Below are 49261 nucleotides of genomic sequence, written 5' to 3'. Positions count from 1 at the left end.
GCGATGTTGTCGTTCCGAGTCCGGCGTGATGGGCGCTGGCGGCCGCAGGGGTGGCGCGCGACAACGTCGACGTCGTGCGACAGCGATGGTGTCGTTCCGAGTCGGGCGTCGGGGGCACTGGCGAGCGCGGGAGCGGCCGCGACAGCGTCGACGTCGTACGACAGCGATGGTGTCGTTCCGAGTCGAGCATGTGGGCGCCGACGCGCGTGGGGGTGGCGCGGGGTGGCGGCTCGACAAAGTCGAGGTCGTGCGACAGCGATGGTGTCGTTCCGAGTCGAGCATGTGGGCGCCGACGCGCGTGGGGGTGGCGCGCGACAAAGTCGAGGTCGTGCGACAGCGATGGTGTCGTTCGGAGTCGAGCATGTGGGCGCCGGCGGCCGTGGGGGTGGCGCGCGACAACGTCGAGGTCGTGCGACAGCGATGGTGTCGTTCCGAGTCGGGCGTGATGGGCACTGGCGGCCGCGGGAGCGGCGCGCGACAACGCCGAGGTCGTGCGACAGCGATGGTGTCGTGCCGAGTCCGGCGTGATGGGCGCTGCCGGCCGCGGGGGCGGCGCGCGACAACGTCCACGTCGTGCGACACCGATGATGTCGTTCCGAGTCGGGATCGACGCCCCGCGGGTCACGCCGCTGCGACGACGACGGCCTCCCACGCGACGGTCTCGCCGTAGCTGCGCTTGCTGAAGGGCTCGAGCCCCGCCGGCCAGCTCGGCTCGGGCGAGCGCTTGCTCCGCTCCACGACGACCACGGCGTCCGCGGTCAGCCGCGGCACCAGGGCCTCGAGCACCTCGGCGATCTCGTGCTCGGTGACCTCGTACGGCGGGTCGATGAAGACCAGGTCGAAGGTCCGCACGGTCCCGCGCAGGAACCCGAGCGCGGGCTGCGCGTGCACGTCGATGCGGACACCGGGCACCCGCTGCTTGACGATCCGCGCGTTCTCCCGGCAGGCCGCCGCGGCAGCAGCCGCTCGGTCGACGAGGACGACCTCCACCGCCCCGCGCGACGCGGCTTCGAGCCCCAGGGCCCCGGTGCCCGCGTACAGGTCGGCCACGGCGGTGTCGTCGACGAGCCCGCGGGACTCCAGCGACGAGAACAGGGCCTCCCGCACGCGGTCGCTCGTCGGGCGGGTGCCCGACTTCGGCACCCGGAGCGTCGTGGAGCCGGCGGCGCCGGCGATGATGCGGGTCATGCAGCAACCGTAGCGGCCGCCCGAGGGCCCGCAGCGGTTGTCCACAGGCCGGATCGGAGGCTCGGTGCGCGTCGGCCGTCACGGGTACCGTTGCCGTGTGGTCACCTCACGAGCCGCTGCGCGCACGAGCGCGTCGTCCGACGGCGCCCCCGGTGCAGCGGAAGCGCCACCAGCCGACGCGCCCGCAGCAGACGTACCCGCAGTCGACGCGCCCGCAGTCGCGCCCGCGGGGACCGACCTGCCCGCCGGCACCGCGTGGGCGGCGGCGCCGCTCGACACCCGCCTGGTGAACGTCCTCGGCGGCCGCACCGCCAAGGCCGTCGAGAAGGCGTTCGGGTACCGCACGGTGGGCGACTTCCTCGAGCACGCGCCGCGTCGGTACGCCGAACGTGGAGCCCTCACGGCGCTCGACTCGCTGGCGATCGGGGAGGCCGTCACCATCGTCGCCGAGGTCGTCGACGTCCGGGAACGCACGATGCGCCAGCGCCGCGGCTCCATCCTCGAAGCCAAGATCGGCGACGGCAAGGGCCTGCTCACGCTGACGTTCTTCAACCAGGGATGGCGGACCAAGGACCTCGTCGTCGGCGCGCGCGGCATCTTCGCGGGCAAGGTCGGCGACTACCGCGGCGCCCGACAGCTGGCCCACCCGGACTACGAGCTCTTCGACGCCGACGACCCCCGCGCGAACGCGGACCCCGAGTCCGAAGAGGCGATCCGCTTCTCCCGCCAGCCGATCCCGATCTACCCGGCCACCGCGTCGCTGTCGTCCTGGCAGATCGCGAAGGCCATGGCGGTGGTGCTCGACACGCTGCCGGAGATCGCCGACCCGGTGCCCTCGTCGGTGCGCGCCCGGCTCGACCTGGTGCCGTTCCGCCGTGCCCTCGAACTGCTGCACCGCCCGGAGAAGGTCGCCGACTTCAAGCGCGCCCAGGACGCCCTCCGGTACCGAGAGGCCTTCGTGCTGCAGACCGCCCTGGTCCAGCGCCGCATCGCGGCCCGCGCGACCGCCTCGACCCCGCGCACGGCGTCCCAGGGCGGGATCCTCGAGCGCTTCGACGCCACGCTCCCGTTCACACTGACCGAGGACCAGCGCTCGGTGGGCGACGAGATCGCGCACGACCTGGCGGGGGACTGGCCGATGCACCGGCTCGTGCAGGGCGAGGTCGGCTCCGGCAAGACCCTCGTGGCGATCCGCGCGATGCTCACCGTCGCCGAGTCCGGCGGCCAGTCCGCGCTCATCGCCCCGACCGAGGTGCTCGCCGCTCAGCACCTGCGGTCCATCGTGAAGTTCCTCGGACCCGACCTCGCCGCCGAGCTGCGCCCGGTGATCCTGACCGGGTCGCAGTCGACGGACGAACGACGACGGTCGCTCCTCGCCGCAGCGTCCGGCGGGTCGCGGCTGGTCGTCGGCACGCACGCGCTCCTCGGCGACCGCGTGGACTTCGCCGAGCTCGGCCTCGTCGTCGTCGACGAGCAGCACCGGTTCGGCGTCGAGCAGCGCGAGGCGCTCCGGACGAAGGGCCAGGCCCCGCCGCACGTGCTCGTGCTCACGGCGACGCCGATCCCGCGCACGGTGGCGATGACCGTGTTCGGCGACCTCGACGTCTCCACCATCGCCGGCATGCCCTCCGGCCGTGCCGGCGTCGAGACCTTCACGGTGGGCCTCGCCGAGCACCCGGGGTGGGAGTCGCGCATCTGGACCCGGATGGCCGAGGAGCTCGCGTCCGGGCGCCAGGCGTTCGTGGTGTGCCCGGCGATCGACGACGCCCACGCCGAGGACGACGGCGAGCCCGACCCCGAGACGGACGAGGACGCTCCCAAGCGCACCCCCGCGACGGTGCTGGCCACGGCGGAGCGCATGCGCACGATGCCGGTGCTGCAGGGCCGGCGGATCGAGGTCCTGCACGGCCGGATGTCCGGCGACGAGAAGGACCGCGTGATGACCGCGTTCGCCGCCGGGGACGTCGACGTCCTCGTCGCGACCACGGTGATCGAGGTCGGGGTCGACGTGCCGAACGCCTCGATGATGGCGATCCTCGACGCCGATCGGTTCGGGGTCTCGCAGCTGCACCAGCTCCGCGGGCGCATCGGCCGAGGCCAGTACCCGGGCGTGTGTCTGCTCGTCACCGCTGCCGAGGACGAGACGACCTCCCGTGAGCGCGTCGACGCCGTGGCGGCCACGGACGACGGCTTCGAGCTGGCCCGGGTCGACCTCGAGCTCCGGCGCGAGGGCGACGTGCTCGGCGAACGGCAGTCCGGCGGGCGCTCGTCGCTCAACCTGCTCCGCGTCGTGCGGGACGCCGACGTCATCGTCGACGCACGAGAAGCGGCTGAGCGCCTGCTCGAGCGCGACCCGACACTCGCCGACCAGGCCGAACTCCGCGACGCCCTGGCCCGACGACTGGACGAGTCCGACGCGGCGTTCCTCGGCAAGAACTGACCGACGCCACACGAGCCGAGGCGCCCCGACGGGCACCGCCGGTATCGTCGACGGCATGACGCAGATCGCGGTGGTCCCCGGCTCCTTCGACCCCGTGACCCTCGGGCACCTCGACGTGATCGGGCGTGCGGCGGGGCTCTTCGAGGAGGTCCACGTGCTCGTGGTCCACAACCCGGCGAAGTCGACGGCGATGTTCGACGCCGTCGACCGGGTGCGTCTCATCGAGGAGTCCCTCGCCGAGGTCGGCGCGCCGAGCAACATCCGGGTGGGGGAGTGGACCGCCGGCCTGCTCGTCGACTACTGCCGCCAGGTCGGAGCGACGGTCCTGGTGAAGGGCGTCCGCTCCGGGGAGGACGTCGCCTACGAGACCCCGATGGCGATCATGAACCGGCACCTCGCCGACGTCGAGACGGTGTTCCTGCTGCCGGAGGCCTCGCGGGCGCACGTCTCCAGCTCGCTCATCCGGCAGGTCGCGACACTCGGCGGTGACGTGTCGCCGTACGTCCCCACCGTGGTGGACCGGGCGCTGCACGACCGCCTGCGCTGATCCCAGCGTGCGACAGCAGAACGGCGCACCCAGCACGCCACGCCCCGACACGGCACGCCGCTCCTCGACGTGGGAGCGGTCCCGCGCTAGGATGGTCGATCGTGTCTTCCCCCGTGAACAGCCCCTACGCCCTGCGCGTGCGTGACCTCGCGCACCGACCGGGCGAGATGCGCGAACACACGCTCGACCTCGTCGTCCCCGAGGACCTCGGAGCCGGTGTCGTCGCCGTCCGTCAGGGCGACGAGATGAACATCGAGCTCCGGCTCGAAGGCCTCCACGAGGGCGTGCTCGTCTCCGGGCACGCGTCCGCAGAGGCGACCGGGCAGTGCTCGCGCTGCCTCATCGACATCTCCGAACCCGTCGAGGTCGATTTCGCCGAGCTGTTCGCGTATGATCCCTCGGAGGATTTCGACTTCCATGTTCACGAAGACCACGTGGATTGTGAACCGGTCGTTCGAGACGCAGTGGTGCTGTCACTGCCGTTCCAGCCGGTCTGCCGACCGGACTGCCCAGGCCTCGACCCGGTGACGGGTGAACGTCTGGCAGACCTCGGTGACCGTCCCGCTTCCGGGCCCACGGATCCCCGTTGGGCCGCGCTGGACGGGCTCCGGTTCGACGACAGCAGCACGACGCACAGCACCACCACCGCCCCCGATGCCACCGATGGCGCGGAGCGGACCGAAGCCGACTCGGCTGAGTGACCGCACCCCCACCGACTGACCACCGACCAACCGAAAGAGAACCACCATGGCCGTTCCGAAGCGCAAGCAGTCACGTTCCAACACGCACGCCCGTCGTTCGCAGTGGAAGGCCGCACCGGTCCAGCTCGTGAAGACGATCGAGAACGGTCAGGTCACCTACAGCCTCCCGCACCGCGCGAAGGTCGTCGAGGACTCGGCCGGCACGCCCCTGTACATGGAGTACAAGGGCCGCAAGGTCGCCGACGTCTGATCCGGACTGAACGCATGACAGCGACGTCCGGCTCCGCGGGGTCCAACCCGGTGGGGTCGGACGTCGTTCGTCTGCGTGCACTCCTCGGGGTGGACGTCGACCTCGACCTGCTCGAGCTCGCCCTCACCCACCGCTCGTACGCGTACGAGCACGGCGGCATCCGACACAACGAGCGCCTCGAGTTCCTCGGCGACTCCATCCTCGGACAGGCCGTCACCGTCAAGCTCTTCCGCGACTTCCCCGACCTCGACGAGGGCGACCTGGCCAAGCGTCGGGCCAGCCTGGTGTCGACGGTCGCCCTCGCGGAGATCGCTCGGCTGAACGGCCTCGGCGCCTGGCTCCGACTCGGCAAGGGCGAGGAGCAGACCGGCGGTCGGGACAAGTCCTCGATCCTCGCTGACACGGTCGAGGCCATCATCGGTGCGACCTACCTCTCCGCTGGACCAGACCCCGCGACCGCGCTCGTGCTGCGACTCGTCGACCCGCTGCTCATCGACCCGGACCGCTTCGGCGCCGCGATGGATCCGAAGACCAGCCTGCAGGAGCTCGCGGCGTCCCTGACGCTCGGCAACCCGGCGTACCGGGTCACCGAAGAGGGCCCAGACCACGACAAGACCTTCCACGCGACGGTCGTGCTGCAGGGCGAGGACGTCGCCACCGGCTCCGGGTCGAGCAAGAAGACCGCTGAGATGTCCGCGGCGCTCGAAGCCTGGACGCGCCTGTCCGGTCGCGCCGACGAGACGGCCGACACGACGACGGCGACGAAGACCCCGACGAAGACCGCGACGAACACTGCCCCCGGAGCCTGACCAGGTGCCGGAACTCCCCGAGGTCGAGGTCGTCCGCGCCGGTCTCGAACCCGCGGTCAGTGGTGCCCGGGTCCTCGCCGTCCACGTCCTCGACGAGCGGGCGCTCACCCGGCACGACGGCCCCGGCGAGGACTTCGCCCACCGGCTGACGGGCCGGACCATCGCGGCCGCCGTCCGGCGCGGCAAGTTCCTCTGGATGCCGCTCGAACCAGCGCCGAACCGGGAAGCCGCCAGCACCGCGCGCCCCGAGGCCCTCGTCGCCCACCTCGGCATGAGCGGCCAGATCCTCCTCGGACGCGGGGACCGCCCCGCAGCGAAGCACCGCCGCATCCTGCTCGAGGTCCAGCCCGCCGGCACCGACCGCGACGGCGCGCCGGAACCCCCGGTCGAGCTCGAGTTCGTCGACCAGCGCACGTTCGGCTCGATGGCGATCGACACGATGGTGCCGACGATCGACGGCGCCGCGGCCGGGTTCGCCGGGCACGTCGACGACGAGCACCCGGACGCGTCGTGGCGCCGGAGCATCCCGAGTCAGGTGTCGCAAATCGCCCGCGACCCGCTCGACCCCGCGTTCGACGACGACCGCTTCATCGCGATGGCCCGGAAGCGGGCGAGCGGCATCAAGCGCGTCCTGCTCGACCAGGGCGTCGTCAGCGGCATCGGGAACATCTACGCGGACGAGTCGCTGTGGGGCGCGAAGCTGCACTACGACCGGCCCGCTGAGCGACTGACCCGGGCTGATCTCCGCCTGCTCCTCGCCGAGGTCCGCGCGGTCCTCGGGCGGGCGCTCGAGGACGGCGGCACGAGCTTCGACGCCCAGTACGTCAACGTCAACGGGCAGTCCGGGTACTTCTCCCAGCGCCTCGCGGTGTACGGCCAGCAGGGCAAGCCGTGCCCCCGGTGTGGCACCCCGATCGTGCGCGAGGCCTTCATGAACCGGTCCAGCCACCGTTGCCCCGTGTGCCAACCGCGTCCGCGGGCCACCAGGCGTTAGCCTTCCGGCAACGAGGGAGCCCGGAGACCGCATGTACTTGAAGAGCCTGACCATCAAGGGGTTCAAGTCCTTCGCGCAGCCGACGACCTTCGCGTTCGAGCCCGGCGTCACGTGCATCGTCGGTCCGAACGGGTCGGGCAAGTCCAACGTCGTCGACGCCCTCGCCTGGGTGATGGGGGAGCAGGGGGCGAAGACCCTCCGCGGCGGCACGATGGAGGACGTCATCTTCGCGGGCACCTCGAGCCGGGGTCCGCTCGGTCGCGCGCAGGTGCTGCTCACCATCGACAACTCCGACGGTGTCCTGCCGATCGACTACACCGAGGTCACGATCGCCCGCACGCTGTTCCGCAACGGCGGCAGCGAGTACGCCATCAACGGCGAGAACTGCCGGCTCCTCGACGTCCAGGAGCTCCTCAGCGACACCGGCCTCGGCCGCGAGATGCACGTCATCGTGGGGCAGGGGCAGCTCGACAAGGTCCTGCGCGCCACCCCGGAGGACCGCCGCGGCTTCATCGAGGAGGCCGCCGGGATCCTCAAGCACCGTCGACGCAAGGAGAAGACCCTCCGCAAGCTCGCCGCGATGCAGACGAACCTGACGCGCCTGTCCGACCTGGCGGGGGAGATCCGCCGCCAGCTGAAGCCCCTGGGCCGCCAGGCGGAGGTCGCCCGCAAGGCCCAGTCCGTCGCCGCCGTCGCCCGGGACGCCAAGGCCCGCATCCTCGCGGACGACGTCGTGCGCCTGCGCCGTGAGCTGCACGAGCACCAGGAGGTCGAGGCCGGTCGGAAGTCCGAGCGGATCGTCCTGTCCGAACGCCTCGACCAGACCCGCACGCGGCAGCAGCAGGTCGAGCAGAGCATGGTCGGCGACGACGTGGACCGCGCCCGCACGGTCGTGCACCGACTGGAGAGCGTGCAGGAGCGGCTCCGCGGCCTGTCGAGCCTGGCGAACCAGCGGCTGATGCTCCTCGCGCAGCAGGCCGACACCCCGCAGCAGGGCCCGACGATCACGCCCGAGCAGGTCGAGGGGGTCCGCGCGGAGGCCACCAGGCTCGACGCCCAGGCCGCAGAGATGGCCGGGGGGATGGTGGCGACCGCCGAGACCGTCCGCGCGGCCAGGGCCACCCTCGATGCCCTCGACGAGCGGATCGCCGCGCAGGCGGCCCTCGTCACGCAGCACGACCTGACGGCGCAGCGCCTCACGAGCGCGGTCGACGTCGCCCGGTCGAAGCGTCAGTCCGCCGTGGCCGACCGCGAACGCCGCGAGCGCGCCCTCACCGAGGCCGCCGAACGCGCTCGCACCGCCGAGGCCGCGCTGGTCGAGGTCGGCACCGACCCGTCGGACGACGCCGACCCGGACGCCCTCCAGAGCGTTCTCGAAGCCAGCAGGGCCCGCCTCGAACAGGCGCAGACCGACCGCGACGCCCTCCGCGACCGACTCCACGGCCTCGAACGCGAACGCGACGCCCTCGAGGCCCGCGTCGCCGCCCTCGCGATGTCGATCGACGTCCGCGACGGCTCCCAGGCCCTCATCGACGCCGGACGCGCCGGCATCGTCGGCCGCCTGGCCGACCGCCTGCGCGTCACCCCCGGCTACGAGGGCGCGATCGCCGCCGCCCTCGACGGCCTCGCCGACGCGGTCCTCGCCGAGGACCGCTCGGCCGCGCTCGACGCCGTCACACACGCCAGGGCCGAGGACATCGGCCGCATCGACGTCGTCGTCGCCGACGCGTCCGGCGCACGGTCCGCCGGCCCGGTTCCCGACGGCGTCCGCCCGGCCCTCGACCTCGTCACCGGCCCGCCCGCCCTCGCCGCGATCCTCGCCGACACGCTCGTCGCGGTGTCCGACGACGTCGACCTGGAGGCCGTGCTCACCGCCGCCCCGCAGGCGACGGTCGTGACGCGGTCGGGTGACCTGGTCCGCGCGGTCCGCGTCACCGGTGGGGGTGCCCGCACCACGTCCCGCATCGAGCTCGCGGCCGAACGCGACGACGCCGTGGTCCGGCGCGACGCGGTCGCGACGGACGCCGAGGACGCTGCCACGAGCCTCCAGGCCGCGCGCAGCGCCGTCGACGACGCGCGCCGCCAGCTGGACGACGCCGACCGGGCGAGCCGTGCGCACGCCGCCGCGGTGGCCGAGTACGACCGCACCAGCGCCTCGGTCCGGGCTCGCACCGAGAACGCCGCGGCCGAGGTCGAGCGCCTCCGGGCGGCGCTGGGGGAGACCGACGGCGCGGTGGAGGCCGCGGAGCAGGTCCTCGCGGACGCCGACCGCGCGCAGCAGGAGCACGCGGCGCAGCCGAGGCCGCGGGTCGATGCCTCCGAGCGGCAGGGGCTGCTCGACGCCCTCGAGGCCGCTCGTGCCGCGGAGATCGAACAGCGCATCCAGGTCGAGACCGTGCGCGAGCGGGCCCGTTCCGAGCGGACGCGTGCCGACCAGCTCGACCGACAGCTCGCGTCCGAACGGGCCGCCGCAGCCGAGGCCGCACGACTGGCCGTGATCCGACGCGGGCAGATGGCCACGGCCGAGCGCGTGCTCGCCGACCTGCCCGAGGTGCTCGGCGCCGTGGACCGCTCGCTCGCCGAGGCCCGGGTGCGCCTGGCGACCGAGGAGTCCGAGCGGGCGAAGCGGAACACCGAGCTGCAGACCATCCGCACCGAGGAGCGCGAGCTCCGCGACCGGCTGCAGCGCATCACCGACGGGGTGCACTCGCTCGAGATGGAGATCTACGAGAAGAAGCTGCACGTCTCGGGCGTGGTGGACCGGGCGCTCAGCGAGCTCGGCCTGGTGGAGTCCGTCCTCGTCACCGAGTACGGGCCGCACGTGCCGGTCCCCGTCGACGTGCTCATCGACCCCCGCGTGCTGGCACGACGGCACCGGGACGCCGAGCGCGCGGCGGCGGCTGCGGCGGCTGGTGACGAGACGGACGGCGCCGAGACGGTCGCCGCCGACACCGACGAGCTCCTGCCCGCCGAGTCCACGCTCCCCGGTGGTCCGGCGCTGCCCGAGTTCGACGCCTCGGCCGAGATCGACCCCGCCGACGTCGAGACGGTGCCCTACGTCCGCGCGGAGCAGGAGCGCCGACTCGCAGCGGCCGAACGCGACCTCGGGCAGCTCGGCCGGGTGAACCCCCTGGCGCTCGAGGAGTTCCAGGCGCTCGAGCAGCGGCACGCGTTCCTGGCCGACCAGCTCGAGGACCTGCAGAAGACCCGCACGGACCTGATGACGATCATCGAGGAGCTCGACGCGAAGATGCAGACGATCTTCGAGTCGGCGTTCAACGACACCAGGGACGCCTTCGACGTCGTGTTCCCGATCCTGTTCCCCGGCGGTTCGGGGTCGATCACGCTGACGGACCCCACGGACATGCTCGCGACGGGCATCGAGGTGCAGGTGAAGCCCGCCGGCAAGAAGATCGACCGGCTGACGCTGCTGTCCGGCGGGGAGCGGTCCCTGGCGGCGGTGGCGCTGCTCGTGGCGATCTTCACCGCCCGGCCGTCGCCGTTCTACATCATGGACGAGGTCGAGGCGGCGCTCGACGACGCGAACCTCGGGCGGCTGCTCACCGTGTTCGAGCGGCTCCGCGACACCTCGCAGCTCATCGTGATCACGCACCAGAAGCGCACGATGGAGATCGCCGACGCGCTGTACGGGGTGTCGATGCGCCAGGACGGCGTCTCCGCGGTGGTGGGGCAGCGCGTGCAGCGCCGCGAGGCCGAGCCGGCCGACGCGGTCGCGTAGCCGCGGGCGCCGGTCCGGCCGGCCAGGGGCCGCGCCGAGACTCGCTCCCGCGGACAGTTGCGCGCCGGAACCGGCCGCAGGGTGCCCGCATGGCCGAGTCTCGGCGCCCGGCCGGGCGGCAGCTGGTCGCGTTACTTGGCGTCGGTCGTCTCGACGGTGCGCTGCGACCCGGTCGGGGTGAGCCCACGCTCCTGACGCTTCTTCGAGACCACGAGGGAGGCCGCCGTGGCGACCGCGATCGTCAGCATGATGAACCCGAGCGAGAACCAGATCGGGATCTCCGGCGCCCACTCGATGTGCTCGCCGCCGTTGATGAAGGGCAGCTCGTTGACGTGCATCGCGTGGAAGACGAGCTTCACGCCGATGAAGCCGAGGATGACCGCGAGGCCCTGACCCAGGTAGATGAGCCGCTCGAGCAGCCCGGCGATGAGGAAGTACAGCTGCCGGAGGCCGAGGAGCGAGAACGCGTTCGCGGTGAACACGATGAACGCGTCCTGCGTCAGCCCGAAGATCGCGGGGATCGAGTCGAGCGCGAACAGCACGTCGGTCAGGCCGATCGCGACCATGACGAGCAGCATCGGGGTGAACAGGCGCTTGCCGTCGACGCGGGTGGTCAGGCGGTCGCCGTCGTAGTGGTCCGCGGTCGGGATGATGCGCTTGAGGATGCGGATCAGCCGGGAGTCGCCCTCGTCGGCGCCGTGGTCGTTGCCGCTCCGGGCCTGCGACCAGGCGAGCCAGAACAGCAGCGCACCGAAGAGGTAGAACACCCACGAGAAGTTGTCGATGATCGTGACGCCGAGGGCGATGAACACACCGCGGGCCGCCAGGGCGATGGCGACACCGACCAGCAGGACCTTCTGCTGGAACTCCTTCGGCACCGCGAAGGAGGACATGATGATGAGGAACACGAAGAGGTTGTCGACCGACAGGGCCTTCTCGGTGAGCCAGCCGGCGAAGTACTCGCCGCCGGCCTGCCCGCCGCCGAAGACCAGGATGCCGATGCCGAACACGATCGCGAGCGCGATGTAGACGGCCGACCAGATCGCGGACTCGCGGATGTGGGGCACGTGCGGCGTGCGCACGTGCGAGTAGAAGTCGAAGACCAGCAGCGCCAGGATGCCGGCGATGGTGATGAGCCAGACAGAGGTGGGGACGTCCACGGATGGACCCTTCAGGTATGGGGCGAGGGTACGCCGATGCCTGAAGGTCTCTTCCGTCGCACTGAGCCCGAGCGGGCTGCGTGCGACCGGCGCCCCGGGACCGGATCGTTCCGGCCCGTACTGACGGGGACACCGAGAGGGAATACTCCCCTTCGTGGTGCCCATGGTAGCGGGGCACGGCCACATCCGCCGCGCTCTAAGCTGGGAGCATGGCGAGTACTTGGTCACTGTCCTCCCGTCTCCGGGGCCTCTTCCAGCGGAAGACCATCGACGACACGACGTGGGACGACCTCGAGACCGCCCTCATCGGCGCCGACTTCGGTCCCGACATCTCCGAGGAGATCATCGAGGACCTCCGTGCGCGCGTCGAGCGGTACGCCACGACGGACCCCGCCGACCTGAACCGCATGCTCCGTGAGGTCCTCGAGGAACGGCTGTCCAAGCTCGACACCACGCTGAAGCTCAGCGCCCGGCCGGCCGTCGTGCTCGTCGTCGGGGTGAACGGCGTGGGCAAGACCACGACCATCGGCAAGTTCGCCAAGTTCCTGAAGACGTACGACCGCACCGTGGTCGTCGGCGCGGCAGACACCTTCCGAGCCGCCGCGGTCGAGCAGGTCGCCACCTGGGCCGAGCGTGCCGGCGTCGAGGTCGTCCGGCCGTCGCAGCCCGGGCAGGACCCGGCCTCGGTGGCCTACCAGACCGTCGAGAAGGCCATGCGCGACGGCACCGAGATCGTCGTCATCGACACCGCCGGCCGTCTGCACACCAAGGCCGGCCTGATGGACGAGCTCGGCAAGATCAAGCGCGTCATCGAGAAGCAGACCGAGATATCCGAGGTGCTGCTCGTCCTCGACGCCACCACCGGACAGAACGGACTCGCGCAGGCCCAGGCCTTCATCGAGGGCGCGGGCGTCACCGGGCTCGTCATCACGAAGCTCGACGGCTCGGCCAAGGCGGGCTTCGTGCTGAGCGTGCAGGAGAAGACCGGCATCCCGATCAAGCTCATCGGGCAGGGCGAGGGCATCAACGACCTGACGGGCTTCACCCCGCACGTGTTCGTGCAGAACCTGGTGGGCTGAGCCCGGGTACCGTCTGTGCGGTACACGGATCGTCCAGGTACGTCGGAAGGGGACCACACATGCCCGCACTGCTCATCATCGCCATCATCGTCGGCATCGTCCTGCTCGTGACCGGGATCGTCAGCGCCGCGTTGAAGTTCCTGCTGTTCATCGGCCTCGTGCTCATCGTCCTGGCCGTCATCGGCTGGATCGTCCGCCGCGTCCGCGGCGCCGGTTCGCGCGTCTGACGACGCAGCTCCACGACGGACGGGAGGCTCCCCACCAGCTGGTGGGGAGCCTCCCGTCCATCACGGGGCTGTAGAATCGTCGGACTATGGCGCAATTCGGATCGCTTTCTGATCGGCTCACCGAGACCTTCCGCAACCTGCGGACCAAGGGACGGCTCACCCCGTCGGACGTGGACGGCACGGTCCGCGAGATCCGCCGGGCCCTGCTCGACGCGGACGTCGCCCTCGAGGTCGTCAAGGCCTTCACGGCCGCGGTGCGTGAGCGTGCCCTCTCCGACGAGGTCAACCGGGCGCTGAACCCCGCGCAACAGGTCGTGCAGATCGTCAACGAGGAGCTCGTCGGCATCCTCGGCGGCCAGCAGCGCCGGCTCGAGTTCGCCAAGCGTCCGCCGACGGTCATCATGCTCGCGGGCCTGCAGGGTGCGGGCAAGACGACCCTCGCGGGCAAGCTCGGCAAGTGGCTCAAGAAGGACGGCCACACCCCGATGCTCGTCGCGGCGGACCTCCAGCGTCCGAACGCCGTGCAGCAGCTCCAGGTCGTCGGCGAGCAGGCCGGCGTGCACGTCTTCGCCCCCGAGCCCGGCAACGGCGTCGGGGACCCGGTCAAGGTCGCGAAGAACGCGATCAAGGCCGCGGTCGACCAGCAGTACGACACCGTCATCGTGGACACCGCCGGTCGTCTCGGTGTGGACGCCGAGCTGATGAAGCAGGCTGCCAACATCCGCAAGGCCGTCGACCCGGACGAGGTCCTCTTCGTCATCGACGCGATGATCGGTCAGGACGCCGTCACGACCGCCCGTGCCTTCCAGGAGGGCGTCGACTTCACCGGCGTCGTCCTGTCCAAGCTCGACGGCGACGCCCGCGGTGGTGCTGCCCTGTCGGTGGCCAGCGTGACCGGCCGTCCGATCATGTTCGCGTCCACGGGCGAGGGGCTCGACGACTTCGAGCCGTTCCACCCGGACCGCATGGCGAGCCGCATCCTCGACCTCGGCGACATCCTCTCCCTCATCGAGCAGGCCCAGGGCGCCTTCGACGAGGAACAGGCGATGAAGGTCGCCGAGAAGATCGCGACCGACAACTTCACCCTGAACGACTTCCTCGAGCAGATGCAGCAGCTTCGCAAGGCGGGATCGATCAAGGGCATGCTCGGGATGCTCCCCGGCGCGAAGGGCATGCGCGAGGCCCTCGACAACTTCGACGAGCGCGAGATCGTCCGCACCGAGGCCATCATCCAGTCGATGACGCCGCAGGAGCGCGAGCTGCCGAAGCTCCTCAACGGTTCCCGTCGTCTCCGCATCGCGCGGGGCGCCGGTTCGACCGTGACCGAGGTCAACCAGCTCGTGAACCGCTTCGAGCAGGCGGCGAAGATGATGAAGACCGTCGCCCGCGGTGGGGTGCCGCAGATGCCGGGCATGGGTCCGATCCCGGGGATGCACGGCGGCAAGAAGGCGCAGCAGCAGAGCAGCAAGAAGAAGAAGGTCGGCAACCCGGCCAAGCGCGCGGCCCTCGCCGCCGGCACCGCCGCGCCGCAGCCGCAGGCGCCGAAGGGCTCCGGCCTCGGACTCGGCGGCGGTAAGAACGGCAAGGCGCCGACCGAGGAGGAGCTCGCCTCGCTCCAGAAGTTCCTGGGTCGCTGACGCGACCAGAACGACAAACGGGAGGCCCGTGGCGGATCCGCCACGGGCCTCCCGTCTGTCTGTGGTGCGTTTCGACCCACCGCGCTCGGCGCAGCGAGTCGAATCGCGCGTCGAGGGTCAGAAATCGTGACCCCCTACGCGCGAAACGACCGCCTACGCGCGAATGGACCCGCTACGCGCGATTCGACCTGCGAAGCGCGGGACAGCCTGCGGTCAGAGTGAGTCGCTGAGCTCCGCGACCAGGTGCCGGACGACTGCGCGCAGGTCGCCACCGTGCTCCTGCGCCACCTTGAGCTGCCGCTGGTACGACGCGCCGCGCTCGATCATCGTGTCGAGGTGGTGCAGCTCCTGCTGGCAGCCGAGGCGCTCCGCCACCGGGTCGAGCCGCGTCACCAGGTCGTGGACCTCGTCGGTGACCAGGCGCTCGTCGCCGGCGACGTTCGTGATGATCTCGGCGTCCATCCCGTAGCGGGCGGCACGCCACTTGTTCTCCCGGACGAACCAGGGCTGCATGGTCGGCAGGGTCTCGCCGGCGTCGAGCCGGTCCGAGGACGCGGTGACCAGGCACTGCACGAGCGCGGTGACGGCGCCCACCTCCTGCAGGGTCGAGATGCCGTCGGAGACCCGGTTCTCCAGCGTGCCCCAGCCCGGCGAGGGGCGGATGTCCCAGCGGAGGTCCTTGACGCCCTCGATCACACCGGTGTGGGTGAGGTCACCGACGACCTCCTCGAAGTTCGCCCACGCGCCGAGCTGCGGCGGGAGCCCGCCCGTCGGGAGCTGCTGGAACATCAGGGCACGGTTCGACGCGTACCCGGTGTCGGTGCCGGCCCAGAACGGGCTCGACGCGGTGAAGGCCTGCAGGTGCGGCACGTACGCGAGCATCGCGTTCATGATCGGGACGGCCTTGTCGCGGTCGTCGATCCCGACGTGCACGTGGACGCCCCAGATGAGCATCTGGCGCCCCCACCAGCGCGTGCGGTCGATGAGCTCCGTGTAGTGCTCGCTGTCCGGTGTGATCTCCTGCTGGTCCCACACCGCGAACGGATGCGTGCCGGAGCACATGACCTGGGCGCCGAGCGGATCGGCGGCGTCGATGACCTCGCCGATGGTGGCGGACAGCTCCGACGTGGCCCCGCGGACGGTCTCGTGCACGCCGGTGACGACCTCGACCGTGTTGGTCAGCAGCTCCTCGGTGACCCGGTCGTGGTCGCCGAGGCGCTCGTGCACGGCGGCGATGACGGCGGGGGCGCGGGGAGTCAGGTCGCCGGTGTCGCGATCGACCAGCGGGAGCTCCCACTCGACGCCGATGGTCGACGGGCGGGACTCGGTGAAGCGGATGTCCATGCTGTACATCCTGCCGGGGAGGTTGTCGGACACGCACAAGGAACCGTTGTCCTGATCGTGCTGATCGGTTTCCCAGGTGCTTCACACCAGGACTACCGTAGAAGCGCCGAACAGGGAAGAGGTACGCATGCAGCTGGTCGTCCGCGGTTCGTCCGCACCGCTCGTCGGAGAACTCGACATCCCGGTCTCGAAGTACCACGCGCACCGCGCCCTGGTGCTCGCCTCGCTGGCGAAGGGGACGAGCATCGTCTCCGGGATCAGTGCCACGCGACAGGTCGAGTGGACCGTCGGCACGCTCCGTGCCCTCGGCGTCGACGTCAAGCGCCGCGGCAACGAGTACCACGTCACCGGGCTCGGCGGCCGGTACGAGGCCACCGACGTCGTCGACCACGGCTCCCGCGGCGCCGACGGCCTGCTGAACATGGGGTCCTCCGGCACGACGCTCTACTTCATGACCGGCCTGGCGTCCCTCGCCGACAAGCCGATGACGCTCTCCGGGATGAAGTACTTCCAGCGCCGTCCGATCAAGGCCCTGCTCACCTCGCTGACGCAGATGGGGATCCAGCTCGAGGCCACGCACGACTGCCCGCCCGTCACCGTGCAGCCGGGGCGTCCCCGCGGCGGCGACGTCTCGATCGCCGGCACCCTGTCGCAGTGGGTGTCCGGGCTGCTGCTCGTCGCGCCCTTCGCCGAGCAGGAGACCCGCATCCACATCACCGGGGGGCGGCTCAACGAGCAGCCCTACGTCGAGCTGACGGTCCGGATGATGCGGCAGTTCGGCCTGCGGGTCGAGGTCTCCGACGACTGGCTCGAGTACCGGATCCCGGCGAACCAGCAGGCCACCCCGCACGACTACGTGATCCCGCCGGACATCGGCTCGGCCGCGTTCGGCATCGCCGCAGCCGGCATCCGCGAGTCGAACGTGCTCCTGCGCGGGATGACCGCGTTCACCACGGCGGAGACCGACCACCCGGAGAGCGAGTTCCTCGACCTCGCCACGGCGATGGGCGTCCCGATGCGCATCGACGAGGAGACCGGCTTCGTGCGGATCGAGCACGACGGCTCCCCGCTGCGGCCCCTCGACATCGACTGCCAGCCGATCCCGGACCTGCTGCCCGTCCTGTCGACCATGGCGACCTTCGCCGAGGGCACGACCCGGCTCTGGAACGTGGCGCACATCCGCCTGAAGGAGTCCGACCGCGTCGCCGCGATGCTGCAGCTGAACCGGATGGGCGGCCGCGCCGAGCAGGGCGCCGACGAGCTGCGCGTCACCGGTGTCGGCGCCGGGGCGCTGCAGGGCGCGTCGATGTCCTCGTTCAACGACCACCGCGTGCTGATGTCCCTGGCCGTCGCCGCGACCCGGGCCGAGGGCGTCTCCGCGCTCACGTACCCCAGGGCCTACCGGATCTCCTACCCGACCTTCCTCGAGGCGATGAACTCCGTCGGCCTGGACATGCAGGTCGGCGACGCCGAGGCCGCGATGGCCGCAGCCGACGTCCGCGCCGACCGGGCCGAGGTCGACGACCAGCGCACGGACCTCGGCGAGGACACCGCCGCCGTCACCCGTGCCGAGGACCTGCCGGCGCTCGCCGGGGTCGACGCCGACCCGCTCGTCCTCAGCGAGAAGGTGCGCTCGCTCGCCGAGACCGACCCCGACGGCCTCGCGGTCATCGAGGTCGGCGGTCCGGAGCCGGTGAACACGACCTGGCGCGAACTGCAGGACGAGGCCGACCAGGTGTCCGCCCTGCTCCTCGAGCTCGGGGTGCGGCGCGGCGAGTCCGTCGCCATGCAGCTGCCGAACTGGCGCGAGTTCGTCTCGATCACCCTCGGGGCGATCCAGATCGGTGCCGTCGCGACGCCGATCATGCCGGTGTTCGGTCCGCGCGAGACCACCATGACGCTCGCCCGGTCCCGTGCCCGCGTGGTCTTCCTGCCGAACGTCTTCCGCAAGCGCCGCCCGGCCCTGGAACTCCTCGACGTCATCGACGAGGCCGCCGCCCAGAAGCGCCGGCTCGCCGTCGAGCACGTGATCGTCCTGCGGTCCGAGGCCCGTGGTCCGGGGGAGACCCCGACGAACCAGCCGCCGCTGCCGGCCGACGCCTCCGCGCGGGTCGCCGCGAGCGAGTGGAACTGGCGCTACTGGGACACCGCGCTCGGCTCCGTGCAGGTCGACGTCGAGCAGATCCGCTCGCACGCCCCGACCCCGGACGACGTCTGCCAGCTGCTCTTCACCTCCGGCACCACCGGTGAGCCGAAGGGCGTCCAGCACCCGCACCGCACGCTCGGCCTGGCCACCGCGATGCACGTGGCCCAGTCCGGGCTGACGAGCGAGGACCGGATCTACATCCCGTCGCCGCTCGCGCACCAGACCGGGTTCCTCTACGGCATGCTGCTGGCCTTCCGACTCGGGGCGCCGCAGGTGCTCCAGCCGGTGTGGGACGGCCGCGCGGCGCTCGAGCAGGCCTTCGGCGCGGCGGGGGCGACGTTCGTGCAGTGCGCGACGCCGTTCCTCACCGACCTGGTCGACCTGGTCGAGGCCGGCGCACCGGCCCCGGAGAGCCTGCGCATCTTCGTGCCGACCGGCGCAGCGGTGCCCCGCGCTCTCGCCCAGCGGGCCGCCACGGTGCTCGGCACCGCGATCCTCGGCGCGTTCGGCACCAGCGAGACGTGCCTCGGCGCGCTCTCCAGCCCGAGTGACGACCCCGCCGCCGCCTACGGCCACGACGGCCGAGCGCTCCCCGGCATCAGCATCCGCATCGTCGACGACGAGGGCACCGAGCTCCCGGCGGACACCGAGGGCAACTTCGAGCTGTCCTCGCCGACGATGTTCGACGGCTACCTCGACCGCCCCGACCTGACGGACGACGTCTTCACCCCCGACGGCTGGTACCGCACCGGGGACCTGGCGAAGGTCGACGCCAACGGGTTCCTCTCGATCACCGGTCGTGTCAAGGACGTCATCAACCGCGGCGGTGAGAAGATCCCCGTCGTGGAGATCGAGAACCTGCTCTACCAGCACCCGCTCGTGACGGACGTCGCGATCGTGGCGATGCCCGACGAGCGGCTCGGCGAGCGGGCCTGCGCCTACGTCGTGTCGGCCCGCGCGGACGAACCGCTCGACTTCGACGGCATGCAGCAGTACCTGGAGCACGCCGGCGTCAGCAAGTACTACTGGCCCGAGCGGCTCGAGTACATCGACGAACTGCCGCGCAACGCGGTCGGCAAGGTCCAGAAGAACGTCCTGCGCGAGCAGGTCGCCGCGCTCGTGAGCACGAAGGAGAACTGAGACGATGACGATGGTCATGGAACCCGCGACCGAGCAGGACCTCCAGGAGCTCAAGGCCGAGGTCACCGAGTGGGTCCGCACCCGCGGCGAGGACTGGGCGAACGAGATCGAGCGCACCGGCCAGGTCGCCCCCGAGCTGTTCCAGGAGCTCAAGGACCGCGGCTGGCTGAGCCTCGCGGCTCCCGTCGAGCTCGGCGGCCGGGACATCCCGTTCTCCCGCTACCTCGAGGTGATGGAGATCATCTCGCGCTCCCACGCGTCGATCCGGATGCTCGTGCACGTCATCAACGGCACCTGGCGAGCCATGGCCCCGTACGCCTCCCCGGAGCAGATCGAGCAGGTCGTCAAGCCCTCGGTCGCCGGTGAGAAGCTCGTCGCCTTCACCCTGACGGAGGCCACGGCCGGGACCGGCGCGGACATCCGCACGACGGTCCGTCGCGAGGGCGACACGTACGTGATGAACGGCGAGAAGCACCTCATCACGTTCGGCGTGAAGTGCGACTACTGGCTCATCGCCGCCCGGCTCGAGGGCACGACAGGCCAGGACGGCACCGTCGCGTTCCTGATGCCGAACACCGGGCTGCCCGGCGCCGAGGTGATCGACGACTCCGACACCATGGGCATCCGCGGCACCGACCACGCGATCCTCCGCTTCACCGACACCCCCATCCCGGCCAGTGCCCGCCTCGGCGAGGAGGGCCAGGGGCTCGAGGTCGCGCTCGGCGGCTTCCTGCTCCCGAGCCGCATCTCGGTCGCGATGAGCGCCGTCGGTCTGGCCGAGCGGGCCAACGAGCTCGCGGTCGAGTACGCGAACGAGCGCGAGACCTTCGGCAAGAAGCTCGCCACGCGCCAGGCGATCCAGTTCTACCTCGCCGAGAACTACGCCGACATCGCCGCCGCCCGGGCCCTCGTGCTCGAGGCCGCGCGTGCGTACGAGGAGGGCCGCCCCGACGCCGGCACGCTCTCCAGCGCCTCGAAGATGATCGCGGTCGACATGCTCGCCCGCGTGACCGACAAGGCGCTGCAGGTGCACGGTGGGCAGGGCTACTGGAAGCGCAACGCGATCGAGCGGGTCTACCGCGACGCCCGCGCGCAGCGCTTCGAAGAGGGCACCAACGAGATCCAGAAGCTCATCGTCGGCCGTGCCGTCGTGACCGGCCAGGCCGGGTTCTGAGACACCACCGAACATCAGACGGGAGGCTCGTGGCGGGGTCCGCCACGAGCCTCCCGTCCGCCCCCCGCACACGCAAGAAGAGGACTGACGTGACCGACCCCAGCACCGCACCCATCGCCCTGATCACCGGCGCGTCGCGCGGCATCGGCCGCCTGCTCGCGCAGAAGCTCGGTGCGCGCGGCGTGACCGTGGTCATCAACTACAAGAAGAACGCCGACCTGGCCGAGGAGTCGCTCGCCGACGTCCGCGCCGCCGGTGGCGACGGCATCACGGTGCAGGCGGACATCGAGGACCCGGCGTCGCTCGACGCCATGTTCGACCTGGTGCGGGACACCTACGGCCGCCTCGACATGTTCGTCGCGAACGCCGCTGCCAGCGCCTTCAAGCCCGTCGCGGACCTGAAGCTGCACCACCTCGACCGCAGCTACGCCACGAACGCCCGCTCCTTCGTGCTCGGTGCCCAGCGTGCCGCGGAGCTGATGGACCGCGGCGGCCGCATCGTCGTCGTCACCTCGTACGGGTCGCTGCGCGCGTTCCCGACGTACGCGGCCCTCGGTGCCGCGAAGGCCATGACCGAGTCGTACATGCAGTACATGGCGGTGGAGTTCGGCCCGCGCCAGATCACCGTGAACGCGGTGAACGGCGGGCTCATCGACACCGACTCCCTCGACTACTTCTACAACGCGGTGCCCGGCATGGCGCCGATGGAGTCCGTGCTGTCGAAGGTGCCGCTGCAGCGACCGGGCACCGCGGACGACATGGCCGACGCGGTGGACTTCCTGCTCTCCGACAAGGCGTCGTACATCACGGGGCAGATCCTGTCCGTCGACGGCGGCATCACCGTCGTCGCGCCGCCGTTCTGGTCGGACACGACCTCGCCGCTGCGGGACGCCGTCCTGCCCGGAGACGACGCCGACGGTCCGAAGGGCCCGTCCGTCATGGGCGACGTCGGGGAGTAGTCGTGACCCTCGCCGCTCCCGACACCGCCGTCGCCACGGTCGCGTCCGCGTGGACGCTCGGCCCCCTGCACCTGTCGAACCGGGTGGTCATGGGGTCGATGCACACCGGGCTCGAGGTCCACGACGACGGCGGTGTCGGCATGGCGGCGTTCTACCGTGAACGCGCCGCCGGGGGAGCAGCCTGCATCATCACCGGCGGCATCGCGGTCAGCGACGAGGCCCGCGGCGGCCCCGACTTCGCCGTGTTCGGCGTGGACGGTGCCGACGAGCGGTTCCGGGTGGCGGTCGACGCCGTGCACGAGGAGGGCGGCACGATCCTCGCGCAGCTCTTCCACGCGGGGCGGTACGCGCTCGTGGGCGGCATGGTCGACCGGCACGGTGCCCCCCAGCGGGCCGTCGCACCGTCCGGTCTGCCCTGGGCGGCTGCGCGGGGCGTGGTGCCGACCGAGCTCACCGCAGAGGAGGTCGAGGGGACGATCGAGGACTTCGCGGCCGCGGCGCGCTCCGCCCGCGACATCGGCTTCGACGGCGTCGAGATCATGGCGTCCGAGGGCTACCTCATCAACCAGTTCCACTCGCCGCTGACCAACCTCCGCGACGACGCCTGGGGCGGGTCGCCCGAGCGCCGTCGGCGGTTCCCGGTGGCCGTCGTCCGGGCCGTGCGAGCCGCCGTGCCCGACCTGGCCGTCACGATCCGGTTGTCCGGTGCCGACCTGATGCCCGGGTCCTCGACCCCGGAGGACGTGGACGCCCTGGTGCACGACCTGCTGCCGCTCGGCCTCGACGGCATCTCGGTCGGCATCGGCTGGCACGAGTCCCGCACCCCCACCGTCCAGGCCGCGGTGCCGCACGGGGCGTGGCTGTCCTACGCGCGGCGCATCGCCCGGGTGGTCCGCGCGTCGTCGTACCCGGACGTGCGGGTCATCGCCTCGAACCGGATGACGGACCTCCGTGACGGTGAGGCGGTGCTCGCCGACGGGCTCATCGACGCCGTGGCCCTGGCGCGCCCGTTCCTCGCCGACCCCGAGATCGTGTCCCGCTCGCTCGCGGGCCGGTTCGCCCTGGTGAACACGTGCATCGGCTGCAACCAGGCCTGCCTCGACCGCTCCATCGTCGGCCAGCCGGTCTCCTGCCTGGTCAACCCCCGCGCCGCACGGGAGGTCGCCTTCCCGCTCCGCCCGACGACCGAGCCCAAGCGCGTCGACGTCGTCGGCGGGGGACCGGCCGGCATGGCTGCCGCCGTCGATGCCGCACGTCGTGGCCACCGGGTGACGCTCTGGGAGGCCGCCGACCATCTCGGCGGCCAGTTCGGGCTCGCCGCCGTCATCCCGGGGAAAGAGGACTACGCCGGACCCGTCCGGGCCGCTCGCGCCGAGCTCGACGAGCGCGGTGCGACCGTGCACCTCGGCCGCCGGGCCACCGCCGCGGACCTCCTCGAGAGCGACGCCGTCGTGCTCGCCCCCGGGGTCCTGCCGCGCGTGGTGGACGTCCCGGGCGCCGACCTGCCGCACGTCGTGTCGTACGAGCGGGCGCTGACCGAGGGCGTCCCCGCGGGCACGGTCGCCGTCATCGGTGGGGGCGGCATCGGCGTCGACACCGCGGCCTTCCTGACCGAGTCGCCGGACGAGTCCGTGCGCGCGGGGGAGTTCGCCGCCCGCTGGGACCTCTCGGTGGCCCGGGACGTCGTCGGGGACCTGCCACAGCGGGAGCCGGCTGCGAAGCGGACGATCCGCCCCGGGGACCAGGTCACCGTGCTCCGACGCACCGGCAAGTTCGGCCAGGGCGTCGGCCTGACGTCCCGGTGGGTCGCACTCGGTCGTCTCCGCGACGCGGGCGTGCGGATGGTCGGCGGCGTGCAGGAGTACCTGCGCATCGAGCCGGGCACGCTGTGGATCCGCGACGAGGACGGCGAGGAACGGGCCGTCCCGGCGGACCACGTCGTCATCTGTGCCGGCCAGGAGAGCGCGATCGGCGCGGACGGTGACGACCCCACCGGACTGGTGTCGGGCCTCCAGGACGCCGGCGTGCCGTTCGCCCTCGTCGGCGGCGCACGCGACGCCCGCAGCGTCGACGCCGTCCGCGCGACGACCGAGGCGCTGGAGGCCGTGCGGTCCCTCGCGCCGTGACGGCGCGTCCTGGCTCGCTTCTCGCTCGGAAACCTGCAAGAATGAACGGTCGAAACGTGTCCGCTCGACCCTCTATCCAGCGGATCACCTATCTCTCGAGCTTCCACCGTGTGTGCCCCCACGCCCGCGGTTCCGGTTCAACCACAACAACACGCAACAGGAGCATTTGTGGCTGTCAAGATCCGTCTCAAGCGTCTCGGTAAGATCCGGGCGCCGTACTACCGTGTCGTCGTCGCCGACTCGCGCACCAAGCGCGACGGTCGCGTCATCGAGGAGATCGGTCAGTACCACCCGACCGAGGAGCCCTCGGTCATCAAGATCGAGTCGGAGCGCGCGCTCTACTGGCTCGGCGTCGGCGCACAGCCGACCGAGCAGGTCGCCGCACTCCTCAAGCTCACCGGTGACTGGGCCAAGTTCAAGGGCGAGGCCGACACCACCTCCAAGGTGAAGGTCGCCGAGCCGAAGCAGCCCTTCACGGTCGACTCGACCAAGAAGGCCGTCCTCAAGCCGAAGGCGGAGAAGAAGGCCCCGGCCGCTCCCGCCGAGTCGGCCGACGACGCAGAGACAACCGAGGCGTAACGACCTTGCTCGAATCTGCGCTGACGCACCTCGTCAAGGGGATCGTCGATCACCCTGACGACGTGCGCGTCGCCAGCTCCACCTCCGCGCGGGGCGAGGTCCTCGAGGTGCACGTGCACCCCGAGGACCTCGGCCGCGTGATCGGACGCGCCGGTCGGACCGCCAAGGCGCTCCGCACCCTCGTCACGGCTCTGGCCGATGGCAAGCGGGTGCGGGTCGACGTGGTCGACTCCGATTCCTGACGAGGCGACCCAGGTCCGGGTGGGTCGCATCACCAAGGCGCACGGGCTCAAGGGCGGTCTCAAGCTCGAGCTCTACACCGACGACCCGGATCGTCGGTTCACGCACGGAGCGGTCTTCACGCTCCAGGTCCCCGAGGACTCTCCCTGGTCGGGCAAGACGCTCGCCATCGACGAACTCCGCTGGTACAACGGCCACCCGGTCGCCTTTTTCGAGGGCATCACGGACCGTTCCGGCGCCGAGACCCTCGCACGGGCCATCCTCTGGGTCGACCAGGACCCCGACGAGGAGACCGGTGAGGACGACGCCTGGTACGACCACCAGCTGGTCGGCCTCCGTGTCCTCCGTGACGGCGTCCAGGTCGGCACGGTCGCCCGCGTCGACCACATGCCGGCGCAGGACCTGCTCGCGGTCGACACCGCTGACCGCGGCGAGGTCCTCGTGCCCTTCGTCTCCGCGATCGTCCCGGCGGTCGACATCGCCGCAGGCACCGTCACGGTGACCCCGCCGACCGGCCTCTTCGAGGACCCGGTCGCCGAGATGGCGACGCCCGAGCCGCCGCCCGCCGTCGCGTCGAGCCCCACGCCCGACGACGAGTCGTAGCGCCGTGCGCATCGACATCGTCACGATCTTCCCGGAGTTCTTCGGCGTCCTCGACGTCTCCCTGCTCGGGAAGGCGCGGCAGGGCGGGCTCCTCGACCTGCACGTGCACGACCTCCGCAGCTGGACCACCGACCGGCACCGCACCGTCGACGACACCCCGTACGGCGGCGGTGCCGGCATGGTGATGAAGCCCGAGCCGTGGGCCCAGGCGCTCGAGGCGGTCCTGCGGTCGGATGGGTCCTCGACGCTCGTCGTCCCGACCCCGGCCGGCACGCCGTTCCGGCAGTCGATCGCCCGGTCGCTCGCGGACCACGACCACCTCGTCTTCGCCTGCGGGCGGTACGAGGGCATCGACGCCCGCGTGTTCGAGTGGGCGGCGTCGCGCTGCTCGGTCGTCGAGCTGTCCCTCGGTGACTACGTGCTGAACGGCGGCGAGGTCGCGGCCATGGCCATGATCGAGGCCGTCGGACGCCTGGTGCCCGGCGTGGTCGGCAACCCCGAGTCGCTCGTCGAGGAGTCCCACGAGGACGGCCTGCTCGAGTACCCCTCGTACACGAAGCCCGCTGCCTGGCGCGAGCACGACGTGCCCGAGGTCCTGCTCTCCGGCCACCACGGGCGCATCGCCGCGTGGCGGCACGAGCAGCAGGTGGAGCGGACGCGGCGCGTCCGACCGGACCTGCTCCCCGAGGCGTAGCGCGCCGGCCCTTCTTCTCTCCTCCGCGGGCAGGTCGGATCGCGCGGAGGAGGTTGAATCGCGCGTGGCGGGTCGGATCTTCCGACCCCCGACGCGCGCTCTCGCTTGCCATCGCACGTGGTGTGGGTGGGACCGTGCGCCGGACTGGAGGCTCGGTGCCAGGCCGCCTCGAGCCTCCCGTCCGTCAGGCGCGCCCGTCTGCGCGCAGGGTGAGGACCTCGGGGCCGGTCTCGGTGACCGCGACGGTGTGCTCGACGTGTGCCGCGCGGGAGCCGTCGACGCTCCTGAGCGTCCAGCCGTCCGCGTCCTGCACGAGCTCGTCCGTGCCCTGCATCAGCCAGGGCTCGATCGCGACGACCAGGCCGGGGCGGAGCTTCAGGCCACGACCGGGCCGGCCGTCGTTCGGGACGTGCGGCTCCCCGTGCATGGTGCGCCCGACCCCGTGACCGCCGAACTGCAGGTTGACGTCGTAGCCGGCGCGGCGCTCGACGGCACCGATCGCGGACGAGACGTCACCGAGCCGGTTGCCCGGTCGCGCTTGAGCGATCCCCGCGGCGAGGGCACGCTCGACCGTGTCGATGAGGCGCTGGTCCTCCTCGCGGGGCGTGCCGACCTGCACGGTCACGGCGGAGTCGGCGACCCAGCCGTCGACGTTCGCGGCGAAGTCGAGGCTGACGAGGTCACCGTCGACGAGCACACGGTGGTGGGGGAGTCCGTGGAGTGCGGCGTCGTTCACGCTCGTGCACAGGTTCCGGCCGAACGGCGAGTTGCCGAACGACGGGTGGTAGTCGACGTAGCAGCTGACGGCGCCGCGGTCGGCGATCATCTGGGCGGCGACCCGGTCGAGGTCGAGGAGGTCCACGCCCACGTCGACCGTGCGGAGCAGCTCGTCGAGGACGTCGGCGACGAACCGACCGGCCACGCGGAGTCCGTCGAGTTCGGTCGGGGTGCGGAGTTCGATCATGGGACCATCCTCCCCGGTTCGCCCGTTGTGCGGCGTACGGGAGCTGTGGCAGTATGGACAGCTGTGCCCTGGCTGGACTCTGCCACGGGGGAGTCGCCGACACCGGGCACACCACTTCGTTCCCACCACCGATCCGCGGCGACCCGTGCGCGTCCGCAGAGAGTGAACTGACTCATGAGCCAACTCCTCGACAACGTCGACGCAGCATCGCTGCGCACCGACGTCCCGGACTTCCGTGCGGGGGACACCGTCAAGGTCCACGTCAACATCATCGAAGGCACGCGCTCGCGTGTCCAGGTGTTCCAGGGCGTCGTCATCGGCCGCCAGGGCCACGGCATCGGCGAGACCTTCAAGGTCCGCAAGGTCAGCTTCCAGGTCGGCGTCGAGCGCTGGTTCCCGGTGCACTCGCCGATCATCGACCACATCGAGATCGTGACCCGCGGTGACGTCCGTCGCGCCAAGCTGTACTACCTGCGCGAACTGCGCGGCAAGGCGGCTCGTCGCAAGATCAAGGAGAAGCGCGACAACTGATCGCCTTCACAGTGAGCGTCGCGAGCCGACGCCACTGACGGCCCCTCGTCCATGTACGGTTGTGCATCGGACGGGGGGCTCTCCCGTTCCCCGGTGCTGTTCCCAGAGCGGTGCCGGACGCTGGTTCCTGACGACGAGGGTGGCATGACCGACACGACCGAGAACGACGGGCGTCGGCCTCGTGCCAGCAAGCAGCGGAACGGTGTGCTCACCTTCCTCCGTGACCTGCTCATCATCTTCGTCGCGGCACTCCTGGTCTCGTTCCTGGTCAAGACCTTCCTGATCCGCTCGTTCTACATCCCGTCCGCGTCGATGCAGAACACGCTGCAGATCGACGACCGGGTCATCGTGAACGAGCTCGTCCCCAAGACCGTGTCGCTCAAGCACGGCGACATCGTCGTCTTCAAGGACCCGGGCGGGTGGCTGACCGGCGCCGAGGTGCCGAGCGTCACGCCCACGTCGCAGCCCGCGCGCTCCATCGACTGGCTGCTGACCCAGGTCGGCCTCGGCACCGGCGACAGCGACGACCACCTCATCAAGCGCGTGATCGGTCTGCCGGGCGACAAGGTCGCCTGCTGCAACGACCTCGGGCAGATGACGGTCAACGGGGTGCCGCTCAAGGAGCCGTACCTGAAGCTCCCCGCCGGTGAGACCCGCGCCTCCGGCACCGACTTCTCGGTGACCGTGCCCAAGGGGACCATCTGGGTGATGGGCGACAACCGCTACGACTCCAAGGACTCCCGCTACAACGGCGACACCCCGTCCAAGGGCTTCGTGCCGCTGTCGGACGTGACCGGCCGGGCCTTCGTGATCTCCTGGCCGACCAGCCGGTGGACGTGGCTCGACGACTACCCGAACGTCTTCGCCGGCGTGGAGGAGAAGCGGCAGTGACCCCGGTCCGTCCGTCCCTGCGCGTGGAGAAGTCGCTCTTCGCCGCCGGGCGCGTGACGGTCATCGGCGTCGACGAGGTCGGTCGTGGCGCCATCGCCGGTCCGGTCGCAGTCGGTGCCGCAGCGGTCACGATCGACGTGCGCCGGGTGCCGCAGGGGCTGGCGGACTCCAAGCTGCTCTCGGCTGCCCGTCGCGCCGAACTCGTGCCGGTGGTGACGCGGTGGGCCCGTACCGCCGTCGGGATGGCGTCGGCCGACTACGTCGACGAGCAGGGGATCGTCCCGGCGCTCGGACTGGCCGGGGCGCGGGCGCTCTCCGCGCTGGCTGACTCCGGCGTGTCCTTCGAGGGCGCCGTGGTCGTGCTGGACGGGTCCTTCGACTGGTTGACCCGTGCGCTGCCGCCCACGCTGGTGGCGACCTCGCCGCTCGAGGTCACCGTGCGCGTCAAGGCCGACCGGGACTGCGCCTCGGTGGCTGCGGCGTCCGTGGTGGCGAAGGTCGAGCGGGACACGCTCATGGTGGCCGCCCACGAGGACGCGCCGCACTACGCCTGGGCGTCGAACAAGGGCTACGGCTCGACGGCGCACTACGACGCCATCCGCGCGGTCGGACCGCACGCGCTGCACCGGAAGAGCTGGTTGCACGCGGCGTCGAGCGTGGCGCTCGACGGCTTCGACGAGCTGGCGGCACCGGTCGCGTGATCCGTCGACGGGCATGGTTCGCTGTGCGCGTCGTCGCGGTGGCGTCTGCGCCGTAGACTGTGGGCGCAATGGATGATGACGAATTCGACGACTACGACCGCGAGGTCGAGCTCGCTCTCTACCGTGAGTACCGCGACGTCGTGTCGCAGTTCCGCTACGTGGTCGAGACCGAGCGCCGGTTCTACCTCGCCAACGAGGTGGAGCTCGCGCGCCGGGACACCGAGCACGACTTCTACTTCGAACTGACGATGACCGACGTGTGGGTCTGGGACGTCTACCGTTCCGATCGATTCGTGAAGTCCGTCCGCGTGCTGACGTTCAAGGACGTCAATGTCGAGGAACTCACCACGCGTGAACTCGAACTGCCGAAGGAACTCGCGCTCGACGAGTAGACGCATTCCAACGTGGTCATCGTGAACCGCCGAGGGAATTGTGCGCAATTCCGGTCCGCCGGATACTGTGGAGGGGATTTCCACCCCCACGCAAGGAGCACGCAATGGCACAGAAGGTCACCGTCCAGCTCGTCGACGATCTCGATGACTCGCCCATCACCGCAGGCGATGGCCGCACCGTCGAATTCGCATTCGACGGCTCCACGTACGAGATCGACCTGTCCAACGACAATGTCGACAAGTTCCGCGACGCGATCTCTGACTACATCGCCGCCGCTCGCAAGGTGAGCGGCCGTCGCACCACCGGCGGAACCGCTGCTCCCAAGGCGGCGCCGAAGCGCGGCAACTCCGAGGAACTCGCAAAGGTCCGGGAATGGGCCAAGGAGAACGGGTACGAGGTCTCCAGCCGCGGCCGCATCTCCACGCAGGTGCAGGAAGCGTACGCCGCAGCGCACTGATCCTCACGTTTCTTCGAGAACCCGGTCGACCGAATGGTCGGCCGGGTTTCTTCGTTCCTCCACAGGTGCGCAATCGTTGTCGTTCTCCACAGATGACCGCGCATCGGAGATCTGCGATCGGAGTTTCCCGACCATCACCGTATGGGAACAGTCACTTTGGGAGCCCGCGGCGAAGCGATCGCCGCCGATTGGCTCGAACGACACGGGTACGAGATCGTCGACCGGAACTGGCGATGTGCGCGGGGGGAGCTCGACATCGTCGCCCGATGCGCCGAGGACCTGGTCTTCGTCGAGGTCAAGACCCGGGCGGGGGCCTCGACCGGACACCCGCTCGAAGCCGTCACGCCGCAGAAGCTCACGCGCCTCCGACGGCTCGTGCCGGCGTGGTTCGCCGCGCACCCGGGCCACTCGGCGCGGGCGATCCGCATCGACGCGATCGCGGTGCACGTGCTGGGTGACCGATCGGTGGTCGAGCACGTGGAGGCCGTCGCGTGACGGACATCGGGCGGGCGTCGGCCGTCGCGCTCCTCGGGGTCATCGGGCGGCTGGTCGAGGTGGAGGCCCACCTCACCAGCCAGTTGCCCGCGTTCAGCATCATCGGTCTGCCGGACACGTCCCTCGGCGAAGCGCGCGAACGGGTGCGGTCGGCTGCGGCCAACGCGGGGTGCCCGCTGCCCGCCCGCCGGATCACGGTGAACCTGACGCCCGCGGCGATCCCCAAGCGCGGGTCGGGCTTCGACCTCGCGATCGCGATGGCGGTGCTCGCCGCTGCCGGCAGTGCGCCTCGGGCCTCCGCACGGGTCGCGTACGTCGGTGAGCTCGGGCTCGACGGGCGGGTCCGTCCGGTGCCGGGGGTGATCCCGATGACGGTCGCAGCCCGTGACGCCGGCATCGAGCGGGTCGTCGTCCCCGTCGGCAACCTGGAGGAGGCACGGGTGGTGCCCGGCGTCACGGTGCACGGCGTCGACTCGCTCCGCGGTGCCGCCATCGACGCGGGCGCCCTCCTGCCACCGGTCGACGTGCAGGCGGTGCTCACGGACCTGCCGCCCGAACGGCCGCAGCGCGCCGTCGACCTCGCCGAGGTCGTGGGCAACGAGGTCGGGGTCCACGCGATGATCGTCGCCGCGGCCGGTGGGCACCACGCGCTGCTGCTCGGACCGCCGGGTGCCGGCAAGACGATGCTCGCCGAACGGCTCCCGGGGCTGCTGCCGGACCTCGACTCCGAGGCGGCGCTCGAGGTCGCTGCGGTCCGGTCGGTCGCCGGACTCGGGGCCCGGTCGTGGACACCGCGGCCGCCGTGGGAGGCCCCGCACCATTCGGCGTCGGCGGTCGCGCTCATCGGCGGTGGTTCCGGGACGATCCGGCCGGGTGCCGTGTCCCGCGCCACCCGCGGTGTGCTGTTCCTCGACGAGGCGCCGGAGTTCCCCCGCGCCGTGCTCGACGCGCTGCGGCAGCCGCTCGAGTCCGGACGGATCACGGTGCACCGCGCCGCCGGTGCCGCCGAGTTCCCGGCACGGTGCCAGGTCGTCCTCGCCGCGAACCCCTGTCCGTGCGGGAACGCCGGTGCCCTGCCCGGGTCCGGTGCGCCGCCCTGCGACTGCGCGCCGATGACGATGCGGCGGTACATGGGACGGTTGTCCGGGCCGCTGCTCGACCGCATCGACATCCGCGTGCAGGTCCAACGGGTGACCACGGGTGCGATCCGACGAGCGGCGGGGACCACGCCGACGACCGCTGAGGCCCGGTCGCTCGTCACCGCGGCGCGGGCCCGCATGCGCTCGCGACTCGAGGGCACGGGATGGACCACGAACACCGAGGTCGCGGGGAGCTGGCTCCGTGGAGCCGGGCGCGCGGAAGCCGGGTCGACGAAGGACCTCGACCGGGCACTCGACCTCGGCACGCTCACCATGCGCGGGTGGGACCGGGTGATGCGGCTCGCGTGGACGTTGGCCGACCTCGGCGGGATCGACCTCCCCGGCGAGCCGCAGGTCCGCGCCGCGATCGGCCTCCGGAGCGCGCTGTGAACGGGCTCGGCGGCGATGCTGGGCAGCCGGTGGACCTCGGGGAGGTGCACGAGGGGCCGGTCGACACCGAGGACGCCCTCGCCCGGGTCGCGTGGAGCTCGCTCGTGGAGCCGGGGGACTCCACCGCGGGGGTCCTCGTCGAGGCACTCGGGGCTGCCCGTGCGCTCGGCCTCGTGCTCGAGGCCGTGCAGCGCGACGTGGCCGTGCTCGTCCGTGCGTGCCTCGACGCAGGCGTCGTCGGCCCCGGGGAGGTCACGGCGTTCGAGACCGCGCTCGTGGCGGCACTCGCTCGATGGCGCCCGAGGGCCCACACGACCGACGTCGCGGCGGTGGTGGCGGCTGCCCGGCGGGTCGGTGGCGCGCTGTTGGTGCCCGGGGACGCGGACTGGCCCGAGCGTCTGAGCGACCTCGGTGCGCACGCCCCGCTCGTGCTCTGGGGGCGCGGTCGGCTCCGTGGTCCGGCGGCGGCGTTGCGACGCCCGTGCCTGTCGGTCGTCGGCAGCCGCGCGAACACGCTCGCCGGAGCCGAGGCCACGGCGGAGATCACCTCGGCGGCCGCCGATGCCGGTTGCTCGGTCATCAGTGGTGGGGCGTACGGCATCGACGCCGTGGCACACCGGGTCGCGATCGCCGCTGGCACGCCGACCGTCGCGGTGCTCGCAGGTGGAATCGATCAGCTCTACCCCGCCGGACACGTCGAGCTCCTCCGGACCGTCGGCCACCAGGGGCTGCTGCTCGCCGAGTCACCACCGGGGACACGTCCCACGCGGTGGCGGTTCCTCGCCCGCAACCGCCTGATCGCGGCGCTCGGGCACGCGACCGTCGTGGTGGAGGCCGGCGCTCGGTCCGGGGCGCTGAACACCGCGCACCACGCGGCGCAGCTCGGGCGACCGGTTCTGGCCGTGCCGGGCGCGTTCTCGTCCCCGGCGTCCTTCGGGTGCCACCGGCTCGTCGCACAGGGCCGGGCGCAGCTCGCGGTCCAGCCGGACGACCCGGTGCGCGCGGCACTCGAGGCCGCCGGGGGACCATCGGCGCAACTCGAGGACGCGGTGCCGCTGCGCTCGGCATCGGAGGACCCGGAGGTGGTCAGGGCCGTGGACGCCCTCGGACGCCGTCCTGCGCCCGTGACGGAGGTCGCTCGGCGGTCCGGCCTCTCTGTCTCGGCGGCCACGGACGCGCTGGCACTGGCCGAACTGCAGGGACTCGTCGTTCGGCGACCGGACGGATGGGCAGTGCGCTGATGCCACCGTGCCTAGGGTTGGGGCATGGACGGTCGTGGCGGGTCACTCGGTGGCGCTGTCACGGCGTTCCTCGGCGATGCGCTGCACGTCCGGGGGCTGAGCGAACAGACGGTGCGGGCGTACCGCGGCGACCTCGAGGACCTCCTGCGGTTCACCACGGCCCGCGGGCTCGGCGACGTGCAGGACCTGTCGCTCGAGGTCCTGCGGGACTGGCTCTGGGAGTCGAACGAGCGTGGTCTCGCCCGGTCGAGCATCGCGCGGCGGTCGTCGTCCGTCCGGGCCTTCACCCGCTGGGGGAGCGAGAACGGCGTCCTGCCGAACGACCCCGGTGTCCGGCTTCGAGCTCCGAAGGGTGCCTCGCACCTGCCGAGGGTGGTCTCTGCCGACCAGGTCCGGGAGCTGCTCGACGGACTCGCCGGCCGCGCGAGCGGTGACGACCCGGTGGCGTTGCGGGACCTCGCCCTCGTCGAGCTCCTGTACGCCGCGGCGATCCGCGTCAGCGAGCTCGTCGGCATCGACGTCACCGCCGTGGATCGTGGGCGCCTGACCGTGCGGGTGCTCGGGAAGGGCGGCAAGGAACGGGTCGTGCCGTTCGGCGTGCCGGCGCAGGACGCGATCGAGGCCTGGCTCGCGCGCGGCCGTCCGGTGCTCGCCGCCCGTGCAGCGGGGACGACGTCGCCGGCGCTGTTCCTCGGCGACCGGGGTGGGCGTCTCGGAGTCCGGAGCGCCTACCGCGTGGTCGCGCGGCTGCTGCAGGACCTGCCGGGCGAGGGCCCGAGCGGCCCACACACCTTCCGGCACACCGCGGCGACGCACCTGCTGGACGGGGGAGCGGACCTCCGCGCGGTGCAGGAGCTCCTCGGGCACGCGAGCCTCGGCACGACGCAGATCTACACGCACGTGTCCTCGGCGCGGCTCCGCGAGGTCTACCGCACGGCGCACCCCCGCGCCTGACCCCGACGGTCCTGCCGTGTGCGGACCCGCTGCAGGGTCACCCTGGCCACGCGGACTCGGGGAGCAACACCGGCCACGCGGCCGCGGGCAGGTAGGGCGTCGGGTCGACGTAGCGGCCGTCGAGCCTCGCGCCGAGGTGGAGGCACGGCTCGGCGGCAGAGCAGTGCCCGACGGCCACGAGTCCCACGGGGTCGCCCTGCCCGACGACGTCACCTCGCGCGACCGAGGGCTGCACGGAGTCCAGCGTGCTCACGAGTCCGCCGCCGTGGTCGATCGTCACGACGGGCCTGCCGCCGACGGGCCCGGCGAACGTCACGACACCGTCCTCGACCGCGACCGCGGTGGTCCCGAGCGGCGCAGCGACGTCGATGCCACGATGCCCGGCCGCGTAGTCATCGGCGGGAGGCTCCCACGGCCGTTCGACCACGCGGGACCCGGTCGGCCACACCCACCGGGGAGCGGTGGCAGGAGCCGTCGCCGGATCAGGGGCAGGAGCAGGGTCGGGTGTCGGCGCGACCACGAGCCCGAGCAGGGCGAGCACCAGGGTGAGACGGATCATCGGGCCAATGTGGCGGTCGGGACGCGATCGGTGGCGGGCGAGGGTGGATCTGTGGAGGGTGGGGCGAGCCTCCCGGCTGTGGTGCAGCGGAGGACGCGCTCGCCGAGCCGCTGCGCGACACCATCGACGTCGTACGACAGCGACCTCGTCGTTCCGGGTCGAGAACCCCCGACCCGCACCCACACGAACCTGGTTATGACCACCAGCCGCTCGGGGAGTATCGTCGAGGCCGCTCCGGACCACGCAACGCCGCCCGGCCGGCGAACCAGTCGACCGCCGGGGCACCGTGCACCATCCCGCACGGCGGCAGAACCCAGGAGCATCGTGTCGAACACAGCAACCGGGCACGGAGAAGACCGTGCGTTCAAGGGGAAGGTGACCCTCTTCGCCATCGCGGCGGCTGTGGGTGGCTTCCTCTTCGGATTCGACTCGTCCGTAATCAACGGCGCCGTCGAGGCCATCAAGGGCGAGTTCGACCTGTCCGAGGGCGCCAGCGGCTTCGCGGTCGCCTCGGCGCTCATCGGGTGTGCGTTCGGCGCCTACTTCGCCGGCCGTCTCGCTGACCGCTGGGGCCGCACCCGGGTGATGTTCTGGGCAGCCGTGCTGTTCTTCGTCTCCTCGATCGGGTCGGGCTTCGCGTTCGCCACGTGGGACTTCGTCCTGTGGCGCCTCATCGGCGGTCTCGGCATCGGCACCGCGTCGGTCATCGCCCCCGCCTACATCTCCGAGGTCTCCCCGAAGGCGATCCGTGGGCGGCTGGCCTCGTTCCAGCAGCTCGCGATCACGCTCGGCATCTTCGCCGCCCTGCTCTCCGACCAGTTCTTCGCGGTCACGGCGGGCAGCGCCTCGGCCGAGGTCGCCGGGCTCCCCGCGTGGCGCTGGATGTTCCTGGTCGGCGTGATCCCGTCGGTCGTCTACGGCATCCTGGCGATCACGCTGCCGGAGTCGCCGCGCTACCTGCTCACGAAGGGCCGCAAGGACGACGCCCGCGAGGTCATGACGAAGATCGTCCCGCGCGACACGGTGAACACGAGCCTGGAGGAGATCCAGGACGGCATCGAGAAGGAGGCCAACGAGAAGAAGGGCTCCATCCGCGGCAACCGCTTCGGCCTGCAGCCCATCGTCTGGGTCGGCATCATCCTGGCCGTGCTGCAGCAGTTCGTCGGCATCAACGTGATCTTCTACTACTCGACCACCCTCTGGCAGGCCGTCGGGTTCAAGGAGAGCCAGTCGTTCCTCATCTCCACGATCACCTCGGTGGTCAACGTCGCGGTGACGTTCATCGCGATCTTCCTGGTGGACAAGGTCGGTCGCAAGCCGCTCCTGGTCGCCGGTTCCGCGGGCATGTTCGTCTCGCTCGCCATGGTCGCGATCGCGTTCTCGCAGGCCGACATCGTCAACGGCGAGCCGAGCCTGCCGGGCGCGTGGGGCATCATCGCGCTGATCTTCGCGAACCTCTTCGTCGTGTCGTTCGGCGCCACCTGGGGTCCGCTCATGTGGGTGCTCCTCGGCGAGATGTTCCCGAACCGCATCCGTGCGACCGCGCTCGGCATCGGGTCGGCCGCCAACTGGGTCGCGAACTTCATCGTCACGATCTCGTTCCCGGTCCTGTCGGGCTTCAACCTCACCGTCACGTACGGCATCTACGCGCTGTTCGCCCTCATCTCGTTCTTCTTCGTCATCGCGAAGATCCCCGAGACCAAGGGCCGCTCGCTCGAGGAGATGGGCATCTCCGCCGAGGGGGAGACGACGGCCGCCAAGGCCTAGTCACCAGAGCCTGGAGGCACGGTGCGGGCCCGACCCGCACCGTGCCTCCTTTCTGTTAGCATTTCCCCAGCAGCGCGCCGTGGCGCGCTGACTTCGCGTGTCCACGCAACACACCCGGTCATCGGTCCCGCTCTCACGAGCGGGCGGTCGCGTGTCAGGGCACCAGGGACCTCGGCCTCCGGCCGTGGTCGACACAACCGCACCAGGTGCACGGTCATGCCGTGCGCCGAGAACACAGAAGGAGGACGGCACATGGCCGTCGTCACCATCCGCCAGCTGCTCGACAGCGGCGTCCACTTCGGACACCAGACCCGTCGGTGGAACCCGAAGGTGAAGCGATTCATCCTCGCCGAGCGCTCGGGCATCCACATCATCGACCTCCAGCAGTCGCTGGCGTTCATCGACCGCGCGTACGACTTCGTCAAGGAGACGGTCTCGCACGGTGGCACGATCCTCTTCGTCGGCACCAAGAAGCAGGCGCAGGGTTCCATCGCCGAGCAGGCGACCCGCGTCGGCCAGCCGTACGTCAACCAGCGTTGGCTCGGCGGTCTGCTCACGAACTTCCAGACGGTGTCCAAGCGCCTCGCGCGCATGAAGGAGCTCGAGGAGCTCGACTTCGACGACACCACGAAGGGCTTCACGAAGAAGGAGCTCCTCATCAAGAAGCGCGAGCTGGACAAGCTCCACAAGACCCTCGGCGGCATCCGCAACCTCACGCGGACCCCGAGCGCGCTCTGGATCGTCGACACCAAGAAGGAGCACCTCGCCGTCGACGAGGCGCAGAAGCTCGGGATCCCGGTCATCGGCATCCTCGACACCAACTGCGACCCCGACGAGATCACGTACCCGATCCCGGGCAACGACGACGCGATCCGCTCCGTCGGCCTGCTGACCCGCATCATCGCGGACGCCGCAGCCGAGGGCCTCAAGACCCGCCACAACGGTGGCGACGACGACGAGGCCACCGAGCCGCTCGCCGAGTGGGAGCAGGAGCTCCTCGGTGGCGACAGCGCGACGCCGGCCGCCGACGCCGCCCCCGAGGGCAGCACGGTCGAGGAGAACAACGCGGACGCGCAGGTCGCGGACAAGGAGATCGGCGAGCCGATCCCCGACGCAGCGAAGAACGCCGAGCCCACCGCCGAGGCCGCGGCCGCAGCGGAGACCACCCCCGCCGAGTGAGTGTCCGAGGGCGCCGGGCCACACGGCCCGGCGCCCTCGACTCCGCTCGATCCCCACACACGCACAGTCCAGAAAGGACGCCAGCCAATGGCAAACTTCACCGCACAGGACGTGAAGAAGCTCCGCGAGGACCTCGGGGCCGGCATGATGGACGCGAAGAACGCGCTCGTCGAGGCCGACGGCGACTACGACAAGGCCGTCGAGCTGCTCCGCATCAAGGGTGCCAAGGCCGTCGCCAAGCGCGATGACCGTGCCACCTCCGAGGGCGTCGTCGTCGCGACCGCCGACAACGGTGCCGCCACCGTCGTCGAGCTGGCCAGCGAGACCGACTTCGTCGCGAAGAACGAGAAGTTCACCACCCTCGCTGACAAGGTCCTCGCCGCGGTCGCCGCTGCGGGCGCCACCGACGTCGCGTCGGCCAACCAGGCCCCGCTCGACGGCAAGACCGTCCTCGACGTCGTCAACGAGAACGCCGCAGCGCTCGGCGAGAAGCTCGAGGTCCGCACGGTCCGCCGTGTCGAGGGCTCCTCCTTCGAGATCTACCTGCACAAGACGAGCCAGGACCTGCCGCCGCAGATCGCCGTCGTCGTGGCCTACGAGGGCGACAACGCCGCCGAGGCCCGTTCGATCGCGCAGCACGTCGCGTTCGCGAACCCGACGTACCTGACGCGCGACGAGGTCCCGGCCGACGAGATCGCCAAGGAGCGCGCCACCGTCGAGGCGATCACGCGCGAGGAGGGCAAGCCCGAGGCCGCCCTCCCGAAGATCGTCGAGGGTCGGGTGAACGCCTACATCAAGCAGGTGTCGCTCCTCGACCAGGACTACGCGAAGGACAACAAGATCTCCGTCGCGAAGGCCGCCAGCAACGCCGGCATCACGATCCAGGGCTTCGCCCGCGTCAAGGTCGGCGCGTAACGAACCCGTGACGGGGCCAGGAACCACATCGGTTCCTGGCCCCGTTTCTGCGCGCTGCGGCGCGTGAGGCGGCCTGGAGGCTCCACCTGCCTCCGCCGGACCGGCTGCGGCCGGGTAGATTCCCACGAGACATTCGACGAAGGGTGCGACACATGACCGACGAGACGACCGGACGCCGACGGGTCCTGCTGAAGCTCTCCGGAGAGGCGTTCGGCGCCGGCTCCCTGGGGGTCAACCCCGACGTCATCGCCACCATCGCGAAGCAGATCGCCGATGCCGCGCGCGAGGTCGAGGTCGCGATCGTCGTCGGCGGGGGCAACTTCTTCCGCGGGGCAGAGCTCTCGCAGCGCGGCATGGACCGCGGGCGCGCCGACTACATGGGCATGCTCGGGACCGTCATGAACGCCCTGGCGCTGCAGGACTTCCTCGAGCAGGCCGGTGCCGCCACCCGCGTCCAGTCCGCGATCAGCATGACCCAGGTCGCCGAGCCGTACATCCCGCGGCGCGCCGAGCGGCACCTCGAGAAGGGCCGGGTCGTCATCTTCGGCGCCGGTGCCGGACTGCCCTACTTCTCCACCGACACCGTCGCGGCGCAGCGTGCGCTCGAGATCGGCGCGACGGAGGTCCTCGTCGCCAAGAACGGCGTCGATGGCGTGTACTCCGCCGACCCGAAGAAGGACCCGACCGCCGAGAAGCTGCACCACGTGACGTACCAGGACGCCCTGCTGCAGGGACTCAAGGTCGTCGACGCCACCGCGTTCTCGCTCTGCATGGACAACGGCATGCCGATGCACGTCTTCGGCATGGAGGGCGAGGGCAACGTCGCTGCCGCCATCCGGGGCGAGCGCATCGGCACCGTGGTCAGCAACTGACCCGAGCGCCTGACTAGACTCGACGACGTACCGAAGGAGAACCACCGTGATCAGTGATGTCATGACCGACGCGACCGCGAAGATGGCGAAGGCCGTCGAGGTCGCCAAGGACGACTTCGCCACCGTCCGAACCGGGCGCATCAACGCCGCGCTCTTCCAGAAGATCCCGGTCGACTACTACGGCTCGCCGACGCCGCTCGCGCAGCTGGCGTCCCTCCAGACGCCGGAGGCCCGCACGCTCATCGTGACGCCCTACGACAAGACGGCGCTGAAGGAGATCGAGCGGGCCATCGCGACCTTCCCGAACCTCGGTGCCAGCCCGACGAACGACGGCGAGATCGTCCGCGTGACGATCCCGGAGCTCACCCAGGACCGCCGCAAGGAGTTCGTGAAGCTCGTGCGCGGCAAGGGCGAGGACCACAAGGTCGTCATCCGCAACATCCGCCGCAAGGCCAAGGACGACCTCGAGTCCCTCAAGGGGGAGGTCTCGGACGACGACATCGCCCGCGGCGACAAGGACCTCGACGCCCTGACGAAGAAGCACGTCGACCTGATCGACGAGTCGCTGAAGAAGAAGGAAGCCGAACTCCTCGAGGTCTGATGCGGCGTCACGACGAGGGCGCCGACCGCCCGACAGCAGATGACCCCCGCCCGCCGGCGAAGGGCCTCCGGCAGGACTTCGATGCCAGGGCCCGCGCCGCGCGGACGGACTTCGAGGCCCAGCTCCGGCAGCGCCGTGCGTCGTTCGATGCGCGCCGTGCGTCCTTCGACGCCCGGAACGAGGCCCTGACCGCTCGCACCGGGCGGAATCTCCCCGCCGCGATCGCCATCGCCCTGGCCTTCGCTGTGGTGATGCTCGGGTCGCTGCTGCTCTGGACCCCGTCCTTCATGGTGGTCGCCGCGTTCCTCCTCGGCTTCGGCGTGTGGGAGCTCGCGGGGGCGATGCGCTTCGCCGGACGAGACGTCCCGCGCATCCCGAGTGTCGCCACGGCAGTCGCGATGGTGCCCGCGGCGTTCCTCGGCGGGCAGGTCCAGGCCCTCTTCACGATCCTCGGCGGCATCGTCGTCATCTCCGTGTGGCGCCTGGTCGAGGTCGCCGTCGCGCGTCCACGGCCGTCCACGGGCAACGTCGTCCGTGACCTCACCAACGGTCTGTTCGTCCAGGCCTACGTCACGCTCCTCGGCGCGTGCGTGGTGCTCCTCTCGACGCTCGAGCGCGGCAACTTCTGGGTGGTCGGCTTCATCCTCGTCGTCGTCGCGGTCGACACCGGTGCCTATGCCACCGGGCTCAACCTCGGCAAGCACCCGATGGCCCCGCGGATCAGCCCGAAGAAGACGTGGGAGGGCTTCGCCGGGTCCGTCGCGGCCAGCATCGTCGTCGGCATCCTGGTGTCCTGGCTGATGCTCGACATGCCGTGGTGGTTCGGCATCATCCTCGGCGTCCTGATCTCCGGATCGGCCACGCTCGGCGACCTGACCGAGTCGATGATCAAGCGCGACCTCGGCATCAAGGACATCTCGTCGTTCCTGCCGGGCCACGGCGGGCTGCTCGACCGGATCGACAGCATCCTGCCGTCAGCGGCGGTCGGCTACGTGCTGTACCTCATCGTCAACCACTGACCCCGCTCCGACGGCAGCGGCCCCCGAGCCCGCGCGTCCAGCCGGTCCCAGGGTGGTGTGCTGGCAGAATGTCGCCGTGCCCACGACGTTCCCGACAACTCCCCGCTCGGTCCTCGGCTACGACGTCGACGAGGTCGACCGTTTCCTCGAGGACGCCCGCCGCGCCTACACCGCGAACGACAGCGCCCCGGGGCTCGAGGCAGCGAAGATCCGAGCGACCGCCTTCTCGATGAAGAAGGGCGGGTACTCCACGCAGCACGTGGACGCCGCGCTCGAGCGGCTCGAGGACGCGTTCGCCGCTCGGGAGCGCGAGCGCGAGATCGCCGACGTCGGGCAGAAGACCTGGTACGCCGACGCCCGCACGAAGGCGTCCGACGTCGTCGAGCGCCTCGACCGTCCCGACGGCCAGCGCTTCCACCGCGTGAACGTCCTGGCCACCGGGTACCACCCGAAGGACGTCGACGCGTTCGCGAAGCGGCTCGGGGGCTACTTCCGCGAGGGCAAGCCGCTGAGCCTGACCGAGGTCCGCTCCATCGTGTTCCGGCCCAAGCACGGCGGGTACCGCGAGGCCCAGGTCGACGCGCTGCTCGACGCCGTCGTCGAGGTCATGCTCGCCGTCCGCTGACCCGCAAGCGACGCGCTGGTGCCAGGTGCTTCGCTTTCCGTGATCGTTCCGTTATCCTGGTCAGACTCATGGGCAGGCACACGGCAGACCTCAGCTCCGACCGCGCATCCCGGCAGCACCTCGACGACCACGTCGTCAGCGAGCGCCGCGCGGCACTGAACCGAACCCGCACAGCGGAGACCCCGGTGCAGTCGGTGGCCCCGACTGCGGCGACTCCAGCGCCGCAGGGTCAGGCACCCGCGCCCGTCGCGCCGAAGTCGGTGGCGGCCAACCGCGTCAGCCCGGCGACGCCCTCGGACCCTCGCGTGGTCAAGCAGCGCCGCGGTGCGCTCGCCCGTACGAGCCCGAAGAACCGCATCGCCCCGCAGGCGCGTCGCACCTCATCGGACGCCGCGCTCAACGGCTTCATGCGTCGTCGCTCCAACGTGCCGGCGCTCTCCTTCTTCGCCGTCGCGCTGCTGGCGTGTGGCTCGCTGTTCAACCCGCTGCAGGCCGACGTCGCCCAGGCTGCCGTCGACACCCCGGTGCTCACCAAGGCACCCGCGGCGCCGCAGCAGTTCAGCGCGCACGGCACCTACGCCGACTTCGACGTCACCCGTGACGGCTACGAGATCATCAAGCCCGTGCCGAAGAAGGTCGTCAAGCCGGCACCGGTCGTGACCGCCACGGACACCACCACCACGACGACCGGGGCAGCGAAGCCCGCGTCCGCTGCTGCCGTCACCCCGTCGAACAGCATCGCCGCCGTCGCCGCGACCCCCGACCCGGGCAGCGCCCAGGCCATCGCGCTCCAGCTCGTCACCGCGCGCGGCTGGGGCAACGACCAGTACAGCTGCCTCGTCTCCCTGTGGAACAAGGAGTCGGGCTGGCGCGTCAACGCCTACAACCCGAGTGGCGCCTACGGCATCCCGCAGGCCCTGCCCGGCAGCAAGATGGCGACCGCCGGCGCCGACTGGCAGACGAACCCGGCCACGCAGATCACCTGGGGCCTGAACTACATCTCCGGCGTCTACGGCACCCCGTGCGGCGCCTGGGGTCACAGCCAGTCCTTCAACTGGTACTGATCGGCAGCCCCCACCAGTGCCGCGCAGCAACCGGCCGCGGCGACCGAAGGGTCGAGCCGACGCCGCTCGGGTCGAGGACGTCGAGGAGCCCTTCGGTCTCGACCGCCTCATGAGCGGCTGGAAGCGGACCGAGGTCCGACGCGGTCGTGAGTACGCCGTGCAGCCGATCTCGGCCGCGTCCGCGCAGAAGGAGTACCTCTGCCCGGGCTGCGGCCTGACGATCGAGCCGGGCGTCGCGCACGTGGTGGTCTGGCGCGCCGACGGCGTCCTCGGGGACGCGGCCGACCTGGCATCCCGTCGGCACTGGCACAACCACTGCTGGAGGACCGCGTGACGAACGCCGACGACCGAGCTGACGCGGACACCGAGATCCGGTCCTCGACGGTGTTGCCCGCCGTCCGCACGGACGTCGAGCTCGTGACGGACGACCACCTCACCCTGGTCGGGGAGCTCGCGGAACCGCAGGGCCGACCCGCTCGCGGCACGATCGTCACCCTGCACCCGCTGCCCACCGCGCAGGGCTTCATGGACTCCCACGTCCTGAAGAAGGCCGCAGCTCGGCTGCCGGAGCTCGCCGACATCGCGGTGCTCCGCTTCAACTTCCGCTCGGTGACCTCCCCGCGCGGCACGTCCGAGGGGACCTTCGGCGACGGCGTCTCCGAGGGCTTCGACCTCCGCGCCGCCGTGGCCGACGTCACCGCACGCGGGCTGCCGACGCCGTGGCTCGTCGGGTGGTCCTTCGGGACGGAGGTCATCCTCAAGCACGCGCTCGAACACGTCGAGGCCGGCACCGTCGCCGGGGCCGTCCTGCTCTCGCCGCCGCTGCACCGTACGACCGACGAGGAACTCGCCCGCTGGGCCGCCGTCGACGTGCCCGTGGTCGCGCTGGTGCCCGAGCACGACGACTTCCTGCAGCCCGACGACGCTGCCCGGCGGTTCGCGGTCGCGCCGAACGTCCGCGTCGTGCCGGTCGCGGGTGCGAAGCACCTCTGGGTGGGGGAGCGGTACGTCCGCGTCGTCCTCGACGCCGTCGCGGACCTGGTCGTCCCGGGCTCGGCACCGCTGCCGACGCACTGGCCGCACTGAGCACCGCACCACGGTACGGAGGTGAGCCGACCTGGAGGACCGGGTCGAGCCTCCAGGCCGAGTCGCCTCAGGGGTCGGTCGCCTCAGGAGTCGGTCGCGTCCACCCGGTTCGGGGCGTCCTCGACGACACCGGCGGCGTGCGACAGGACGCCGCGCAGGTTCTCCAGGTAGCCGGCGACCGCTTCGCGCTCGGTGCGGATCGCGGCGAGCCGGTCCTCGGCCTCCGCGATCTGGCTGGCGGTGCGCTCCTCGGCCTCGGCGACGAGCTGGTGCGCACGCTCCTGCGCGTCGGACAGGAGCCGGCGGGCGTGTTCCTCGGCGTCCGAGGTGCTGGTGCGCTCGAGGTCGTTGGCTTCCTGTCGGAGGTGCTCAGCACGCTCGCGGGCCTCGGTCGCGCGCCGGGTGGCCTCGGCGAGCTGCAGGTTCGCCTCGTCCAGGTAGCGCTGCGTCTCCGTGACGGTCTCGTGGTGCTTCTGCAGGTAGTCCTGCTCGGCGTCGTCACGTCGGGCGGCGAGCTCCGACTCCAGGGTCGTGCGGGCCTCGTCGCGCTCCCGGGCGATCTCGGCGAGGGCTTCGTCGCGCTCCTTGACCAGGCCGGCCCTGGCGGTGTCGATCTCCTGCCGGAGCGCGGTCCGCTCGGCTTCGAGCGTGCCGAGTTCGGCGCTGCGACGCTCGGCGATCTCGGAGTCGACCTCGGCGTGCTCGCGCTCGCGTCGGGCGGCCAGTTCGGCGTCGTGGTCCTGCGCGGCGCGCTCGGCGGTGGCGAGGGCCTCGGCGCGCTCGCGCTCGATGCGTTCGCGGTGCTCCTCGGTCTCGCGGGCGATCCGCGCGGCGGACTCCTGCAGCAGTCGGTCGTTCTCGGCGGCGGTCTGCTCCTGGTCGACCTGGAGCTGCGCGTGGACGGCATCGGTTTCCTGCGCGAGGGCCGTACGTGCGGAGGCGAGCTCGCGCTCCCATCCGGCGCGGGCGGCGGCGAGGTCCTCGTCGTGCTCACGACGGCGGTCCGCCAGTTCGGCGGCGAGCTCGGCGCGGCGGGCCTCGACCTCCGACGCCAGGTCGGCGCGGCCGGTCTCGAGTTCGAGCTCGAAGGCACGGCGGCGCTCGGTGTGCTCGTGTTCCCAGGCGGCGCGGCCGTCGGTGACCTCACGCTCGAGGGCTTCGCGGCGGGTGCGCTCGTCGCGGTCGAGGTCCTCGACACGTCGGGCGTGGTCGGCCTCGAACACGCTGCGCCGGTGCTCGGTCTCGCGGTCGAGGTCGGCTGCGGCGCCACGGGCGGCTGCGGCCTCACGCTGGGCGAGCTCGCGGAGTTCGGCGACCTCGTGCTCGGCGCGGGCGCGCAGTGCGTTCGTCTCGCGGATGGCGACCGAGCGGGTCTCGGCGGCCTCGGTGACGGCGGCACCGCGCATCGCGGCGGCCTCGTTACGGGCGTCCTGCGTGAGCATGCCGGCTTCGGCGCGGGCACGCTCGACGGTGTCGCCGGACTCGGCGCGGGCGCGGGCGAGCTCGTTCGTGGCGCGGGTCCTGGCGTCCTCGAGCGTCTCGCGCGCTTCTTCCTGGGCTTCGCGGACGGTGCGGTCGGCTTCGGCGCGGCTCGAGGCGCGGAGGCGCTGGGCGTCGATGTCGGCCTGGGCGATCAGGCGGGTGGACTGCTCCTCGGCGACGCGGAGGGTGGACTCCAGGCGCGTGCCGAGTCCGCTGTACGTGGGGGTGCCGGCCTCGTCGAGCTCGCTCTGCATGTCCGTGACGCGTGACTGCAGGAGACGGATCTCCTTGGCGGCCTCGGCGCGGTCGGTGTTGGACTTGATGAGCTCACGACGGAGGTCGTTCAGCGCCCGGTCGACCTCGTCCTTGCGGTAGCCCCGCAGCTCGGTCCCGAACTCTGCCTCGTCGTTCGCCACGTGTCGCTCCCACTGGTCCACTCGGGCGGCCCGGTGCCGCCCGCGCCCCGATTGTAGTGGTGCCCCGATGGGCAGGGCTGTGCTCGCGGACAGCGTGACGGGATGCGCTTCACAGTGGTTCTCGCGTAGCCTGGGGCGTTGATTCGCGCCGATCCCCCCACCCCGGCGCGGAGGGAGAGAGTTCCGTGCGATTCGTCCTGGCGATCGTCAGTTTCGTGATCGGGCTGCTGCTCGTCGGCCTGGGGGTCGCCGAGCGGACCGTCTTCGCTCCGCCGTCCTCGATCGTCGCGCAGACGTCCACGACCACGAAGGCCCCCGTGACCGTCATCCCCGGCTCCGTGCTCAACGCGAACCCCGGCTACCAGCGGATCAGCGTCTCCGGGTCCGGCAAGGTCTTCGCCGCCTACGGCAAGACCTCGGACGTGGACGCCTGGGTGGGTGACGCCCGCCACCGCACGCTCCGGTACGACGCCGACCAGTCCCGACTCGTCGCGAAGACCGCCGGCAGCGACACCACCGTGCCGGACCCGAAGGGCAGCGACCTCTGGTACCAGGAGTACGACGACGCCGGGCAGTTCACCGTCCGGCTGCCCGACGACGTCTCCGTGCTCATCGTCGGCGAGGGCTCGTCGGCAGCACCGTCGGACGTCTCGGTCACCTGGCCGCGCGACACCTCCACGCCGTCCGTGGGTCCGCTCATGACCGCCGGCGGCATCTTCGTGCTCGGCGGCATCGTGCTGCTGGTCTGGGCGTTCCTGCACCAGCGCCGATCCCGCGGTCCGCGCCGTCGCAGTGGCGGGACGCGTCCTCCCCGCGTGCGGGCCTCGCGCCGCGCCGCTGCCGCCGGTGCCCAGGTGCCCGCCAGGTCCCGCCGCGGGCGTCGTTCGCTGATCGCGGTGCCGGTCGTCCTGCTCGGCGCACTGTCGCTCGCCGGCTGCTCGTCGGAGTACTGGCCCCAGGGCGGCGTCGCGGCGACCCCGACCCCGACTGCCTCGGCGACCGGAGCAGCCGAGCAGGCCGAGCCGACCGCCGCGACCCGGCAGCAGATCACCCGCGTGGTCCAGCGCATCGCCGACGTCGCGTCGAAGGCGGACTCCGACAAGGACGCTGACCTCGCAGGCACCCGGTTCACCGGGCCCGCGCTCGACCTCCGGAAGGCCAACTACACGATCCGTGACGCGGACGAGGACGTCCAGGCGCCGCCGACGATCTCGGCCGCCGACGTCTCGGTCGCGCTCCCGCAGCAGACCGACAGCTGGCCGCGCACCGTGTTCGTCGTCACGTCGGACCCCTCCGACCAGAAGACGGCACCGCAGGCGCTCACGCTCGTGCAGGAGTCGGCACGCGACGACTACAAGGTGATGTACGACGTCTCGCTCGAGGCCGATGCCACCCTGCCGTCCGTCGCCCCCGTGTCGATCGGCACCGCGCAGCTCGCCTCGGACTCCCCGCTCCTGGCGATCGCCCCTGACCAGGTCGCGAAGGCCTACGGCGACGTCCTGTCGAAGGACGCCGACAGCGAGTACGCCGACCTGTTCCAGAGCGACGGCGACGACCTCCGGCCGAAGATCGGCAAGGACTACAAGGACAAGAAGTCCGAGGCCCTGCCCGACACCGCCAAGATCGAGTACTCGTCCGAGTCGCCGGACGGCAGTGCCGTCGCCCTGGCGACGAACGGTGCCGGTGCACTCGTGTCGGTCAGCCTCGACGAGATCGAGAAGGTCACGCCGACGGCCACCGGGGCCTCCGTCAACACCGAGGGCGCCGTGAAGGCCCTGTCCGGTGTCGACTCCAGCAAGAAGGGCGTGAGCGCCACCTACGGCGTCCAGCTGCTCTTCTCCGTGCCGGCCGTCGGGTCGGACGACAAGATGGTCCTGCTCGGGTTCACCCAGGGCCTGATCGCAGCGAGTGAGGTGCAATGACGAACGTCCCCCCGACCCCGTCCGGACTCCGCGGAGCCGTCGACCTGTCTTCCCTGGTCGAGCGTGCGCAGCGACCGGCAGGACAGCCGACCGGTCCCGGTGCCGCGGGCCCCGGTGCCACCGGTCCCACCGGAGTTCCCGGTGCCGGCGTCCCCGGCAGCGAGACCGCCGGCGACCTGACCGTTCCGTCGCTCGTCCTCGACGTCACCGACCAGAGCTTCCAGGACATCCTGCAGCTCTCGACCATCGTCCCCGTGATCGTGGACATCTGGGCCGAGTGGTGCGGGCCGTGCAAGCAGCTCTCGCCGATCCTCGAACGGTTGACCGCGGAGTACGACGGCCGCGTCCTGCTGGCCAAGGTCGACGCCGACACGAACCCGCAGCTCGTGCAGGCCTTCCAGGCGCAGTCGATCCCGACCGTGGCCGCCGTCATCGCCGGACGCCCGCTGGGGTTGTTCGTCGGTGCGCTGCCCGAGGCCGAGGTCCGTGACGTCTTCGAGCAGGTGCTCCAGGCTGCCGAGCAGAACGGCGTCTCCGGGCGCGTGACCGTCGACGGCGCCGGTGTCGACACCGAGGCCGTCGAGCAGGGCGAGCCCGAGCCGGAGCCGCTGCCGCAGCACCACCAGGCCGCCTACGACGCCATCGAGCAGGGCGACTACGCCACCGCCATCCAGGAGTACAAGACCGCCATCCTGCAGGACCCGCACGACCAGATGGCCGTCGCGGGACTGGCGCAGGTGTCGCTCCTCGACCGGCTCGCCGGGCACACCGCCGACGAGATCCGCGCTGCCGCCGGCGCCGGGCCGCACGACGTCGAGGCCCAGCTCGCCGTGGCCGACCTCGACATCAGCGGTGGACACGTCGAGGACGCCTTCGGGCGGCTGCTCGACCTGGTGCCGACCGTGTTCGGCGACCAGCGTGAGGCGCTCCGCGTCCGGCTCGTCGAGTACTTCGAGCTGATCGGTGCGGAGGACCCGCGCGTCGTGGCGGCACGCCGCCGCCTGGCGAGCGCGCTGTACTGAGCACACGGGGGAGTCGCGAGACACCCCCGTCTGCTCGAGACGCCCCCGAGCGCTCGAGACACCGCCGGAATCGGCGGCGTTCCGAGTCGCCGGGGGCGTCTCGCTGTCGCGGCCATCCACGGACGGGAGGCTCGGTGCCGGCTGGTACCGAGCCTCCCGTCCGTCGTGTGGGCGGTTCCGCCCATCACGGGCGCTGTGGGATGTGGAATCGCGCGTTGCGGGTCGGAAGATCCGACCCGCAACGCGCGATTCCTCTCGCTCCGCGCGATTCGACTCGCTCCGCGTGGGACGTGCACGTGCACGGGCGGGCACCCCCGCCGCACAGACGAACGCGCGGAGGGGGTCGGCTGGGCCGACCTCCTCCGCGTGTCCGCACTGCCCCCGGACTACGGGGCGAGCTTCAGCCAGACGGCGCCGAGCGGGGGCACCACGAGGTTCGCCGAGGCCGGGCGACCGGCCCACGGGACGTCCTCGGCGGTGACGACACCGAGGTTGCCGACGCCGGACCCGCCGTACTCGGCTGCGTCGGTGTTGAGGACCTCGTGCCAGGCACCGGCCGTCGGCAGGCCGAAGCGCCGCTCGACGGGCACGCCGGAGAAGTTCACGAAGACCGCGAGGCGCTCGTCACCGGCCTTGCGCAGGAACCCGATCGTGGCGTGGGGAGCGTCGCCGCCCTCGAGCCACTCGAAGCCCTCGGCGGTGCTGTCGTGCGTCCACAGCGCGGGGGTGTCCTTGTACACGCTGTTGAGCTCGGCGACGAGGTCCTGCACGCCACGGTGACCCGGGTCGTCGAGGTGCCA

General features: G+C 71.4%; 46 protein-coding genes (1 of these 46 running past the window's edge). 39 read left to right on the top strand and 7 right to left on the bottom strand.

Features of this window, described 5'->3' with window-relative positions:
- Window positions 1-621: 621 nt before the first annotated feature.
- Window positions 622-1188, bottom strand: a complete 567-nt coding sequence (locus OXR63_RS08390) for an RsmD family RNA methyltransferase (RefSeq protein WP_267421874.1) — start codon at window positions 1186-1188, stop codon at window positions 622-624.
- 238 nt (window positions 1189-1426) lie between these two features.
- Here OXR63_RS08390 and OXR63_RS08385 point away from each other — a divergent pair, with 238 nt between their 5' ends.
- The 7 genes from OXR63_RS08385 to OXR63_RS08355 all read left to right on the top strand — a co-directional run bounded on the left by OXR63_RS08385 (window position 1427) and on the right by OXR63_RS08355 (window position 10668).
- Window positions 1427-3628: an ATP-dependent DNA helicase RecG gene (locus OXR63_RS08385; protein ID WP_267421882.1), complete on the top strand. Its 2202-nt coding sequence runs from the start codon at window positions 1427-1429 to the stop codon at window positions 3626-3628.
- Window positions 3629-3683: 55 nt separating this feature from the next.
- Complete coding sequence (coaD, locus tag OXR63_RS08380) at window positions 3684-4175, top strand: pantetheine-phosphate adenylyltransferase (protein ID WP_267421872.1); 492 nt, start codon at window positions 3684-3686, stop codon at window positions 4173-4175.
- A 137-nt stretch (window positions 4176-4312) separates the two neighbouring features.
- Window positions 4313-4876 carry a YceD family protein gene (locus OXR63_RS08375; RefSeq protein ID WP_308202648.1) on the top strand — a complete coding sequence of 188 codons (564 nt, stop codon included), beginning with the start codon at window positions 4313-4315 and terminating at the stop codon, window positions 4874-4876.
- A 46-nt stretch (window positions 4877-4922) separates the two neighbouring features.
- On the top strand, window positions 4923-5126 hold the full coding sequence (rpmF, locus tag OXR63_RS08370) for a 50S ribosomal protein L32 (protein ID WP_071273047.1): 204 nt from the start codon (window positions 4923-4925) through the stop codon (window positions 5124-5126).
- A 14-nt stretch (window positions 5127-5140) separates the two neighbouring features.
- On the top strand, window positions 5141-5935 hold the full coding sequence (gene rnc, locus OXR63_RS08365) for a ribonuclease III (RefSeq protein ID WP_267421863.1): 795 nt from the start codon (window positions 5141-5143) through the stop codon (window positions 5933-5935).
- Window positions 5936-5939: 4 nt separating this feature from the next.
- Window positions 5940-6929 (top strand): bifunctional DNA-formamidopyrimidine glycosylase/DNA-(apurinic or apyrimidinic site) lyase, encoded by a 990-nt coding sequence (gene mutM, locus OXR63_RS08360; protein WP_267421861.1) that lies wholly within the window; start codon window positions 5940-5942, stop codon window positions 6927-6929.
- A gap of 31 nt (window positions 6930-6960) precedes the next feature.
- The gene (locus OXR63_RS08355) at window positions 6961-10668 is read left to right on the top strand and encodes an AAA family ATPase (protein WP_267421859.1); all 3708 of its coding nucleotides are present in this window, start codon (window positions 6961-6963) and stop codon (window positions 10666-10668) included.
- A gap of 131 nt (window positions 10669-10799) precedes the next feature.
- On the opposite strand, the gene OXR63_RS08350 is transcribed toward OXR63_RS08355, so the two are convergent.
- Window positions 10800-11828: a TerC family protein gene (locus OXR63_RS08350; RefSeq protein WP_267421857.1), complete on the bottom strand. Its 1029-nt coding sequence runs from the start codon at window positions 11826-11828 to the stop codon at window positions 10800-10802.
- A 209-nt stretch (window positions 11829-12037) separates the two neighbouring features.
- On the opposite strand from OXR63_RS08350, the gene ftsY reads away from it, so the two are divergent.
- From ftsY to ffh, 3 genes are all read left to right on the top strand, one after another.
- Complete coding sequence (gene ftsY, locus OXR63_RS08345; protein WP_071274811.1) at window positions 12038-12907, top strand: signal recognition particle-docking protein FtsY; 870 nt, start codon at window positions 12038-12040, stop codon at window positions 12905-12907.
- Between the two features lie 59 nt (window positions 12908-12966).
- Window positions 12967-13134 (top strand): hypothetical protein, encoded by a 168-nt coding sequence (locus OXR63_RS08340; RefSeq protein ID WP_267421852.1) that lies wholly within the window; start codon window positions 12967-12969, stop codon window positions 13132-13134.
- An 86-nt stretch (window positions 13135-13220) separates the two neighbouring features.
- The gene (gene ffh, locus OXR63_RS08335) at window positions 13221-14771 is read left to right on the top strand and encodes a signal recognition particle protein (protein WP_267421849.1); all 1551 of its coding nucleotides are present in this window, start codon (window positions 13221-13223) and stop codon (window positions 14769-14771) included.
- A 213-nt stretch (window positions 14772-14984) separates the two neighbouring features.
- Here the strand turns inward: ffh and OXR63_RS08330 are convergent, their stop codons facing one another.
- Window positions 14985-16124, bottom strand: coding sequence for a glutamate--cysteine ligase (locus OXR63_RS08330; RefSeq protein WP_267421877.1), 1140 nt, complete (start codon window positions 16122-16124; stop codon window positions 14985-14987).
- Between the two features lie 118 nt (window positions 16125-16242).
- On the opposite strand from OXR63_RS08330, the gene aroA reads away from it, so the two are divergent.
- From aroA to trmD, 8 genes are all read left to right on the top strand, one after another.
- Window positions 16243-19401 carry a 3-phosphoshikimate 1-carboxyvinyltransferase gene (gene aroA / locus OXR63_RS08325; protein ID WP_267421846.1) on the top strand — a complete coding sequence of 1053 codons (3159 nt, stop codon included), beginning with the start codon at window positions 16243-16245 and terminating at the stop codon, window positions 19399-19401.
- 4 nt (window positions 19402-19405) lie between these two features.
- Window positions 19406-20575: an acyl-CoA dehydrogenase family protein gene (locus tag OXR63_RS08320; protein ID WP_267421841.1), complete on the top strand. Its 1170-nt coding sequence runs from the start codon at window positions 19406-19408 to the stop codon at window positions 20573-20575.
- Window positions 20576-20664: 89 nt separating this feature from the next.
- Window positions 20665-21534, top strand: coding sequence for an SDR family oxidoreductase (locus OXR63_RS08315; protein WP_267421839.1), 870 nt, complete (start codon window positions 20665-20667; stop codon window positions 21532-21534).
- Window positions 21535-21536: 2 nt separating this feature from the next.
- Window positions 21537-23660, top strand: coding sequence for an oxidoreductase (locus tag OXR63_RS18120; RefSeq protein ID WP_308202147.1), 2124 nt, complete (start codon window positions 21537-21539; stop codon window positions 23658-23660).
- A gap of 168 nt (window positions 23661-23828) precedes the next feature.
- On the top strand, window positions 23829-24239 hold the full coding sequence (gene rpsP, locus OXR63_RS08300; protein WP_194625389.1) for a 30S ribosomal protein S16: 411 nt from the start codon (window positions 23829-23831) through the stop codon (window positions 24237-24239).
- Window positions 24240-24244: 5 nt separating this feature from the next.
- On the top strand, window positions 24245-24481 hold the full coding sequence (locus tag OXR63_RS08295; protein WP_071271248.1) for an RNA-binding protein: 237 nt from the start codon (window positions 24245-24247) through the stop codon (window positions 24479-24481).
- Window positions 24482-24500: 19 nt separating this feature from the next.
- The gene (gene rimM, locus OXR63_RS08290; protein WP_308202146.1) at window positions 24501-25082 is read left to right on the top strand and encodes a ribosome maturation factor RimM; all 582 of its coding nucleotides are present in this window, start codon (window positions 24501-24503) and stop codon (window positions 25080-25082) included.
- A gap of 4 nt (window positions 25083-25086) precedes the next feature.
- The gene (trmD, locus tag OXR63_RS08285; RefSeq protein WP_267421829.1) at window positions 25087-25776 is read left to right on the top strand and encodes a tRNA (guanosine(37)-N1)-methyltransferase TrmD; all 690 of its coding nucleotides are present in this window, start codon (window positions 25087-25089) and stop codon (window positions 25774-25776) included.
- 184 nt (window positions 25777-25960) lie between these two features.
- Here the strand turns inward: trmD and map are convergent, their stop codons facing one another.
- On the bottom strand, window positions 25961-26740 hold the full coding sequence (gene map, locus OXR63_RS08280) for a type I methionyl aminopeptidase (RefSeq protein WP_267421827.1): 780 nt from the start codon (window positions 26738-26740) through the stop codon (window positions 25961-25963).
- A gap of 174 nt (window positions 26741-26914) precedes the next feature.
- Between map and rplS the strand changes: the two genes are divergently transcribed.
- From rplS to OXR63_RS08235, 9 genes are all read left to right on the top strand, one after another.
- Window positions 26915-27271 carry a 50S ribosomal protein L19 gene (rplS, locus tag OXR63_RS08275; RefSeq protein ID WP_071271237.1) on the top strand — a complete coding sequence of 119 codons (357 nt, stop codon included), beginning with the start codon at window positions 26915-26917 and terminating at the stop codon, window positions 27269-27271.
- Between the two features lie 144 nt (window positions 27272-27415).
- On the top strand, window positions 27416-28162 hold the full coding sequence (gene lepB, locus OXR63_RS08270; RefSeq protein WP_194660254.1) for a signal peptidase I: 747 nt from the start codon (window positions 27416-27418) through the stop codon (window positions 28160-28162).
- Window positions 28159-28863, top strand: coding sequence for a ribonuclease HII (locus OXR63_RS08265; RefSeq protein ID WP_267421816.1), 705 nt, complete (start codon window positions 28159-28161; stop codon window positions 28861-28863). The genes lepB and OXR63_RS08265 overlap by 4 nt, the downstream gene beginning before the upstream one ends.
- A gap of 68 nt (window positions 28864-28931) precedes the next feature.
- Window positions 28932-29255, top strand: coding sequence for a DUF2469 family protein (locus OXR63_RS08260; RefSeq protein WP_194625395.1), 324 nt, complete (start codon window positions 28932-28934; stop codon window positions 29253-29255).
- 104 nt (window positions 29256-29359) lie between these two features.
- The gene (locus tag OXR63_RS08255) at window positions 29360-29713 is read left to right on the top strand and encodes a histone-like nucleoid-structuring protein Lsr2 (protein ID WP_267421811.1); all 354 of its coding nucleotides are present in this window, start codon (window positions 29360-29362) and stop codon (window positions 29711-29713) included.
- A 141-nt stretch (window positions 29714-29854) separates the two neighbouring features.
- The gene (locus OXR63_RS08250; protein ID WP_267421809.1) at window positions 29855-30208 is read left to right on the top strand and encodes a YraN family protein; all 354 of its coding nucleotides are present in this window, start codon (window positions 29855-29857) and stop codon (window positions 30206-30208) included.
- Window positions 30205-31737 carry a YifB family Mg chelatase-like AAA ATPase gene (locus OXR63_RS08245; RefSeq protein ID WP_267421807.1) on the top strand — a complete coding sequence of 511 codons (1533 nt, stop codon included), beginning with the start codon at window positions 30205-30207 and terminating at the stop codon, window positions 31735-31737. Before OXR63_RS08250 ends, OXR63_RS08245 begins: the two co-directional genes overlap by 4 nt.
- Window positions 31734-32978 carry a DNA-processing protein DprA gene (dprA, locus tag OXR63_RS18395; RefSeq protein ID WP_267421804.1) on the top strand — a complete coding sequence of 415 codons (1245 nt, stop codon included), beginning with the start codon at window positions 31734-31736 and terminating at the stop codon, window positions 32976-32978. Before OXR63_RS08245 ends, dprA begins: the two co-directional genes overlap by 4 nt.
- 24 nt (window positions 32979-33002) lie before the next feature.
- Entirely contained in the window at window positions 33003-33932 is a 930-nt protein-coding gene (locus OXR63_RS08235; protein WP_267421802.1) for a tyrosine recombinase XerC, read from the top strand.
- 37 nt (window positions 33933-33969) lie between these two features.
- On the opposite strand, the gene OXR63_RS08230 is transcribed toward OXR63_RS08235, so the two are convergent.
- Window positions 33970-34491, bottom strand: coding sequence for a murein hydrolase activator EnvC family protein (locus OXR63_RS08230; protein ID WP_267421800.1), 522 nt, complete (start codon window positions 34489-34491; stop codon window positions 33970-33972).
- A gap of 324 nt (window positions 34492-34815) precedes the next feature.
- Between OXR63_RS08230 and OXR63_RS08225 the strand changes: the two genes are divergently transcribed.
- The 10 genes from OXR63_RS08225 (at window position 34816) to OXR63_RS08180 (ending at window position 43619) form a co-directional block, all read left to right on the top strand.
- A complete protein-coding gene (locus OXR63_RS08225) occupies window positions 34816-36258 on the top strand; it encodes a sugar porter family MFS transporter (RefSeq protein WP_267421798.1) in 1443 nt (480 codons plus the stop codon).
- 252 nt (window positions 36259-36510) lie between these two features.
- Window positions 36511-37437, top strand: coding sequence for a 30S ribosomal protein S2 (gene rpsB / locus OXR63_RS08220; protein WP_071271210.1), 927 nt, complete (start codon window positions 36511-36513; stop codon window positions 37435-37437).
- Between the two features lie 87 nt (window positions 37438-37524).
- Entirely contained in the window at window positions 37525-38352 is an 828-nt protein-coding gene (gene tsf, locus OXR63_RS08215) for a translation elongation factor Ts (protein ID WP_194660291.1), read from the top strand.
- 152 nt (window positions 38353-38504) lie between these two features.
- Window positions 38505-39224 (top strand): UMP kinase, encoded by a 720-nt coding sequence (pyrH, locus tag OXR63_RS08210; protein WP_194660292.1) that lies wholly within the window; start codon window positions 38505-38507, stop codon window positions 39222-39224.
- A gap of 46 nt (window positions 39225-39270) precedes the next feature.
- Window positions 39271-39825: a ribosome recycling factor gene (frr, locus tag OXR63_RS08205; RefSeq protein ID WP_267421789.1), complete on the top strand. Its 555-nt coding sequence runs from the start codon at window positions 39271-39273 to the stop codon at window positions 39823-39825.
- A complete protein-coding gene (locus OXR63_RS08200; protein ID WP_267421788.1) occupies window positions 39825-40844 on the top strand; it encodes a phosphatidate cytidylyltransferase in 1020 nt (339 codons plus the stop codon). Before frr ends, OXR63_RS08200 begins: the two co-directional genes overlap by 1 nt.
- A gap of 76 nt (window positions 40845-40920) precedes the next feature.
- Window positions 40921-41469: a DivIVA domain-containing protein gene (locus OXR63_RS08195; RefSeq protein WP_194660295.1), complete on the top strand. Its 549-nt coding sequence runs from the start codon at window positions 40921-40923 to the stop codon at window positions 41467-41469.
- A 407-nt stretch (window positions 41470-41876) separates the two neighbouring features.
- Entirely contained in the window at window positions 41877-42533 is a 657-nt protein-coding gene (locus OXR63_RS08190) for a transglycosylase SLT domain-containing protein (RefSeq protein ID WP_441315720.1), read from the top strand.
- Window positions 42534-42549: 16 nt separating this feature from the next.
- Window positions 42550-42867 carry a hypothetical protein gene (locus OXR63_RS08185; protein WP_267421781.1) on the top strand — a complete coding sequence of 106 codons (318 nt, stop codon included), beginning with the start codon at window positions 42550-42552 and terminating at the stop codon, window positions 42865-42867.
- Window positions 42864-43619, top strand: coding sequence for an alpha/beta hydrolase (locus tag OXR63_RS08180; RefSeq protein WP_267421778.1), 756 nt, complete (start codon window positions 42864-42866; stop codon window positions 43617-43619). The genes OXR63_RS08185 and OXR63_RS08180 overlap by 4 nt, the downstream gene beginning before the upstream one ends.
- 83 nt (window positions 43620-43702) lie before the next feature.
- On the opposite strand, the gene OXR63_RS08175 is transcribed toward OXR63_RS08180, so the two are convergent.
- Window positions 43703-45517: a hypothetical protein gene (locus OXR63_RS08175; protein ID WP_267421776.1), complete on the bottom strand. Its 1815-nt coding sequence runs from the start codon at window positions 45515-45517 to the stop codon at window positions 43703-43705.
- Window positions 45518-45702: 185 nt separating this feature from the next.
- Between OXR63_RS08175 and OXR63_RS08170 the strand changes: the two genes are divergently transcribed.
- Together OXR63_RS08170 and OXR63_RS08165 are read left to right on the top strand one after the other, a co-directional pair.
- Window positions 45703-47439: a hypothetical protein gene (locus tag OXR63_RS08170; protein WP_267421774.1), complete on the top strand. Its 1737-nt coding sequence runs from the start codon at window positions 45703-45705 to the stop codon at window positions 47437-47439.
- Window positions 47436-48461, top strand: coding sequence for a tetratricopeptide repeat protein (locus tag OXR63_RS08165; RefSeq protein ID WP_267421772.1), 1026 nt, complete (start codon window positions 47436-47438; stop codon window positions 48459-48461). Before OXR63_RS08170 ends, OXR63_RS08165 begins: the two co-directional genes overlap by 4 nt.
- 386 nt (window positions 48462-48847) lie before the next feature.
- Here OXR63_RS08165 and glgB read toward each other — a convergent pair whose 3' ends face one another.
- A protein-coding gene (glgB, locus tag OXR63_RS08160; protein WP_267421770.1) for a 1,4-alpha-glucan branching protein GlgB crosses the window boundary here: on the bottom strand, window positions 48848-49261 show its 3' end. Its footprint extends 2280 nt past the window's final position; the window shows 414 of its 2694 coding nt (coding positions 2281-2694); its start codon lies beyond the right edge, outside the window; it ends in the stop codon at window positions 48848-48850.

This window comes from Curtobacterium sp. GC_Cur_3, assembly GCF_026544205.1.
Taxonomy (GTDB): Bacteria; Actinomycetota; Actinomycetes; order Actinomycetales; family Microbacteriaceae; genus Curtobacterium.
Note: the sequence above shows the minus strand (reverse complement) of the source record. Positions and strands in the feature narration are given on the sequence as shown.

What these genes read in the sequence shown, in the direction of transcription:
- ftsY (WP_071274811.1), top strand. Translation starts at nt 12,038, where the DNA reads ATGGCGAGTACTTGGTCACTGTCCTCCCGTCTCCGGGGCCTCTTCCAG.
- rnc (WP_267421863.1), top strand. Translation starts at nt 5,141, where the DNA reads ATGACAGCGACGTCCGGCTCCGCGGGGTCCAACCCGGTGGGGTCGGAC.
- OXR63_RS08260 (WP_194625395.1), top strand. Translation starts at nt 28,932, where the DNA reads ATGGATGATGACGAATTCGACGACTACGACCGCGAGGTCGAGCTCGCT.
- OXR63_RS08255 (WP_267421811.1), top strand. Translation starts at nt 29,360, where the DNA reads ATGGCACAGAAGGTCACCGTCCAGCTCGTCGACGATCTCGATGACTCG.
- OXR63_RS08320 (WP_267421841.1), top strand. Translation starts at nt 19,406, where the DNA reads ATGACGATGGTCATGGAACCCGCGACCGAGCAGGACCTCCAGGAGCTC.
- OXR63_RS08165 (WP_267421772.1), top strand. Translation starts at nt 47,436, where the DNA reads ATGACGAACGTCCCCCCGACCCCGTCCGGACTCCGCGGAGCCGTCGAC.
- tsf (WP_194660291.1), top strand. Translation starts at nt 37,525, where the DNA reads ATGGCAAACTTCACCGCACAGGACGTGAAGAAGCTCCGCGAGGACCTC.
- OXR63_RS08340 (WP_267421852.1), top strand. Translation starts at nt 12,967, where the DNA reads ATGCCCGCACTGCTCATCATCGCCATCATCGTCGGCATCGTCCTGCTC.
- lepB (WP_194660254.1), top strand. Translation starts at nt 27,416, where the DNA reads ATGACCGACACGACCGAGAACGACGGGCGTCGGCCTCGTGCCAGCAAG.
- OXR63_RS08330 (WP_267421877.1), bottom strand. Translation starts at nt 16,124, where the DNA reads ATGTACAGCATGGACATCCGCTTCACCGAGTCCCGCCCGTCGACCATC.
- ffh (WP_267421849.1), top strand. Translation starts at nt 13,221, where the DNA reads ATGGCGCAATTCGGATCGCTTTCTGATCGGCTCACCGAGACCTTCCGC.
- OXR63_RS08250 (WP_267421809.1), top strand. Translation starts at nt 29,855, where the DNA reads ATGGGAACAGTCACTTTGGGAGCCCGCGGCGAAGCGATCGCCGCCGAT.
- map (WP_267421827.1), bottom strand. Translation starts at nt 26,740, where the DNA reads ATGATCGAACTCCGCACCCCGACCGAACTCGACGGACTCCGCGTGGCC.
- coaD (WP_267421872.1), top strand. Translation starts at nt 3,684, where the DNA reads ATGACGCAGATCGCGGTGGTCCCCGGCTCCTTCGACCCCGTGACCCTC.
- rpmF (WP_071273047.1), top strand. Translation starts at nt 4,923, where the DNA reads ATGGCCGTTCCGAAGCGCAAGCAGTCACGTTCCAACACGCACGCCCGT.
- OXR63_RS08390 (WP_267421874.1), bottom strand. Translation starts at nt 1,188, where the DNA reads ATGACCCGCATCATCGCCGGCGCCGCCGGCTCCACGACGCTCCGGGTG.
- OXR63_RS08235 (WP_267421802.1), top strand. Translation starts at nt 33,003, where the DNA reads ATGGACGGTCGTGGCGGGTCACTCGGTGGCGCTGTCACGGCGTTCCTC.
- aroA (WP_267421846.1), top strand. Translation starts at nt 16,243, where the DNA reads ATGCAGCTGGTCGTCCGCGGTTCGTCCGCACCGCTCGTCGGAGAACTC.
- rpsB (WP_071271210.1), top strand. Translation starts at nt 36,511, where the DNA reads ATGGCCGTCGTCACCATCCGCCAGCTGCTCGACAGCGGCGTCCACTTC.
- OXR63_RS08190 (WP_441315720.1), top strand. Translation starts at nt 41,877, where the DNA reads ATGCGTCGTCGCTCCAACGTGCCGGCGCTCTCCTTCTTCGCCGTCGCG.
- OXR63_RS08200 (WP_267421788.1), top strand. Translation starts at nt 39,825, where the DNA reads ATGCGGCGTCACGACGAGGGCGCCGACCGCCCGACAGCAGATGACCCC.
- OXR63_RS08355 (WP_267421859.1), top strand. Translation starts at nt 6,961, where the DNA reads ATGTACTTGAAGAGCCTGACCATCAAGGGGTTCAAGTCCTTCGCGCAG.
- OXR63_RS08230 (WP_267421800.1), bottom strand. Translation starts at nt 34,491, where the DNA reads ATGATCCGTCTCACCCTGGTGCTCGCCCTGCTCGGGCTCGTGGTCGCG.
- rplS (WP_071271237.1), top strand. Translation starts at nt 26,915, where the DNA reads ATGAGCCAACTCCTCGACAACGTCGACGCAGCATCGCTGCGCACCGAC.
- pyrH (WP_194660292.1), top strand. Translation starts at nt 38,505, where the DNA reads ATGACCGACGAGACGACCGGACGCCGACGGGTCCTGCTGAAGCTCTCC.